The organism is Shigella dysenteriae (assembly GCF_022354085.1).
Classification (GTDB): domain Bacteria; phylum Pseudomonadota; class Gammaproteobacteria; order Enterobacterales; family Enterobacteriaceae; genus Escherichia; species Escherichia coli.
The window spans coordinates 115,343-173,013 of record NZ_CP055055.1 but is presented as its reverse complement, the minus strand read 5'-3'; the positions used below and the strand labels follow the sequence as shown (position 1 = coordinate 173,013).

Below are 57,671 nucleotides of genomic sequence, written 5' to 3'. Positions count from 1 at the left end.
CAGCCCCGTACCGCCGATATCCCGCGCACCAACCGCCACTTGCGGCAGCCAATAACTCTCTTCCCACAAACGCAGTTTGAGATCGAAGGCTTTATCTTTATACGTTTGATCGCCAGAGAACGCTTCGACGCTGCTGTACTGCCGGGTGCGCACGTCGGTGTAGCGCAGCGTTGTTTCCAGCCACGGGAAGAGTTGCACTGAAGCTGAGTAATAACGGTACTGATCGTTATCGCGATAGTTCAGACTCAACTCCCCTTCCCGTGCCATACGCGCGGTGGGCGTTTGTAATAATCCTACGCCACCGAAATCCGACTGCGACGGACCAATGGGCGCAGGATATGTTTCGCCGTAGCAAGCTGTGCTAATGCCCAGCGCCAGTAAGCTAAGCAGATGTCTTTTTTTCATTATTGAGGTATCCGCTGCGTCAGAGTCTGAAGAATGTCGGCGTTAAGGGCATCAGGCGTCTCACTCCAGACGGAGTCTGCGAGGCCAACATAAATAATGCTGCCGGGCATCGGCTCTACGTGACGCTTATTCCAGTAAGCCACCGGCGCTTTTTGTGTGCGTCCGTCCGGGTAAACCACCCACGCGTAGCTGCGATCCGCACCGCTAAGCAGACTTTGCCCGGAGAGATAGCTCGCCACGTCGCGACCGGGAGTGAATGGCTGATTGCCAGGACGGCTGATAAGCCCGAACAACGTGACCGTGGACGGTGGTGGTCCGACCCACAGCGTGTAGTTGCCCTGCAACGGCGGGTTAGCGCGTTCAGCAACGCGGACGATATCGGGATCAAGATTGATTTTTTGCCTGCCCGTCACCTTCAACGCCTGAATTTGCTGGCGTAAGGCGTTAATCGCAGCGGCATCGTCGGCGCTGGAATCTGCGCCCTGTTCTGCCAGCCGTGTCAGCAACGCCTGCTGCTGACGCAATGCTGCCGCCGTTGCCAGCTCTTCGCTGATCACCGCACCGGGCCACCAGCTGTTTGCCAGCCGCGGTTGGCCTACCAGATCGATTAAATGCTCTGCGCCTGTTAGTGTTTTGGCCTCACTGCTGCCATTGCTGAACACCTTGACGGTTCCTGCCGCGAAGACCGATGACGCTCCCACACTCAAAAGCAACGCGACAAAAGTTTGTTTGATCATTGTTTTGCCGCCTTGATGAGGGTGGTTTTCACCGGGAAATAATCCGCGCCGAGATACTGTTCCGACTGGCGAATTTGCCCTTCGCTGTCGATCCAATAGCGGTTATGCCAGCGCGCCTGGTCGGTGGAGACTTCTTCGTCCAGCACGCGAACCGGGGTTTCATCGCTGCCGACTTTGACGGTATCGGTGCCATCCCATTTGAAGACTGAGCGTGCGGTGGCGTAGCGTACCTGCTGGTATTCGGTCCAGCCCATCGTGCGCGTCCAGGTTGCACCATCAATGATTTGTGCGGGTTTAATCAGCGGGTCGGCGGCAAGGTTATTCACCTCAATCAAGTTGTCGCCGCCAAGCAGAGTCTTCACCAGACGACCATGTTGTGTGACGAGAGTGGCCTGATCCTGAGTGACCCATTTTTGTTGTCCGTCTTCAGCGAAGGCCAGCACCACAAACAACTGCGGCCCGCCATTAAGCTGCATGTACTGGCTGGCGTAGGGCATATTTTGAATATCATCGTCCGTCAGCTGTACACCTGGCGTACCGAACAGACTGTCCCACAGTGAATTGCCCAGCTCTTTAGTCGTGGCTGAACAGGCCTGTAATAGCAGGCAGATAAGAATGAGTGCAGGTCGCTTCACGACTCTTCTCCAGAGGGGCAGAATAACCACACCGGAGTGTGGTTATGGTTAATCCCCTTCATACTTCAAGCTGCAGATGCGATGACTCGAATTATTTTGGGGATACATACTTTATTACTGGGTACTGGTGGTCGTGGTTGTTGTGGTCCCGGTATTAGAACCATCACCGCCACCGGTTGCCGCGAGCGCGACACCCACCGCCGAGCTTACGGTGCTGACGCTGGTCGCGGAGGAACTACCCGCCGAAACCGACGTTGCTGCCGACCCTGCCGCTTCGCCCACCTGTACAGGTGCAGCCCACGCAGAAGTCGCCGCAAGCGCAGATATGGCAAAAATGCCATACAGAACTTTTTTCATAACAATTTCCCTTCATTGAATGAATGGAGATTTACCCAAAAACATTTCGGGCGGGATCGAGTATACACAACTAAAGCATGCGAATTACGGCGCGGGGAATTAGAGATGGGGTTTTAGGATAATTGGAATGAATATCAAATATAAGCTACAACTTATATATAAATAACATTAAAAATCATAGTGTTAAAATAAAAGTAAAAGTAATTAATCTGAGTATTTTCCGAAATCAATCACGATTAAAAATCTATTTTAGGATTAACCTCACGGTATGATTTCCGTTAAATCACAGACAAGGGGATTTATCTGATAAAACAATGCCGACTTATAGTCGGCATTGTTTTTAAGGTTATTTAATTAATCGTGCTATGCATTAATTGCCGAATACGATGTACATATCGGCATCGACCTGTAGGCCTGATAAGACGCGTAAAGCGTCGCATCAGGCACCAGTTGCCGGATGCGGCGTAAACGCCTTATCCGGCCTACATAGCGGTATCAGGCATGAACGATGATTAACCGCGCCACGCTTTATAGCGGTTAATCAGACCATTGGTCGAGCTATCGTGGCTGCTGATTTCTTTATCATCTTTCAGCTCTGGCAGAATACGGTTCGCCAGCTGTTTACCCAGTTCCACGCCCCACTGGTCGAAGGTGAAAATGTTCAGGATCACGCCCTGAGTAAAGATTTTGTGCTCATACAGCGCAATCAACGCACCCAGGCTGAACGGAGTGATTTCGCGCAACAGGATAGAGTTGGTCGGGCGGTTACCTTCGAACACTTTGAACGGCACCACGTAGTCAAGCGTTGCCGGATCTTTACCCTGATCGCGATATTCCTGCTCAACCACTTCGCGGGATTTACCAAACGCCAGCGCTTCGGTCTGGGCGAAGAAGTTAGACAGCAGTTTCTGGTGATGATCAGAGAGCGGGTTATGGGTGATAGCTGGGGCGATGAAATCGCACGGTACCATTTTGGTTCCCTGGTGGATCAACTGGTAGAACGCGTGCTGACCGTTAGTGCCTGGTTCACCCCAGATAATCGGGCCAGTCTGGTAATCCACAACGTTACCGTTACGGTCAACATACTTACCGTTGGACTCCATATTGCCCTGCTGGAAGTACGCCGCGAAACGGTGCATATACTGGTCATACGGCAGAATCGCTTCAGTTTCCGCACCAAAGAAATTGTTGTACCAGATGCCAATCAGCGCCAGCAGGACAGGCAGGTTTTTCTCGGCAGGCGTGGTGGAGAAATGCTTGTCCATCGCGTGTGCGCCAGAAAGCAGTTCAACGAAGTTATCAAAGCCGATGGAGAGAACAATCGACAGGCCAATCGCTGACCACAAAGAGTAACGGCCGCCGACCCAGTCCCAGAACTCGAACATATTGGCAGTATCAATACCAAACTCGCCAACGGCTTTGGCATTGGTTGAGAGCGCCGCAAAGTGTTTCGCAACGTGTTTTTCATCACCTGCCGCTTTCAGGAACCAGTCACGCGCGCTATGGGCGTTGGTCATGGTTTCCTGAGTGGTGAAGGTTTTAGATGCTACCAAGAACAGCGTGGTTTCCGGGTTTACTTTTTTCAGCACTTCAGCGATGTGAGTCCCATCGACGTTAGAAACAAAGTGCATGTTCAGGTGATTTTTGTACGGACGCAGTGCTTCGGTCACCATGTACGGGCCGAGGTCAGAACCGCCGATCCCGATGTTCACTACGTCAGTGATTGCTTTGCCGGTATAACCCTTCCACTCACCGGAGATAATCGCTTCCGAGAAGGTTTTCATCTTCTCCAGCACCGCGTTGACTTCTGGCATAACATCTTTGCCATCAACCAGAATCGGGGTATTGCTACGATTACGCAGCGCTACGTGCAGCACGGCGCGGTTTTCAGTGCGGTTGATCTTCTCGCCAGAGAACATCGACTTAATCGCGCCCGCCAGATCGCACTCTTTCGCCAGATCTTGTAATTTCGCCAGCGTCTCTTCAGTGATGCGGTTTTTGGAGTAATCCACCAGCATCTGATCGTCGAAGGTTGCGGAGAACTTAGAAAAACGATCGCCGTCTTTAGCAAAAAGATCGGCGATCGTAACGTCTTTCATTTCATCGAAGTGTTTCTGTAGTGCCTGCCAGGCAGCGGTCTGCGTTGGATTGATGTTTTTCATTAGCAATACTCTTCTGATTTTGAGAATTGTGACTTTGGAAGATTGTAGCGCCAGTCACAGAAAAATGTGATGGTTTTAGTGCCGTTAGCGTAATGTTGAGTGTAAACCCTTAGCGCAGTGAAGCATTTATTAGCTGAACTACTGACCGCCAGGAGTGGATGAAAAATCCGCATGACCCCGTCGTTGACAACCGCCCCGCTCACCCTTTATTTATAAATGTACTACCTGCGCTAGCGCAGGCCAGAAGAGGCGCGTTGCCCAAGTAACGGTGTTGGAGGAGCCAGTCCTGTGATAACACCTGAGGGGGTGCATCGCCGAGGTGATTGAACGGCTGGCCACGTTCATCATCGGCTACAGGGGCTGAATCCCCTGGGTTGTCACCAGAAGCGTTCGCAGTCGGGCGTTTCGCAAGTGGTGGAGCACTTCTGGGTGAAAATAGTAGCGAAGTATCGCTCTGCGCCCACCCGTCTTCCGCTCTTCCCTTGTGCCAAGGCTGAAAATGGATCCCCTGACACGAGGTAGTTATGTCTGAAATTGTTGTCTCCAAATTTGGCGGTACCAGCGTAGCTGATTTTGACGCCATGAACCGCAGCGCTGATATTGTGCTTTCTGATGCCAACGTGCGTTTAGTTGTCCTCTCGGCTTCTGCTGGTATCACTAATCTGCTGGTCGCTTTAGCTGAAGGACTGGAACCTGGCGAGCGATTCGAAAAACTCGACGCTATCCGCAACATCCAGTTTGCCATTCTGGAACGTCTGCGTTACCCGAACGTTATCCGTGAAGAGATTGAACGTCTGCTGGAGAACATTACTGTTCTGGCAGAAGCGGCGGCGCTGGCAACGTCTCCGGCGCTGACAGATGAGCTGGTCAGCCACGGCGAGCTGATGTCGACCCTGCTGTTTGTTGAGATCCTGCGCGAACGCGATGTTCAGGCACAGTGGTTTGATGTACGTAAAGTGATGCGTACCAACGACCGATTTGGTCGTGCAGAGCCAGATATAGCCGCGCTGGCGGAACTGGCCGCGCTGCAGCTGCTCCCACGTCTCAATGAAGGCTTAGTGATCACCCAGGGATTTATCGGTAGCGAAAATAAAGGCCGTACAACGACGCTTGGCCGTGGAGGCAGCGATTATACGGCAGCCTTGCTGGCGGAGGCTTTACACGCATCTCGTGTTGATATCTGGACCGACGTCCCGGGCATCTACACCACCGATCCACGCGTAGTTTCCGCAGCAAAACGCATTGATGAAATCGCGTTTGCCGAAGCGGCAGAGATGGCAACTTTTGGTGCAAAAGTACTGCATCCGGCAACGTTGCTACCCGCAGTACGCAGCGATATCCCGGTCTTTGTCGGCTCCAGCAAAGACCCACGCGCAGGTGGTACGCTGGTGTGCAATAAAACTGAAAATCCGCCGCTGTTCCGCGCGCTGGCGCTTCGTCGCAATCAGACTCTGCTCACTTTGCACAGCCTGAATATGCTGCATTCTCGCGGCTTCCTCGCGGAAGTTTTCGGCATCCTCGCGCGGCATAATATTTCGGTAGACTTAATCACCACGTCAGAAGTGAGCGTGGCATTAACCCTTGATACCACCGGTTCAACCTCCACTGGCGATACGTTGCTGACGCAATCTCTGCTGATGGAGCTTTCCGCACTGTGCCGGGTGGAGGTGGAAGAAGGTCTGGCGCTGGTCGCGTTGATTGGCAATGACCTGTCAAAAGCCTGCGGCGTTGGCAAAGAGGTATTCGGCGTACTGGAACCGTTCAACATTCGCATGATTTGTTATGGCGCATCCAGCCATAACCTGTGCTTCCTGGTGCCCGGCGAAGATGCCGAGCAGGTGGTGCAGAAGCTGCATTTTAATTTGTTTGAGTAAATACTGTATGGCCTGGAAGCTATATTTCGGGCCGTATTGATTTTCTTGTCACTATGCTCATCAATAAACGAGCCTGTACTCTGTTAACCAGCGTCTTTATCGGAGAATAATTGCCTTTAATTTTTTTATCTGCATCTCTAATTAATTATCGAAAGAGATAAATAGTTAAGAGAAGGCAAAATGAATATTATCAGTTCTGCTCGCAAACGAATTCCCGTACACTGAACTCTCTGGCTCACTGAGGGCACCATCATGGCACTCCCCCGTATTACCCAAAAAGAGATGACTGAACGCGAGCAGCGTGAACTTAAAACACTGCTGGATCGGGCGCGGATTGCACATGGTCGCGTGCTGACCAACTCCGAAACCAACAGCATTAAGAAAGAGTACATCGATAAATTAATGGTCGAGCGTGAGGCTGAAGCGAAAAAAGCCCGCCAGTTAAAGAAAAAGCAGGCTTATAAACCGGATCCTGAAGCGTCATTTAGCTGGTCAGCAAATACGTCGACGCGCGGCAGGCGCTGATTAGCGCCCCTTCTTTTTACGCCCCGGCGAGGTAAAACGCTTACCGTTGGACGCCGGGCGACCGCCTTTTTCTGCCGTTTTTTCCATCTTAACGACTGGACGTTTGATGCCCGCCGTTTTCGGTTTAGCCTTCGCTTTAGGTTTTGCCTCGGAAGAGGAATTTTCAATGAGCTTAAAGAGGTCGATTAACTCATCGTCGGTTAAATCGCGCCACTCCCCCAGTGGAATGCCGCTTAAGCTGACGTTCATAATGCGCGTACGTTCCAGCTTTTTCACTTCATAGCCGAAATGCTCGCACATGCGACGGATCTGACGGTTCAGCCCCTGCACCAGGGTAATGCGGAAGACAAACGGCGCTTCTTTTTTGACTTTGCACTTTTTAGTCACCGTCCCGAGGATCGGCACCCCCGCCCCCATACCACGAATAAATTCATCGGTAATCGGTTTATCGACCGTCACCAGATACTCTTTCTCATGATCGTTACCCGCACGGAGGATCTTATTCACCAGATCGCCGTGATTGGTGAGGAAAATCAGCCCCTGGGAGTCTTTATCCAGGCGGCCAATTGGGAACACGCGTTTGCTGTGGTTAACGAAATCGACAATGTTATCGCGCTCGCCATCTTCGGTGGTGCTGACAATACCGACGGGCTTGTTCAGGGCGATAAGTACCAAATCTTCGGCTTCCCGAGGCTCAATCAACTGACCGTTTACTTTCACAACGTCGCCGGGTTTCACCTGATCGCCAATGGTGGCTCGCTTGCCATTAAGGAACACATTGCCTTGCTCGATATAGCGATCCGCTTCGCGGCGTGAGCAAATTCCGCTTTCGCTGATGTATTTATTTAAACGGACTGATGAGTCGGGCAGCATAAATTCTCCTGTAAAACGCGGAATATACCGTACCTCTTAGCGGGGAAAAACAGGGTTATGCGGCAACGTCGAAATTAAATGTGATCTGCCACGCCTTTTATCACAAAAGTGTCTCCGGAAGTACAATGCAAATTTGCCTGTCAAAATAAGGATAATCAACATATTACGAATCGCTGCACACCTGTGCTGATAACTACTACGCAGAGAAACAAATGTGCAAGAGAAAGCGCTATTTCTCCCCATGCAAAGAGTGAAAAATCGCTTTGAAAGGCCATCATGATGGGGTTATATCAGATCAAGCGGTGAGAAAGCGTATTTGCACAAATGTGCAGAACCAGGAGGCGGCAATGGAAAACAGTGACGATATCCGTTTGATTGTGAAGATTGCCCAACTCTATTACGAACAGGATATGACGCAGGCGCAAATCGCGCGCGAACTGGGTATTTACCGCACCACCATCAGCCGCTTGCTTAAACGAGGCCGCGATCAGGGAATTGTCACCATCGCCATCAACTATGACTACAACGAAAATCTCTGGCTGGAGCAGCAACTGAAGCAAAAGTTTGGCCTGAAAGACGTTGTGGTGGTGTCGGGAAATGATGAGGATGAAGAGACTCAACTGGCGATGATGGGGTTACACGGCGCGCAACTGCTGGATCGCTTGCTGGAGCCTGGCGATATTGTCGGTTTTTCCTGGGGTCGCGCGGTGAGCGCACTGGTTGAAAACTTGCCGCAGGCGGGGCAATCGCGGCAGTTAATCTGCGTACCAATTATTGGCGGACCGTCCGGTAAACTCGAAAGCCGCTATCACGTAAACACATTAACCTACAGCGCGGCTGCGAAGCTGAAAGGGGAATCGCATCTCGCGGATTTTCCGGCTCTGCTGGATAACCCCTTAATTCGTAATGGGATCATGCAGTCTCAGCACTTTAAAACCATCTCTGCCTACTGGGATAATCTGGATGTCGCCCTGGTGGGAATTGGCTCACCGGCCATTCGCGACGGCGCTAACTGGCATGCGTTTTATGGTGGTGAAGAGAGTGACGACCTGAATGCCCGCCAGGTTGCTGGCGATATTTGCTCGCGCTTTTTTGATATTCACGGCGCAATGGTTGAAACGAATATGAGCGAAAAAACACTCTCTATCGAAATGAATAAATTAAAGCAGGCACGATATTCCATTGGCATTGCCATGAGTGAAGAAAAATACAGCGGAATTATTGGTGCACTGCGTGGAAAATATATTAATTGTCTGGTAACGAATAGCAGCACAGCTGAACTATTACTGAAATAAAAATCTTCCCGATGATTATCGTAATAAAAATTACGGCGGGTCCCTATTATCTAAAATCAGGAGTCTGTTATGCAAACGTGGTTAAATTTGCAGGATAAAATCATTATCGTCACCGGCGGCGCATCCGGTATTGGTCTGGCGATTGTAGAGGAATTATTAGCACAAGGCGCAAACGTACAGATGGTCGATATTCACGGTGGCGATGGTCAATATGAAGTTCATAAAGGCTATCAGTTTTGGCCGACCGATATTTCCAGCGCCAAAGAGGTAAATCATACGGTAGCGGAAATTATCCAGCGTTTTGGTCGCATCGACGGTCTGGTCAATAACGCCGGGGTCAATTTCCCGCGTCTGCTGGTCGATGAGAAAGCGCCTGCCGGGCAGTATGAACTCAACGAAGCTGCATTCGAAAAAATGGTCAATATCAACCAGAAAGGCGTTTTTCTGATGTCGCAGGCGGTGGCGCGACAGATGGTCAAACAACATGATGGCGTGATTGTGAATGTTTCCTCAGAAAGTGGACTGGAAGGCTCAGAAGGCCAAAGCTGTTACGCCGCTACCAAAGCCGCGCTCAATAGCTTCACGCGCTCCTGGTCGAAAGAGCTGGGTAAACACGGTATCCGTGTGGTCGGTATCGCGCCCGGGATTCTGGAAAAAACCGGGCTACGCACGCCGGAATATGAAGAGGCGCTGGCGTGGACGCGCAATATCACCGTCGAGCAGCTGCGTGAAGGCTATACCAAAAACGCCATTCCTATTGGGCGCGCCGGAAGATTAGCAGAAGTCGCTGATTTTGTTTGTTATCTGTTGTCTGAACGCGCCAGCTACATCACCGGAGTAACCACTAACATTGCGGGCGGCAAAACGCGCGGATAAGGAGGCTTTATGGTCAACGCCATTTTTTGTGCCCACGGCAAATTAGCTTGCGCCATGCTGGAATCGGTTCAGATGGTTTACGGCAACACCAATGTTGAAGCCGTTGAATTTGTGCCCGGTGAAAACGCCGGAGACATCGTAGCAAAGCTGAAAAAGTTAGTAAGCATTCACAGTCAAGATGAGTGGCTGATTGCCGTGGATTTACAGTGCGGCAGCCCGTGGAATGCGGCAGCGATGCTTGCGATGCGCAATCCTCGTCTGCGGGTAATCAGCGGACTTTCTCTGCCGCTGGCGCTCGAACTGGTTGATAACCAGGACAGCATGAATGTTGATGAATTGTGTGAACACCTGACGCAAATCGCAAAGCAAACCTGCGTTGTCTGGAAACAACTGGCAACGACAGAGGAGGATTTCTGATGAACATTACGCTCGCCCGCATTGATGACCGCCTGATCCACGGTCAGGTCACTACCGTCTGGTCGAAAGTGGCTAACGCCCAGCGCATTATTATCTGCAATGACGAAGTTTATAACGATGAAGTTCGCCGGACATTATTGCGTCAGGCTGCGCCACCGGGAATGAAGGTTAACGTGGTCAATATTGAAAAAGCCGTCGCGGTTTATCACAACCCGCAATATCAGGACGAAACCGTTTTTTATCTTTTCACTCGCCCACAGGATGCCTTAGCGATGGTTCGCCAGGGGGTAAAAATAGGCACCCTAAATATTGGCGGCATGGCCTGGCGGCCCGGTAAAAAACAGTTAACCAAAGCGGTTTCATTAGATGATGATGATATTAACGCATTTCATGAGTTAAATAATCTTGGCGTCATACTGGATTTACGCGTCGTAGCGTCAGATCCCTCAATCAATATTATCGACAAAATAAACGAACAGTTAATCGCAAATTAAATAATAGCGCCTGTGTACATATGCTTTAACAGGCAGGGATGACGACACTTAAAAGGTGACAAATCATGGAAATAAGTACCCTACAAATTATTGCTATATTTCTTTTTTCCTGTATTGCCGGAATGGGCAGCGTGCTGGATGAATTCCAGACTCATCGCCCGTTAATTGCCTGTACGGTGATTGGTTTAATTCTCGGTGATTTAAAAACCGGAATAATACTCGGTGGTACGCTGGAATTGATAGCTCTCGGCTGGATGAACGTCGGCGCGGCGCAATCTCCGGACTCTGCACTCGCCAGCATAATCTCCGCCATTCTGGTTATCGTTGGTCAGCAAAGCATCGCCACCGGAATCGCCATCGCGTTGCCTGTGGCTGCGGCAGGCCAGGTGCTGACGGTGTTTGCACGTACCATCACCGTAGTGTTCCAGCACGCGGCGGATAAAGCAGCGGAAGAGGCACGGTTTCGCACTCTCGATATTCTGCATGTCTCCGCGCTTGGCGTGCAGGCGCTGCGCGTTGCTATTCCGGCACTGATTGTCTCGCTGTTCGTCAGCGCCGATATGGTCAGCAATATGTTAAACGCCATTCCCGAATTTGTGACCCGAGGACTACAGATTGCTGGCGGTTTTATCGTGGTGGTCGGTTACGCCATGGTGCTACGTATGATGGGCGTGAAATATTTGATGCCTTTCTTTTTCCTCGGTTTCCTCGCAGGTGGCTACCTCGATCTCAGTCTGCTGGCGTTCGGTGGCGTCGGCGTGATCATGGCCCTGGTCTACATCCAGCTAAATCCACAGTGGCGTAAAGCTGAACCTCAACTCCAGGCCACCGCCTCCACCGCCCTTGACCAACTTGACGATTAACGGAGCCATCATGGAACAGAGAAAAATTACACGCAGCGATCTGGTGAGCATGTTTCTGCGCTCCAACCTGCAACAGGCGTCCTTTAACTTTGAACGTATTCACGGGCTGGGCTTTTGCTACGACATGATCCCCGCCATCAAGCGACTTTACCCATTAAAAGAGGATCAGGTTGCGGCGCTCAGGCGACACCTGGTGTTCTTCAATACCACGCCAGCCGTATGTGGCCCGGTCATCGGCGTCACTGCCGCCATGGAAGAGGCGCGGGCCAACGGCGCGGAAATTGATGACGGAACCATTAACGGCATCAAAGTCGGTCTGATGGGACCATTGGCAGGGGTTGGCGATCCACTGGTCTGGGGAACGCTGCGCCCTATTACCGCCGCGCTCGGCGCATCTCTGGCACTTTCGGGCAACATTCTCGGCCCGCTGCTGTTCTTTTTTATTTTCAACGCGGTGCGTCTGGCGATGAAGTGGTATGGCCTACAGCTCGGCTTTCGCAAAGGGGTGAATATCGTCAGCGATATGGGCGGGAATGTGCTGCAAAAACTCACCGAAGGCGCGTCGATTCTCGGACTGTTTGTGATGGGCGTGCTGGTCACCAAATGGACGTCAATCAACGTACCGTTGGTGGTTTCACAAACGCATACCGCCGATGGCTCCACCGTCACCATGACCGTGCAGAACATTCTCGACCAACTTTGTCCTGGTTTGCTGGCGCTCGGTCTGACGCTGCTGATGGTGCGTCTGCTCAACAAAAAAATTAACCCGGTATGGCTGATTTTCGCCCTGTTTGGCTTAGGGATTATCGGCAATGCGCTGGGCTTCCTGTCCTGATTCTTCGCCCCGGCACGACTGCCGGGGCCATCGCTCAACATGAGGTGGTTTATGAAAACAACAGCTCTGCGTCTTTATGGTAAACGTGATTTACGCCTGGAAACCTTTGACCTTCCTGAAATGCAGGAGGATGAAATCCTCGCGACGGTGGTCACTGACAGCCTGTGCCTCTCTTCCTGGAAAGAGGCCAACCTGGGTGAAAACCATAAAAAAGTACCCGACGATGTGGCGACCAACCCAATCATCATCGGCCACGAGTTTTGCGGCGATATTCTGGCCGTGGGTAAAAAGTGGCAGCACAAATTCCAGCCGGGTCAGCGTTATGTGATTCAGGCCAACCTGCAACTCCCCGACCGCCCGGACTGCCCCGGCTACTCCTGCCCGTGGGTGGGTGGTGAAGCCACACATGTGGTTATTCCCAACGAGGTCATGGAACAAGATTGCCTGCTGGCATACGACGGCGAAACCTATTTTGAAGGCTCGCTGGTTGAACCGCTTTCCTGCGTGATTGGCGCGTTCAACGCCAACTATCATCTTCAGGAAGGTAGTTATAACCACACGATGGGGATTCGCCCGCAAGGGCGCACGCTGATCCTCGGCGGCACCGGACCAATGGGACTGTTGGCGATTGATTATGCGCTACATGGACCCGTTAACCCGTCGCTGCTCGTCATTACCGATACCGACAACGATAAATTGAGTTATGCGCGCAAGCACTATCCATCAGAACCGCAAACACTGATTCATTATCTCAATGCCACCGATGCAGCATTTGATACGCTAATGGCGCTGAGTGGCGGTCACGGCTTCGATGATATTTTCGTCTTTGTGCCTAATGAAGGACTGGTGACTCTCGCCTCTTCCTTGCTGGCGACAGATGGTTGCCTGAATTTCTTCGCCGGACCGCAGGATAAGCACTTCAGCGCGCCAATTAATTTCTACGATGTGCATTATGCCTTTACTCATTATGTTGGCACATCGGGCGGCAATACCGATGACATGCGCGCGGCGGTCAAACTGATCGAAGAGAAAAAAGTGCAGGCCGCAAAAGTGGTAACACATATTCTTGGGCTGAATGCCGCGGGCGAAACCACGCTTGAATTGCCTGCCGTCGGCGGCGGCAAAAAGCTGGTGTATACCGGGAAATACCTGCCGCTGACGTCACTCACGCAGATTCAGGATCAAGCACTGGCGGCGATTCTGGCGCGTCATCAGGGGATCTGGTCCGGTGAGGCGGAGCAATATCTGCTCACTCATGCAGAGGCAATTTCCCATGATTAATCGCACTACTCAACTCTGCATGTCGCTGGCTGGTCGCCGCGGCAACTTCGCGACCTGATGTGCGGCTGATTGCTGAAGCGGTCCAATGTGCACGAGAAGGATAAAAAAACATCAGCGCCTTAAGGGGCGCTCAAATTGGTGGCAAAGTGCACATTGTTTATGCCGGATGCGGAATGAAGCCTTATTCGGCCTACATAATCTCGAAAATTCAATATATTGCAGTTATCTGGTAGGCCTGGTAAGCGTAGCGCATCAGGCAATGCTGTGTTTGTCATCAGTCTCAGCGCCTGTGCAATACGTGACATCGTGAGCCATGTCAGTAAGTGGTTAAATTCGCAGTGGTAGCATTCCTTCCGTGATTTCTTACTAACCGGAGAAGTAATGGAACTGCTTTTATTGAGTAACTCGACGCTGCCGGGTAAAGCCTGGCTGGAACATGCACTGCCGCTAATTGCTGAACAGTTGCAGGGTCGCCGCTCAGCGGTGTTTATCCCTTTCGCTGGCGTAACGCAGACCTGGGATGATTACACAGAGAAAACGGCTGCGGTTCTCGCTCCGCTGGGTGTTTCTGTCACCGGTATTCATAGCGTTGTCGATCCCGTTGCCGCGATTGAAAATGCTGAGATCGTGATTGTCGGCGGCGGTAATACTTTCCAGTTGCTGAAACAGTGCCGCGAGCGCGGGCTGCTGGCACCAATTACTGACGTGGTTAAACGTGGCGCACTGTATATTGGCTGGAGCGCAGGCGCTAACCTTGCTTGCCCAACCATTCGTACCACCAACGATATGCCGATTGTCGATCCGCAAGGTTTCGATGCGCTGAATCTGTTCCCGTTGCAAATCAACCCGCACTTCACCAACGCGCTGCCGGAAGGCCATAAAGGTGAAACCCGTGAACAGCGTATTCGCGAACTGCTGGTCGTCGCGCCAGAACTGACGATTATTGGTCTACCGGAAGGTAACTGGATCACAGTGAGTAAAGGTCACGCAACGCTGGGTGGCCCGAACACCACCTATGTGTTTAAGGCCGGTGAAGAAGCGGTTCCGCTGGAAGCGGGTCACCGTTTTTAAGTGAATTGCCGGATGCATGATCCGGCATCTTGTTCATAGTGCCTGATGCGACGCTTTACGCGTCTTATCAGGCCTACAGGGTCACGGTATTAATACTCGTCCCGTCCTTCATCTTCATCCGGCTGTTCCAGCACACTGTAAGCCACCGAACAAAACAGCGAGTTCAGACGCTGCATATCTCCCAGTAAGCCTAAATGTAGCGAACTGGTTTCAATGCTCTGCACGTTTTGCTGATGCAGGCGATCGACGTGGGCGTGGGAATAGCGGCGATTAAGAATGCGAAAGCGATGCTTGCTGCGGCGCAAACGACGGGCGCTGGTAACATCACCAGAGAAGAAAACCGACATTGCCAGTTTTAAATTACTGAGCAATTGCTCATAGAGCGCATCCAGTTCCTTCAAGCCATCAAGCGAAAATGCCCGCCGTGCTGCCAGCGATTTATCGGCAATTTCGCTCCCCATGCGCTCGACGATATCGGAGGCCTGTTCAAGGTTGAGCGACATTTCGATGATCTCCGCCCAGCGGCGCGACTCTTCCTCCGCCAGCTCTTCTTTTGGCATCCGCGCCAGATACAGCTTAATGGCGGTATAGAGAACGTTGATATCATCTGCCAGCTTACGCAGCTCTTTCTCCTGCCGTGGCTCGCCGTGCATCACTTTATTCAGCCCTTCCATCATCTGTTCCATGGCGTCGCCAATGCGCAGGGTTTCGCGCGCGGCGTTCGCCAGAGCAAGCGTGGGCGTATCCAGCGCGCTGACATCCAGATGTTTGGGCCGTAGCTGGGTATCCAGTTCCGGTTCATCGCGAATAATCGTTTTGCAAAACCGTGCCATCGGGTCAACAAATGGCAGCATGACCAGGCAACGTACAAGGTTGTAGAAGACGTGGAAATAGATCACCAGTTCCGCTTTTGGCAATGACAACTTCCCCATTGTCTCTGCCAGCAAATGGACAAACGGCAGGATAATCAGGCTACCCACCAGCTTAAACAGCAAACTACCCAGCGCGACACGGCGGGCTGCGGCATTGGCGGCACTGTTGTTGAGCATCGCCAGCAGGCCGGAACCGAGGTTAGCACCAATCACCAGACAGAGCGCCACGGGGAAGGAGATAATGCCTGCGGCGGTCAGAGTCGCAGTCAGCAGTACAGCAGCAAGGCTGGAGTAGCTGATAATGGCGAACATCGCGCCAATCAGCGCATCCAGCAGAATATCGCCGGTCAGCGAGGCAAAGATCACCTGAACGCCGTTTGCCTGAGTGATCGGCGTTACGGCCTGCACAATCAACTCCAGCGCCAGTAAAATCAGCCCAAGACCAATACCGACGCGGCCCAGTTGCCCGGCGCGTGACTGTTTGCGTCCGAGGAAAAAAATCACGCCGATAAAAATAAGTAACGGTGACAGCCAGGATAAGTCGAAGGTGAGAATACGCGCCATTAGCGCCGTCCCGACATCTGCACCCAGCACAATGACCAGAGCCGGTGCGAGGGCTACCAGATCCTGAGCGACAAACGAGGTCACCAGCATGGTGGTGGCATTACTGCTCTGTACCAGTGCGGTAACGCCGATCCCCGCGCAAAAGGCGAGCGGCTTTTTTTCGACGCTCCGGCTAAGGACAGTACGCAGACGCGCGCCGAAGACGCGCATTACGCCGGTTCGAACAATATGAGTCCCCCAGACCAGCAGGGCGACGGCAGAAAGCAGGTGAAGCAGCGTTAACACGAGTTCAGGTTCTCCTTATCGTTATATGTTCCTGAAGCAATTGAATAACCAAAGGACCGGAAACACGCTGACTGGCATCTTTACTGTGCCTTTTAACATTCGTTTTTCCGGCTAAGATTATTCCAGCCTGATTCCAGTATAAGTGTTTCATATTAATAAAGAGACAGGGCACTCATTGAGCGCCCTGTTTGTTGTAAGGAAAAGTGACAGATTTGTGAATCAGTCCGCGTCATACCCCAGATTCGGTGCCAGCCAGCGCTCAACATCGGAGACGCTCATACCTTTACGGCGGGCATAGTCTTCAACCTGATCGCGCTGAATTTGCGCCACCGCGTAGTACTTGCTGTCCGGATGACTGAAATACCAACCCGAAACCGATGCACCAGGCCACATGGCGAAAGATTCTGTGAGTTTCATGCCAGTATGTTTTTCCACTTCCAGCAGCTCCCAGATGGTGGCTTTTTCCGTATGTTCCGGGCAGGCCGGGTAGCCCGGTGCCGGACGGATGCCCTGGTAGTTTTCGCGGATCAGTTCTTCGTTGCTGAGGTTCTCGTTCGGCGCATAGCCCCAGTAGACTTTACGCACACGCTCATGGAGATACTCCGCAAAGGCTTCGGCTAAACGGTCGGCAAGCGCTTTCACCATGATTTTGTTGTAATCATCGTGCTGCGCTTCAAAGGCATCAGCCAGTGCGTCCTCTTCCAGCCCGCCAGTCACGGCAAATGCGCCGATGTAATCTGCTTTACCAGAAAGCTTCGGCGCAACGAAGTCAGCGAGACAGTAGTTAGCGAATCCCGTTTTTTCGGTCTGTTGACGCAGATGGTGGCTGACGTTGATCACATGGGTGCGCGTTTCGTCACGGTAGATTTCAATGTCATCGCCCACACGGTTTGCCGGGAACAGCCCCACCACACCACGCGGATTCAGCGTTTTCTCAGCGCTTAATTTATCCAGCATGTCGTTGGCGTCTTTAAACAGCCGCTGCGCCTCAACGCCTACCACTTCATCTTCCAGAATGCGCGGATACTTCCCGGCCAGCGACCAGGTCATAAAGAACGGCGTCCAGTCGATGTAATTACGCAGCGTTTCGATGCTGGCTTCAACTTCCTGCACACCGAGACGGTGCGCCACCGGCGGCGTGTAAGCCTGCCAGTCAAAAGCGAAATCGTTATCGCGCGCCGCTTCCAGCGTGACCGGTGGTGTGCGTGGTTTCTTGCGCCCGTGCTGAATACGCACGGTTTCGTACTCCTTGCGGGTACGAGCAACGAAATCATCGCGCTGAGTGTCGGAAAGCAGCGCCGCCACCACGCCAACGGTGCGCGAGGCGTTCTGCACATATACTGTCGGGCCGCTGTAGTTCTGCTCGATTTTCACCGCCGTGTGCGCTTTCGAAGTAGTCGCGCCGCCAATCAGGAGTGGAATGGTGAAGCCTTGACGCTCCATCTCCTTAGCCACGTTAACCATCTCGTCCAGCGACGGCGTGATCAGACCCGAGAGGCCAATCAGATCAGCATTCACTTCTCTGGCGGTGCGGAGGATTTTTTCCGCAGGCACCATAACGCCGAGATCGACAATTTCGTAGTTGTTACATTGCAGCACCACACCAACGATATTTTTACCGATATCGTGGACGTCGCCCTTCACGGTGGCGATCACCATCTTGCCGTTGGTTTTGCCCTGCTCTTTGCTGGCTTCAATAAACGGTTCGAGGTAGGCCACCGCCTGCTTCATCACACGCGCCGATTTGACCACCTGTGGCAGGAACATTTTCCCTTCGCCAAACAGATCGCCGACCACGTTCATGCCGTCCATTAGCGGGCCTTCAATCACTTCAATCGGGCGCGTAGCCTGCTGGCGTGCTTCTTCGGTATCCTGCTCGATAAACTCGGTAATGCCTTTGACCAACGAGTACTCCAGACGTTTATTCACTTCCCACGCGCGCCACTCCGCCTGCTGGGCGTTAGCGGTGTCGTCGGTTTTGCTGCCGCGATATTTCTCGGCAAGCTCCAGTAAACGCTCGGTGCCATCGTCGCGACGATTAAGAATCACATCTTCCACCGCGTCGCGCAGTTCCGCGGGCAGGTCGTCGTAAATCGCCAGCTGCCCGGCGTTGACGATCCCCATATCCATGCCATTGCGAATAGCGTAGTAGAGGAACACCGCGTGAATAGCTTCGCGCACCGGATCGTTACCACGGAATGAGAAAGAAACGTTAGATACGCCGCCGGAAATCAGCGCGTGCGGCAGTTCGCGTTTGATGTCTTCGCAGGCGCCGATAAAGTCCTGCGCATAGTTGTTGTGCTCTTCAATGCCGGTGGCGACCGCGAAGATGTTCGGGTCGAAGATGATATCTTCTGGCGGGAAGCCAACCTCTTCGGTGAGGATTTTGTACGCCCGACGGCAAATCTCGATTTTCCGTGCGCGGGTATCGGCCTGTCCCTGTTCGTCAAAGGCCATTACCACCACCGCTGCACCGTAACGACGCAACAGTTTCGCATGATGGATAAAGGCGTCGACGCCCTCTTTCATTGAGATAGAGTTAACAATGCCTTTGCCCTGAATACACTTCAGCCCCTTTTCGATGACCTCCCATTTTGAGGAGTCGATCATAATCGGCACGCGAGCGATATCCGGTTCACCGGCAATCAGATTGAGAAAACGCACCATCGCCACTTCGGCGTCGAGCATCCCTTCATCCATATTGATATCGATAATCTGCGCACCGTTTTCCACCTGCTGGCGGGCCACATCCAGCGCCTCGCTGTATTTCTCTTCTTTGATCAGGCGCTTGAACTTAGCGGAACCGGTGACGTTGGTGCGTTCACCCACGTTCACAAACAGGCTATCGTCGCCAATGTTCAGCGGCTCCAGGCCGGACAAACGGCAGGCTACGGGAATTTCAGGCAGTTTGCGCGGCGCTAATCCTTCTACTGCACGACTCATCGCTGCAATATGTTGTGGCGTGGTGCCACAGCAGCCGCCGACGATATTGAGAAAACCCGCTTGCGCCCATTCACGTATCTGTTTTGCCATCGTGTCGGCGTCGAGATCGTACTCACCAAAGGCGTTGGGTAGCCCGGCGTTCGGGTGCGCGGTGACGTAGCATTCCGCAATCCGTGACAGCTCCTGCACGTACTGGCGCAGTTCATCTGGCCCCAGCGCGCAGTTGAGGCCAAAAGTCAGGGCTTCGGCATGGCGCAGGGAGTTGTAAAATGCTTCGGTGGTCTGTCCGGAGAGCGTGCGCCCGGAGGCGTCGGTGATGGTGCCGGAGATCATAATCGGCAGCTCAACGCCCAGCGCTTCAAACTCCGTTTTCACCGCAAAGACCGCCGCTTTGGCGTTAAGGGTGTCGAAAACGGTTTCAATCAGGATCAGATCCGCACCACCTTCCACCAGCGCTTTGGTGGATTCGCGATAGGCCGCCACCAGCTGGTCAAAAGTGATGTTGCGGAATGCCGGATCGTTGACGTCCGGAGAAATAGACGCCGTGCGGTTGGTCGGGCCGAGAACACCGGCAACGTAGCGCGGTTTCTCCGGCGTGCGCGCGGTCCACTCGTCAGCACAGGTGCGCGCCAGTTTCGCCGCCGCAAAGTTGATTTCCGCCGACAGGGATTCCATCTGGTAATCCGCCATCGCAATGGTCGTGGAGTTGAAGGTGTTGGTTTCGATGATATCCGCGCCCGCTTCAAAGTAGGCGTTGTGGATAGCGGCGATCACTTCCGGTTTGCTTAGCACCAGCAGATCGTTATTGCCTTTGAGGTCGCATGGCCAGTCGGCAAAGCGTTCACCACGAAAATCGGCTTCGTTCAGTCGATAGCTCTGGATCATGGTGCCCATACCGCCGTCCAGCACCAGAATACGTTCATTTAACTGCGCACGCAGTTGTTCCACTTTGCTGCTCACACTTGCTCCCGACACGCTCAACCCAGATTTAATAAAAATTCAACAAACCATACTGGCATAAACGCATCTGTGGTAAAAGCGACCACCACGCAACATGAGATTTGTTCAACATTAACTCATCGGATCAGTTCAGCAACTATTGCATTAGCTAACAATAAAAATGAAAATGATTTCCACGATACAGAAAAAGGAGACTGTCATGGTCGCACCCATTCCCGCGAAACGCGGCAGAAAACCCGCCGTTGCCACCGCACCAGCGACTGGACAGGTTCAGTCTTTAACGCGTGGCCTGAAATTACTGGAGTGGATTGCCGAATCCAATGGCAGTGTGGCACTCACAGAGCTGGCGCAACAAGCCGGGTTACCCAATTCCACGACACACCGCCTGCTAACCACGATGCAACAGCAGGGTTTCGTGCGTCAGGTTGGCGAACTGGGACACTGGGCAATCGGCGCACATGCCTTTATGGTCGGCAGCAGCTTTCTCCAGAGCCGTAATTTGTTAGCAATTGTTCACCCTATCCTGCGCAATCTAATGGAAGAGTCTGGCGAAACGGTCAATATGGCGGTGCTTGATCAAAGCGATCACGAAGCGATTATTATCGACCAGGTACAGTGTACGCATCTGATGCGAATGTCCGCGCCTATCGGCGGTAAATTACCTATGCACGCTTCCGGTGCGGGTAAAGCCTTTTTAGCCCAACTGAGCGAAGAACAGGTGACGAAGCTGCTGCACCGCAAAGGGTTACATGCCTATACCCACGCAACGCTGGTGTCTCCTGTGCATTTAAAAGAAGATCTCGCCCAAACGCGCAAACGGGGTTATTCATTTGACGATGAGGAACATGCACTGGGGCTACGTTGCCTTGCAGCGTGTATTTTCGATGAGCACCGTGAACCGTTTGCCGCAATTTCTATTTCCGGACCGATTTCACGTATTACCGATGACCGCGTCACCGAGTTTGGCGCGATGGTGATTAAAGCGGCGAAGGAAGTGACGCTGGCGTACGGTGGAATGCGCTGACTTTTTCTGGCGGGCAGAGGCAATATTCTGCCCATCATACCTGAGTGGCAATAGAATAAGGGTGTCTGTTAATCGCATTGACGCCAAAATAACTTAATGTCATACACTTCACACACTTTTATTAACTCAGCATTATTTTTAAACATCAAACCACTTAATTATTAACAAAATCGCAAGATCTCATTCCACCGAAACTTTTACGGCTGCATTATGAGATTGAGCGATTTATGATATTTCTTTACTTGTAATCATATTAAATTTTTTCACTGTTCTGATAGTTAAAATTCAAGACATCAATAAACAATGAGATATTTAAATGATTACTCGTATTCCTCGTAGTTCTTTCTCTGCAAATATTAATAATACAGCCCAGACAAATGAACACCAAACCCTGAGTGAATTGTTTTATAAAGAACTCGAGGATAAATTTTCTGGCAAGGAGCTGGCGACGCCTCTATTAAAAAGCTTCTCAGAGAACTGTAGACAAAACGGTCGCCATATCTTTAGCAACAAGGATTTTGTCATTAAATTTTCCATATCTGTCTTACAAGCTGATAAGAAAGAAATTACGATAATTAATAAAAATGAAAACACGACACTCACTCAAACCATTGCTCCAATATTTGAAGAATACCTAATGGAAATTTTACCTCAACGCTCAGACGCTCTTGATAAAAAAGAATTAAATCTAAACTCAGATAGAAAAGAAAAAGAATTCCCAAGAGTTAAGCTTAATGGTCAATGTTATTTTCCGGGGCGCCCCCAAAACCGTATAGTATGCCGACACATTGCTGCACAATATATTAATGATATTTATCAGAATGTTGACTACAAACCCCATCAAGATGATTACTCTTCAGCTGAAAAATTTCTCACTCACTTCAACAAAAAATGCAAAAACCAGACTTTGGCGTTGATTTCCAGCCGTCCTGAGGGGCGTTGCGTTGCTGCCTGCGGTGATTTCGGGCTAGTTATGAAGGCATATTTTGACAAGATGGAATCAAATGGCATCAGTGTTATGGCTGTCATATTATTGGTAGATAACCATGCTTTGACGGCCCGACTAAGAATAAAGAACACAACTGAAGGATGTACCCATTACGTGGTTTCGGTTTATGATCCAAATGTAACTAACGATAAAATAAGAATCATGAGCGAAAGTAAAGAGGATATTAAACACTATTCTCTGATGGATTTTATGAATGTAGATTATAGCCTCCTGAAATGGTCAAATGATCATGTTATTAACCAATCTGTTGCAATAATTCCAGCACTTCCGAAAGAACAGCTATTGATGTTAAAAGGATCTGTGGATGAAATAACCCCTCCATTATCACCTGCAACGATGAATTTGCTAATGGCAATTGGTCAGAATCACCAACTTACACAACTGATGATTCAACTCCAGAAAATGCCAGAACTCCATAGAACAGAAATGTTGACTGCCTATAATAGTATTAACCTGCCAGGTTTATATTTGGCTATAAATTATGGTAATGCGGATATCGTTGAGACTATTTTCAATTCATTGTCAGAAACAGGATATGAAGGGTTACTCTCGAAAAAAAATCTCATGCATATTCTGGAGGCAAAAGATAAAAATGGTTTTTCTGGATTATTTTTAGCGATATCACGTAAGGATAAAAATGTTGTAACCTCGATTCTGAACGCCTTACCTAAACTGGCCGCAACACATCATTTAGATAACGAACAAGTATATAAATTCCTGAGTGCCAAAAATAGTACGTCCAGCCATGTTTTATACCATGTTATGGCGAATGGTGATGCCGACATGCTGAAAATTGTTTTGAACGCGTTACCTTTGTTAATTCGCACATGTCATTTGACTAAAGAACAGGTACTCGATCTCCTGAAGGCAAAGGATTTTTATGGTTGCCCAGGACTATACCTGGCGATGCAAAATGGACATAGCGATATCGTGAAAGTTATTCTTGAAGCATTGCCCAGCCTGGCCCAGGAAATTAACATTTCAGCTTCCGATATTGTAGATCTTCTGACCGCTAAAAGTCTTGCGCGCGACACGGGTTTGTTTATGGCCATGCAGCGCGGACATATGAACGTTATTAATACTATTTTTAACGCATTACCCACTCTGTTTAACACGTTTAAATTCGATAAAAAAAATATGAAGCCCCTCCTCCTGGCAAATAATTCTAATGAATATCCCGGTTTGTTTTCAGCGATACAGCATAAACAACAAAACGTTGTAGAGACGGTTTATCTTGCTTTATCTGACCATGCACGCCTGTTTGGATTTACCGCTGAAGATATTATGGGTTTTTGGCAACACAAAGCGCCACAAAAATATTCTGCCTTTGAGTTGGCTTGTGAATTGGGTCACCGGGTTATTGCTGAATTAATCTTTAATACATTAAATAAGATGGCTGAAAGCTTTGGCTTTACGGATAACCCTCGATACATTGCGGAGAAAAATTATATGGAAGCTTTACTCAAAAAAGCATCTCCCCATACCGTACGCTAAATCTTTGCCTGCGCCGATACGCATAAACATCTTCCACATGTCCTTCACGAATGCGGTTTTGTAGTGTGCGCCAGTAATCAGCGCGGAACAGGTCGGCGTGCATCTCTTCAAAGAGTGGCCCAATGCGGGGGTCGGCGCATAGCCAGTGGCGGAACTCTTCCGGGAAAACATCGCCCGGCGAGACGCTGTACCACGGTTCGCTGGCAAGTTCGTCTTCCGGATAGCGCGGCGGCGGGATGTCGCGGAAGTTCACTTCCGTCATGTAGCAAATTTCATCGTAATCATAAAAAACCACACGCCCGTGACGGGTGACACCGAAGTTTTTAAACAGCATGTCGCCAGGGAAAATGTTAGCGGCAGCAAGCTGGCGAATGGCGTTGCCGTACTCTTCAATAGCGTCGCGCAGTTGCTGGCCCTCAACCTGTTCCAGCCAGATATTGAGCGGCACCATCCGCCGCTCAATATAGAGATGGCGAATCACAATCTGTTCGCCGAGATCGGTGATTTTTTCCGCTGCTTCCTGGAGCAGTAATTCCATTAATGCCGGGGAAATATGCCGCTTCTCCAGCACAAAGTTTTCAAACTCCTGGGTGTCCGCCATTCGGCCCACGCGATCGTGCTCTTTCACCAGTTGATAGCAGGCACGAACGTGAGCGGCAGACATCTCTTTCTGCGGCGCGAACTTGTCTTTGATGACTTTAAATACACGGTCAAAGCCCGGCAGCGTGAACACCAACATCACCATGCCACGAATACCCGGCGCTTCAATGAACTGCTCATTACAGCCCTGTAGATAAACGAGATATTCGCGGTAGCTTTCGGTTTTGGCGTGCTTCTGGCAGCCGATAGCCATATACAATTCAGCGGTGGTTTTACCTGGCAGAATTTCCCGTAGCCACTCGACCAGCGCTGCGGGCAGCGGTGCATAAACCATAAAATAAGAACGCGCAAAGCCAAAAACAATGCTCGCTTCGGCGGTCGTCGTCAGGCAGGTATCAATAAATAACTCGCCGTCGTCCGTCTGGTGGATCGGCAGCAAAAATGGCAATGTGCCGGAAGGCGTGATCAGTTTGCCTACCAGCCAGGCGGCTTTATTGCGGTAAAACAGTTCGTTCGCCACCTGTAAATGACTTTTGGAGAGGTTGTCTGTCCCCAACGTTTCCGTCAGATGGCGAATAATGTAATGGATATCACGGCTTTTATTCTGCCAGCGCAGGCGCAGCGGCAGGTCGCTGATAACGCGCATCAGTAGAGATTCCCAGCCGTGATCGGGGTGAAAGTCTTTCGCCAGCGGGCGGGGAATGGTACGAAAGCGGCGCTCTGGCTGAGAGCTAAAGATAAAAAGCCGCTCGGGAGTAAGCGAGCGGTGGTCAAATAACCGACAGTACACGGAGTTAAAAAAGCTCTCCGCAATCTCGAAGCGCGGGTAATCCGGCAACAGCCGGGTGTAATGCTCTTTGACGCGCAGTAAAAATTCCGCGTCCGTACTTTGGCCGTTAGTAATGCAGCGCAGTTGCTCCACGACCAGACCAACGTGATGATCGTAAAGATGGATACGGTTTTTCATCGCCTGCTGGACAGCATGCCAGTCGGCCTGTTCGAAACGCTGCTGCGCCCCGGAAGTCACTTCGAGGAATCGACCATACTGAGCGTCGAAGCCTTGCAAAATGGTTTGAGCAATCAGTAATTCCAGGCCACGCGGCATTTAGCGCCCTCATCAGGAGCAGAGAATTGCCGGATGCGGCGTAAACGCCTTATCCAGCCTACGTTCGGCAACGGTTGTAGGCATGATAAGACGCGCAAGCGTCGCATCAGGCATCGTGCACCGATTGCCGGATGCGGCGTAAATGCCTTATCCGGCCTACAGTCAGCAACGTTTGTAGGTTGCTTAGAACTGCGATTCTTCAGTGGAGCCGGTCAGCGCGGTGACTGAAGACGTGCCGCCCTGAATAATAGTCGTCACTTTATCGAAGTAACCTGTACCCACTTCCTGCTGGTGAGATACGAAGGTGTAACCATCTTTCGCGGCGGCGAATTCCGGTTGCTGCACTTTCTCAACGTAGTGCTTCATACCCTCGCCCTGGGCATAAGCGTTTGCCAGGTCAAACATGTTGAACCACATGCTGTGGATACCTGCCAGGGTGATGAACTGGAACTTGTAGCCCATATCCGACAGCTGCTGCTGGAAGCTGGCAATAGTGTTGTCGTCGAGGTTTTTCTGCCAGTTGAACGACGGCGAGCAGTTATAAGCCAGCAGTTTGCCCGGATATTTCGCGTGGATAGCTTCCGCAAAGCGACGCGCCAGTTCCAGGTCTGGCGTGGAGGTTTCACACCATACCAGGTCAGCATATGGCGCATACGCCAGGCCACGGCTGATCGCTTGCTCAATGCCCGCATGAGTACGGAAGAAGCCTTCACTGGTACGCTCGCCGGTAATAAATTCGCTGTCATACGGGTCGCAATCGGAGGTAATCAGATCCGCCGCATCGGCATCGGTACGAGCAACCAGTAGGGTTGGAACGCCCGTCACGTCAGCTGCCAGACGCGCCGCGACCAGTTTCTGAATAGCTTCTTGAGTTGGCACCAAAACTTTGCCGCCCATGTGACCGCATTTCTTCACTGACGCCAGCTGATCTTCGAAGTGAACTGCCGCTGCACCGGCTTCAATCATCGCTTTCATCAGTTCAAAGGCATTCAGGACACCGCCAAAACCGGCTTCCGCATCGGCAACGATCGGCAGGAAGTAATCGACATAGCGCGGATCGCCCGGCTCAATGCCTGCGGACCACTGGATCTGATCCGCACGACGGAAGGTGTTGTTGATCCGCTCCACCACGGCTGGCACCGAGTTTGCCGGATAAAGCGACTGGTCCGGGTACATGCTTGCCGCCAGGTTAGCGTCCGCCGCTACCTGCCATCCCGACAGATAGACCGCTTCAATACCCGCTTTCGCCTGTTGCAGCGCCTGACCGCCAGTCAGTGCACCGAGGCTGTTGATGTAGCCTTTTTTCGACTCGCCATGCAGAAGACGCCACATTTTCGCCGCGCCCAGTTGCGCCAGCGTGCATTCAGGATTGACTGAACCGCGTAATTTCACCACATCTTCCGCGCTGTATGGGCGAGTAATGCCTTCCCAACGCGGTTGAGTCCACTCTTTCTGTAATTCTTCAATTTGTTGTGTACGGGTTTTCATGTGCAGATGCTCCATAGTTATGTGGTGGTTTACGCTAACAGGCGGTAGCCTGGCAGGGTCAGGAAATCAATTAACTCATCGGAAGTGGTGATCTGTTCCATCAAGCGTGCGGCATCGTCAAAACGCCCCTGGGAGAAACGTTCTTCGCCCAGTTCGCTGGCAATGACTTTCATCTCTTCGCCCAGCATCTGGCGGAACAAGGCTTTGGTCACCGGTTTGCCATTGCTCAACGTTTTTTGATGATGGATCCACTGCCAGATTGAGGTACGGGAAATTTCAGCCGTCGCCGCATCTTCCATCAGGCCATAAATCGGCACGCAGCCGTTGCCGGAGATCCACGCTTCAATGTACTGCACAGCCACGCGAATGTTGGCGCGCATACCTTCTTCGGTGCGTTCACCATCACAAGGTGCCAGCAGCTGATCGGCAGTAATCGGCGCGTCTTGTTCGCGCATCACTTCAAGCTGATTTTTACGGGAGCCGAGAATGTCGTTGAATACCGCCATTGCCGTGTCCGCAAGGCCTGGGTGAGCGATCCATGTGCCATCGTGACCGTTATTGGCTTCCAGCGATTTATCCGCTTTTACTTTGTTGAGCACCTGGTTATTGCGCTCTTCATCTTTGCTCGGAATAAACGCCGCCATGCCGCCCATCGCAAAAGCACCGCGTTTATGGCAGGTTTTAATCAACAGGCGTGAGTAAGCATTCAGGAATGGTTTATCCATCGTCACTGCCTGTCTGTCTGGCAGGACGCGATCGGGATAGTTTTTCAACGTTTTGATATAACTGAAGATGTAATCCCAACGACCGCAGTTCAGACCAACAATATGGTCACGCAGCGCGTGAAGGATTTCATCCATCTGGAACACGGCGGGCAGCGTTTCAATCAGCAACGTCGCCTTGATGGTGCCGCGCGGCAGATTAAAGCGATCTTCTGCATAGCTGAAGACTTCGCTCCACCAGGCCGCTTCCTGCCAGGACTGGGTTTTCGGCAGATAGAAATAGGGACCACTGCCCTTTGCCAACAGTGCCTGATAGTTGTGGAAGAAATAGAGCGCAAAATCAAACAGGCTGCCGGGGATTGCCTCACCACGCCAGGTGACATGTTTTTCCGGCAAGTGCAGACCGCGTACCCGACAAATCAAAACCGCTGGATTGGGCTTGAGCTGGTAAATTTTGCCTGCTTCATTGGTGTAACTGATGGTGCCGTTAACCGCATCACGCAGGTTAATTTGCCCGTCGATCACTTTGTTCCAGTCTGGTGCCAGTGAATCTTCGAAATCGGCCATAAAGACTTTCACATTGGCGTTCAGTGCGTTGATCACCATCTTGCGCTCAACCGGGCCAGTTATCTCGACTCGACGATCTTGTAAGTCCGCGGGAATACCACGAATTTTCCAGTCTGTATCGCGAATGGAAGCTGTTTCCGAAATAAAATCAGGCAACGTTCCGTTATCAATATCTTGCTGCTGCTGAATGCGCGCTGCCAGAAGTTTATTGCGTTGTGGCGTAAAATGCGTCACCAGCTCAGTCAGAAATTCTACCGCTTCGGCAGTAAGAATTTGCTTCTCCTGCTCGCCATACGGCCTTATGAAAGCCAGTTCATCGGTTGTTGTTGCCTGTTCAGTCATCGTGCAGCTCCTCGTCATGGATCCGAAAACTTCCCCACTGTGAACGAAGGATCGTTGTGCGCTTTTCGTTCAGCACAACTAAGACTACTCATTTAAAATGCAAAATCAAAAACAATTTCCATTTTAATTAAAAATACTTGATAACTTATTGATAACAATATGAATAAAATTTATTCACCTGCTGAGGTACGTTTCGGAAATAAAAAAGGCACCCGAAGGTGCCTGAGGTAAGGTGCTGAATCGCTTAACGATCGACTATCACAGAAGATTAATCCAGCGTTGGATTCATGTGCCGTAGATCGTATGGCGTGATCTGGTAGACGTAATAGTTGAGCCAGTTGGTAAACAGCAAATTACCGTGACTACGCCAGCTCGCTCGCGGTTTGTTTTGCGGATCATTGTGCGGGAAATAGTTATACGGTACTTCCGGGTCTAGTCCGGCTTCCACATCGCGGAAATATTCCTGCGCCAGCGTTTGCGCATCATATTCGGGATGGCCCGTCACAAAGGCAATTCGCTTATCTTTGCTGGCAAACAGATATGCATCCCCTTCTTCCGTCTCTGCCAGAATTTCCAGATCGGTGTAATCACGAATCAACGCTGCCGGAAAGTCAGCATAGCGCGAATGCGGTGCCAGGAATGAATCATCAAAGCCACGCGTCAGAAGCGCATGAGGATGGAGAATGTGATGCTCGTAAACGCCAGAGAGTTTGTCGGTGCGGGTTTGCTTAGGAATGCCGTAGAGGATATTGAGCGCGGCCTGGACCGCCCAACAGACAAACAGCGTCGAGGTGACGTGATCTTTCGACCACTCCAGCACCTGTTTGATCTGCGGCCAGTAAGCGACATCATTAAACTCCACCAGGCCCAGCGGCGCACCGGTTACAATCAGACCGTCAAAGTTCTGTTCCTGAATATCTTCAAAGTTACAGTAGAAGTTGTTCAGATGCTCTGCGGGCGTGTTGCGCGATTCACGGGAATCGATGCGCAACAGCTGAATATCGACCTGCAAAGGTGAGTTTGAAAGCAGGCGCAGAAACTGATTTTCAGTTTCAATCTTCTTCGGCATCAGGTTAAGGATCAGAACCTTAAGTGGACGAATTTCCTGACCAGACGCACGAGAAGTTGTCATTACAAAGACGTTTTCTTCACGCAAGAAATTGACGGCGGGTAGCTCGTCCGGCACACGAATCGGCATAACCTGATTACCTCACTACATACGCTTATACGTTTAGACATCCAGATAGCTGAAGATAACCAGAAAATTTGCCAATGTCGAGCCTGCATGTTGAAGGTGAGAAAGTTTCAAGGAAAAGGCTACGTTAGAATATAAGAATGACTAAAAGGAGAGAAAATGGTTATTAGTATTCGCCGCTCACGGCATGAGGAAGGGGAGGAACTCGTTGCGATTTGGTGTCGTTCTGTCGATGCCACTCACGATTTTTTATCAGCAGAGTATCGGGCCGAACTGGAAGAGCTGGTGCGTTCCTTTCTGCCGGAAGCACCGTTGTGGGTCGCGGTTAATGAGCGGGATCAGCCGGTTGGGTTTATGTTGCTAAGTGGGCAGCATATGGATGCGCTGTTTATCGATCCTGATGTGTGCGGCTGCGGCGTGGGTCGGATGCTGGTGGAGCATGCGCTCTCGATGGCACCGGAACTGACAACCAATGTTAATGAGCAAAATGAGCAGGCGGTTGGGTTCTATAAGAAGGTGGGTTTTAAGGTTACGGGACGCTCTGAAGTGGACGATCTGGGGAAACCGTATCCGCTGCTGAATCTGGCATATGTGGGGGCGTAGGTGATTTTTTTCTCATCCCGGTGGGCTGAACTTCAGGTTTCGTACCCACCAATGGTGACACGATTATTTCTGCTTAAGCATTGCCATGACCGCACTATCACTGAGTACCGCTGATTGCGCATGGATGTGGAACTGGCGATATTTCATTAACGTTGCCCCAGCGACCACTTCATGGAGAATGCGTTCCTCAACCTGTGACAAACCGCCCTCATTCATTTCCAGCGCGCTCACAACAATATCCATACGTTTTGCTGGCAAAAAAGAATGCCAGGTTGAACGTGGGTGGAGTTGCAGAACAAGATCTTGCAGAACTTTTTCTGCAACAAAGAAATTGGCGATTAACAGGCGCTGGTTACTGAAGGCAGCGTCTCCTGACACTTCACGTTTGCTTTCAAGATCGCGAACAGTAATTTGATTACGACGAATTTGGATATACAGAACTGACATGAGATTCCCTTCATCATGCAAGTAATTGATATGCAAAAAACCCCGGCCTTATGGACCGGGGTTTTTCTAATTTGATGCCTGGCAGTTCCCTACTCTCGCATGGGGAGACCCCACACTACCATCGGCGCTACGGCGTTTCACTTCTGAGTTCGGCATGGGGTCAGGTGGGACCACCGCGCTACGGCCGCCAGGCAAATTCTGTTTCATCAGACCGCTTCTGCGTTCTGATTTAATCTGTATCAGGCCGAAAATCTTCTCTCATCCGCCAAAACATCTTCGGCGTTGTAAGGTTAAGCCTCACGGTTCATTAGTACCGGTTAGCTCAACGCATCGCTGCGCTTACACACCCGGCCTATCAACGTCGTCGTCTTCAACGTTCCTTCAGGACCCTTAAAGGGTCAGGGAGAACTCATCTCGGGGCAAGTTTCGTGCTTAGATGCTTTCAGCACTTATCTCTTCCGCATTTAGCTACCGGGCAGTGCCATTGGCATGACAACCCGAACACCAGTGATGCGTCCACTCCGGTCCTCTCGTACTAGGAGCAGCCCCCCTCAGTTCTCCAGCGCCCACGGCAGATAGGGACCGAACTGTCTCACGACGTTCTAAACCCAGCTCGCGTACCACTTTAAATGGCGAACAGCCATACCCTTGGGACCTACTTCAGCCCCAGGATGTGATGAGCCGACATCGAGGTGCCAAACACCGCCGTCGATATGAACTCTTGGGCGGTATCAGCCTGTTATCCCCGGAGTACCTTTTATCCGTTGAGCGATGGCCCTTCCATTCAGAACCACCGGATCACTATGACCTGCTTTCGCACCTGCTCGCGCCGTCACGCTCGCAGTCAAGCTGGCTTATGCCATTGCACTAACCTCCTGATGTCCGACCAGGATTAGCCAACCTTCGTGCTCCTCCGTTACTCTTTAGGAGGAGACCGCCCCAGTCAAACTACCCACCAGACACTGTCCGCAACCCGGATCACGGGTCAACGTTAGAACATCAAACATTAAAGGGTGGTATTTCAAGGTCGGCTCCATGCAGACTGGCGTCCACACTTCTAAGCCTCCCACCTATCCTACACATCAAGGCTCAATGTTCAGTGTCAAGCTATAGTAAAGGTTCACGGGGTCTTTCCGTCTTGCCGCGGGTACACTGCATCTTCACAGCGAGTTCAATTTCACTGAGTCTCGGGTGGAGACAGCCTGGCCATCATTACGCCATTCGTGCAGGTCGGAACTTACCCGACAAGGAATTTCGCTACCTTAGGACCGTTATAGTTACGGCCGCCGTTTACCGGGGCTTCGATCAAGAGCTTCGCTTGCGCTGACCCCATCAATTAACCTTCCGGCACCGGGCAGGCGTCACACCGTATACGTCCACTTTCGTGTTTGCACAGTGCTGTGTTTTTAATAAACAGTTGCAGCCAGCTGGTATCTTCGACTGATTTCAGCTCCATCCGCGAGGGACTTCACCTACATATCAGCGTGCCTTCTCCCGAAGTTACGGCACCATTTTGCCTAGTTCCTTCACCCGAGTTCTCTCAAGCGCCTTGGTATTCTCTACCTGACCACCTGTGTCGGTTTGGGGTACGATTTGATGTTACCTGATGCTTAGAGGCTTTTCCTGGAAGCAGGGCATTTGTTGCTTCAGCACCGTAGTGCCTCGTCATCACGCCTCAGCCTTGATTTTCCGGATTTGCCTGGAAAACCAGCCTACACGCTTAAACCGGGACAACCGTCGCCCGGCCAACATAGCCTTCTCCGTCCCCCCTTCGCAGTAACACCAAGTACAGGAATATTAACCTGTTTCCCATCGACTACGCCTTTCGGCCTCGCCTTAGGGGTCGACTCACCCTGCCCCGATTAACGTTGGACAGGAACCCTTGGTCTTCCGGCGAGCGGGCTTTTCACCCGCTTTATCGTTACTTATGTCAGCATTCGCACTTCTGATACCTCCAGCATACCTCACAGTACACCTTCACAGGCTTACAGAACGCTCCCCTACCCAACAACACATAGTGTCGCTGCCGCAGCTTCGGTGCATGGTTTAGCCCCGTTACATCTTCCGCGCAGGCCGACTCGACCAGTGAGCTATTACGCTTTCTTTAAATGATGGCTGCTTCTAAGCCAACATCCTGGCTGTCTGGGCCTTCCCACATCGTTTCCCACTTAACCATGACTTTGGGACCTTAGCTGGCGGTCTGGGTTGTTTCCCTCTTCACGACGGACGTTAGCACCCGCCGTGTGTCTCCCGTGATAACATTCTCCGGTATTCGCAGTTTGCATCGGGTTGGTAAGTCGGGATGACCCCCTTGCCGAAACAGTGCTCTACCCCCGGAGATGAATTCACGAGGCGCTACCTAAATAGCTTTCGGGGAGAACCAGCTATCTCCCGGTTTGATTGGCCTTTCACCCCCAGCCACAAGTCATCCGCTAATTTTTCAACATTAGTCGGTTCGGTCCTCCAGTTAGTGTTACCCAACCTTCAACCTGCCCATGGCTAGATCACCGGGTTTCGGGTCTATACCCTGCAACTTAACGCCCAGTTAAGACTCGGTTTCCCTTCGGCTCCCCTATTCGGTTAACCTTGCTACAGAATATAAGTCGCTGACCCATTATACAAAAGGTACGCAGTCACCCCATAAAAGAGGCTCCCACTGCTTGTACGTACACGGTTTCAGGTTCTTTTTCACTCCCCTCGCCGGGGTTCTTTTCGCCTTTCCCTCACGGTACTGGTTCACTATCGGTCAGTCAGGAGTATTTAGCCTTGGAGGATGGTCCCCCCATATTCAGACAGGATACCACGTGTCCCGCCCTACTCATCGAGCTCACAGTATGTGCATTTTTGTGTACGGGGCTGTCACCCTGTATCGCGCGCCTTTCCAGACGCTTCCACTAACACACACACTGATTCAGGCTCTGGGCTCCTCCCCGTTCGCTCGCCGCTACTGGGGGAATCTCGGTTGATTTCTTTTCCTCGGGGTACTTAGATGTTTCAGTTCCCCCGGTTCGCCTCATTAACCTATGGATTCAGTTAATGATAGTGTGTCGAAACACACTGGGTTTCCCCATTCGGAAATCGCCGGTTATAACGGTTCATATCACCTTACCGACGCTTATCGCAGATTAGCACGTCCTTCATCGCCTCTGACTGCCAGGGCATCCACCGTGTACGCTTAGTCGCTTAACCTCACAACCCGAAGATGTTTCTTGCGATTCATCATCGTGTTGCGAAAATTTGAGAGACTCACGAACAACTCTCGTTGTTCAGTGTTTCAATTTTCAGCTTGATCCAGATTTTTAAAGAGCAAATATCTCAAACATCACCCGAAGATGAGTTTTGAGATATTAAGGCAGGTGACTTTCACTCACAAACCAGCAAGTGGCGTCCCCTAGGGGATTCGAACCCCTGTTACCGCCGTGAAAGGGCGGTGTCCTGGGCCTCTAGACGAAGGGGACGTATCAGTCTGCTTCGCAAGACGCCTTGCTTTTCACTTTCTATCAGACAATCTGTGTGAGCACTGCAAAGTACGCTTCTTTAAGGTAAGGAGGTGATCCAACCGCAGGTTCCCCTACGGTTACCTTGTTACGACTTCACCCCAGTCATGAATCACAAAGTGGTAAGCGCCCTCCCGAAGGTTAAGCTACCTACTTCTTTTGCAACCCACTCCCATGGTGTGACGGGCGGTGTGTACAAGGCCCGGGAACGTATTCACCGTGGCATTCTGATCCACGATTACTAGCGATTCCGACTTCATGGAGTCGAGTTGCAGACTCCAATCCGGACTACGACGCACTTTATGAGGTCCGCTTGCTCTCGCGAGGTCGCTTCTCTTTGTATGCGCCATTGTAGCACGTGTGTAGCCCTGGTCGTAAGGGCCATGATGACTTGACGTCATCCCCACCTTCCTCCAGTTTATCACTGGCAGTCTCCTTTGAGTTCCCGGCCGGACCGCTGGCAACAAAGGATAAGGGTTGCGCTCGTTGCGGGACTTAACCCAACATTTCACAACACGAGCTGACGACAGCCATGCAGCACCTGTCTCACAGTTCCCGAAGGCACCAATCCATCTCTGGAAAGTTCTGTGGATGTCAAGACCAGGTAAGGTTCTTCGCGTTGCATCGAATTAAACCACATGCTCCACCGCTTGTGCGGGCCCCCGTCAATTCATTTGAGTTTTAACCTTGCGGCCGTACTCCCCAGGCGGTCGACTTAACGCGTTAGCTCCGGAAGCCACGCCTCAAGGGCACAACCTCCAAGTCGACATCGTTTACGGCGTGGACTACCAGGGTATCTAATCCTGTTTGCTCCCCACGCTTTCGCACCTGAGCGTCAGTCTTCGTCCAGGGGGCCGCCTTCGCCACCGGTATTCCTCCAGATCTCTACGCATTTCACCGCTACACCTGGAATTCTACCCCCCTCTACGAGACTCAAGCTTGCCAGTATCAGATGCAGTTCCCAGGTTGAGCCCGGGGATTTCACATCTGACTTAACAAACCGCCTGCGTGCGCTTTACGCCCAGTAATTCCGATTAACGCTTGCACCCTCCGTATTACCGCGGCTGCTGGCACGGAGTTAGCCGGTGCTTCTTCTGCGGGTAACGTCAATGAGCAAAGGTATTAACTTTACTCCCTTCCTCCCCGCTGAAAGTACTTTACAACCCGAAGGCCTTCTTCATACACGCGGCATGGCTGCATCAGGCTTGCGCCCATTGTGCAATATTCCCCACTGCTGCCTCCCGTAGGAGTCTGGACCGTGTCTCAGTTCCAGTGTGGCTGGTCATCCTCTCAGACCAGCTAGGGATCGTCGCCTAGGTGAGCCGTTACCCCACCTACTAGCTAATCCCATCTGGGCACATCCGATGGCAAGAGGCCCGAAGGTCCCCCTCTTTGGTCTTGCGACGTTATGCGGTATTAGCTACCGTTTCCAGTAGTTATCCCCCTCCATCAGGCAGTTTCCCAGACATTACTCACCCGTCCGCCACTCGTCAGCGAAACAGCAAGCTGTTTCCTGTTACCGTTCGACTTGCATGTGTTAGGCCTGCCGCCAGCGTTCAATCTGAGCCATGATCAAACTCTTCAATTTAAAAGTTTGATGCTCAAAGAATTAAACTTCGTAATGAATTACGTGTTCACTCTTGAGACTTGGTATTCATTTTTCGTCTTGCGACGTTAAGAATCCGTATCTTCGAGTGCCCACACAGATTGTCTGATAAATTGTTAAAGAGCAGTTGCGACGCGGCTTTCAGCTCACTGTCGCGAGGTGGCGTATATTACGCCTTCCTCTTTCAGAGTCAACCCTGAATTTCAGGATTTTTCTCTTCAACCGAACCGGCTGTTTGTGTGAAGTGATTCACATCCGCCGTGTCGATGGAGGCGCATTATAGGGAGTTCTCCGCAGGCCGCAATAGAAAAATTGCAGAAAAATGACTGACTGCTGCATTCCCCAGCAAAACCCCGCTTTATACCTTTTTACGCACAGAGTTATCCACAATCATCAATGTGATTTCAGTATTTTTCCCACGGTAACCACTGTCAAAATTGTGATCACCATTGAAAGAGAAAAATTCGCGAGCGTTGCGCAAACGTTTTCGTTACAATGCGGGCGAAAAATAAGGATGCCCCGTTAGGGGCGTTAGCTAAGTTTTTCGCGAAAAATTCAGCTAACGCTCTCTGTAATAGTCAAATCCAGGGGATTTACCATGCAACAACGTCGTCCAGTCCGCCGCGCTCTGCTCAGTGTTTCTGACAAAGCCGGTATCGTCGAATTCGCCCAGGCACTTTCCGCACGCGGTGTGGAGCTGCTGTCTACAGGGGGCACTGCCCGTCTGTTAGCAGAAAAAGGTCTGCCGGTAACCGAAGTTTCCGATTACACCGGTTTCCCGGAGATGATGGATGGACGCGTGAAGACCCTGCATCCGAAAGTACATGGTGGCATTCTGGGCCGTCGCGGCCAGGACGATGCCATTATGGAAGAACATCAGATCCAGCCTATCGATATGGTGGTTGTTAACCTGTATCCGTTCGCCCAGACCGTGGCCCGTGAAGGTTGCTCGCTGGAAGATGCGGTTGAGAACATCGATATCGGCGGCCCAACGATGGTGCGCTCCGCCGCCAAGAACCATAAAGATGTCGCAATCGTGGTGAAGAGCAGCGACTACGACGCCATTATTAAAGAGATGGATGACAACGAAGGATCGCTGACGCTTGCAACCCGTTTCGACCTCGCCATCAAAGCCTTCGAACACACTGCCGCCTACGACAGCATGATTGCCAACTACTTCGGCAGCATGGTTCCGGCTTACCACGGTGAAAGCAAAGAAGCCGCCGGTCGCTTCCCACGCACGCTGAACCTGAACTTCATTAAGAAGCAGGATATGCGTTACGGCGAGAACAGCCACCAGCAGGCTGCCTTCTATATAGAAGAGAATGTGAAAGAAGCCTCCGTTGCTACCGCAACCCAGGTTCAGGGTAAAGCCCTCTCTTATAACAACATCGCCGATACCGATGCGGCGCTGGAGTGCGTGAAAGAGTTCGCCGAGCCGGCATGTGTGATTGTGAAGCACGCCAACCCTTGCGGCGTGGCTATCGGCAATTCCATTCTTGATGCTTACGATCGCGCGTACAAAACCGACCCGACCTCCGCATTCGGCGGCATCATTGCCTTTAACCGCGAGCTGGATGCGGAAACCGCACAGGCCATCATTTCTCGTCAGTTTGTTGAAGTGATTATTGCGCCGTCCGCCAGCGAAGAAGCCCTGAAAATCACCGCCGCCAAACAGAATGTACGCGTTCTGACCTGCGGTCAGTGGGGCGAGCGTGTTCCGGGCCTCGATTTCAAACGCGTGAACGGCGGTCTGCTGGTTCAGGATCGTGATCTGGGGATGGTCGGTGCAGAAGAACTGCGCGTCGTCACCAAACGCCAGCCGACCGAACAGGAACTGCGTGATGCGCTGTTCTGCTGGAAAGTGGCGAAGTTCGTGAAATCCAATGCTATCGTCTATGCCAAAAACAATATGACCATCGGTATTGGCGCGGGCCAGATGAGCCGCGTGTACTCCGCGAAAATCGCCGGTATTAAAGCCGCCGATGAAGGTCTGGAAGTGAAAGGTTCCTCGATGGCTTCTGACGCGTTCTTCCCGTTCCGCGACGGTATTGATGCCGCAGCCGCTGCGGGCGTGACCTGCGTAATCCAGCCTGGCGGTTCTATCCGTGATGACGAAGTGATTGCCGCCGCCGACGAGCACGGTATTGCGATGCTCTTCACCGATATGCGCCACTTCCGCCATTAATGGAGCGACAGATGAAAGTATTAGTGATTGGTAACGGCGGGCGCGAGCACGCGCTGGCCTGGAAAGCGGCCCAGTCGCCGCTGGTTGAGACTGTTTTTGTTGCTCCGGGTAACGCAGGCACAGCGCTGGAACCCACGCTGCAAAACGTCGCTATCGGCGTGACCGATATCCCGGCGCTGTTGGATTTCGCACAAAACGAAAAGATTGATCTGACCATCGTCGGCCCGGAAGCGCCGCTGGTGAAAGGCGTGGTCGATACCTTCCGCGCTGCCGGGCTGAAAATCTTCGGCCCAACCGCAGGTGCGGCCCAACTGGAAGGCTCAAAAGCGTTTACCAAAGATTTCCTGGCCCGCCATAAGATCCCTACGGCGGAATACCAGAACTTCACCGAGGTAGAACCTGCGCTGGCGTATCTGCGTGAGAAAGGCGCGCCAATCGTCATTAAAGCGGACGGTCTGGCTGCCGGGAAAGGCGTTATCGTGGCGATGACGCTGGAAGAAGCGGAAGCGGCTGTTCACGATATGCTGGCGGGCAACGCTTTTGGCGACGCAGGTCATCGCATCGTTATCGAAGAGTTCCTCGATGGCGAAGAAGCGAGCTTTATCGTGATGGTGGACGGCGAGCATGTGCTGCCGATGGCTACCAGCCAGGATCACAAACGCGTAGGCGATAAAGATACCGGACCAAACACGGGCGGGATGGGCGCTTACTCCCCCGCGCCGGTAGTAACCGATGAAGTTCATCAGCGCACCATGGAACGTATTATCTGGCCAACCGTGAAAGGCATGGCGGCGGAAGGCAACACCTACACCGGTTTTCTCTACGCGGGCCTGATGATTGACAAACAGGGCAATCCGAAGGTTATTGAATTTAACTGCCGCTTTGGCGATCCGGAAACCCAGCCAATCATGCTGCGTATGAAGTCCGATCTGGTTGAACTCTGCCTGGCAGCCTGTGAAGGCAAGCTGGACGAGAAAACATCCGAGTGGGATGAGCGTGCTTCTCTCGGCGTGGTGATGGCTGCGGGTGGATATCCGGGCGATTACCGCACCGGCGATGTGATCCACGGCCTGCCGCTGGAAGAAGTGGCTGACGGCAAAGTGTTCCACGCGGGCACGAAACTGGCGGATAACGAGCAGGTAGTAACCAGCGGCGGGCGCGTACTGTGCGTCACCGCGCTGGGTCATACCGTGGCAGAAGCGCAGAAACGCGCTTATGCCTTAATGACCGATATTCACTGGGACGACTGCTTCTGCCGGAAAGATATCGGCTGGCGCGCTATCGAACGCGAGCAGAACTAACGCGACAGTTTTGCCAATAGCGTTTTGCGCGTGATCCCTAACTGACGGGCGGCTTCGGTTTTGTTGCCGCCCGTTTTCTCCAGTGCCGCCAGAATCACTTCTTTTTCGACTTCCACCAGCGGCTGAATATCCTGACTTTGCCCCAGCGGGATCGGCGTACCGGCAATCGCCAGCGGCAGCTCGCGTTCGGAAATATATTCCCCGGTCAGCAGCACCACCGCCCGTTCCACCGCGTTTTCCAGTTCACGAATATTTCCCGGCCAGTCGTAGTGGATCAGCAAATCCATCGCCTGTGGCGTAAAGCCTTTTACCGCCTTGCGATTACGCTCGGCAAAGCGCTGAAGAAAATGGCCAGCCAGCAGAGGGATATCTTCCCGCCGTTGCCGCAGCGATGGTACTTCAATCGCCACCACATTCAGGCGATAGTAGAGATCCTGGCGAAAACGCCCGGCATTCACCTCTGCGGCAAGATCGCGATGGGTCGCCGCAATCAGCCGGACATCAACCGAGATAGTCTGGTTGCTACCGACACGCTGAACTTCGCGCTCCTGAATCGCACGCAGCAGACGCACCTGCATCATCGGCGAGATATCGCCAATTTCATCGAGAAACAGCGTGCCGCCGTCCGCCTCAACAAAGCGCCCTTCCCGGCGTTTATCGGCTCCAGTAAACGCCCCTTTTTCGTGACCGAACAATTCAGATTCCAGCAAGGATTCGTTGAGTGCCGCACAGTTGAGCGTTACCAGCGGTTTTTCGCTACGTGCGCTACTGGCGTGAATCGCCCTGGCGACCAGCTCTTTACCGGTGCCGGAATCGCCGTGGATCAGCACCGTGGCTTCCGATGGCGCGACGAGGGCGATTTCACTGAGCAGGTGTTGCATCGCCGGGCTTTTACCGACCATACCGAACTGGCTGGCAGTCACCGCAGGTGTTTCAGCATCAATACTGTGCGTATGCGCGAGCGCCTTTTCCAGCGTCGCCTCCAGGTTATCGAAATCCAGCGGCTTGATGAGATAATCCAGCGCCCCAGTTTTCAGTGCCTCTACCGCCGTCTCGACGCTGGAGTACGCGGTCATAATCAGTACCGGAATTGCCGGGTTTAACGCTTTGATCTCTTTCAGCGTGGCGATGCCGTCCATCTCCGCCATTCGCACATCGCAAAGCACAAGATCAAAAACCTGTTCCCGCACCTGCTCCAGCGCCTGTCGCCCGCTGTTCGCCAGCGCGACGTTATAGCCCCAGCCGCGCAGTAAAGCCTGCAAAATAGTGCAGTGGCTAATGTCATCATCCACCACCAGAATATCGATATTATCGTGCGTCATCCTTGTGGGTCCTTACGCGTAATATTGACCGGAAGCCAGAGGGTGAACGTTGAGCCTTTTCCCTCCTGGCTTGCGACCTGAATTGTACCACCGTGTTGTTCAACAATATTATGCACGACCGCCAGCCCCAATCCGGTGCCTTCGGCTTTGGTGGTGAAGTACGGAGTGAAGATGGCTTCAAGCTGATCTGCCGCAATTCCCTTACCGCTGTCGGTAACGCTGATTTTCACGCCCGCGCCGCTTTCGCTGGCCGTCACGCTAATCACGCCATGCTGACCAATCGCCTGAATAGCATTGAGATAGAGATTCAACAGGACCTGAGTCAGCCTGTCCGGATCGGCCTGAATTTCCGGTAATGTGTCGTTGGCGGTAAAGCGTAACTGGATCTCCCGGCTGTTTGCATCCTGGCTTACCAGCTGTAATGAGTGGTTAATCAGCGTGTTGAGATCCACCGCCTGCAATGCCAGATGCGTTGGCTTAACCAGTTCCAGCAGCTCGCTTACCACGCGGTTTAAACGGTCGGCCTCTTTCGCCATCACCTGCGCCAGTTGATGCGCTTCTCCCCCTGCAGGCGCGCGCTCGGCAAAGTATTTCGCCAGTCCTTTAATCGAGGAAAGTGGGTTACGGATTTCGTGGGCAACGCCTGCCGCAAGATGCCCCAGCGCCACCAGCTTCTCTTTGCGCTTCATTTCATCTTGTAGAAGCTGGCGCGAGCGCAGATAGCGGCGATACCAGAAGAATGACAATACGCTTGCCAGCAAGACCGTCGCCAGGGCGAAGAGGATAATCAGGGTGTTTCTCTGCTCACGATCTTCGGCACTCACAATATTACTGGCGTCGAAAGCGATGAAAATTGCTTGTGGTGTCGCGGCATACTGCTGCATATGGCGCATCCGGTGCATTCCAGCAGCAAACATCGGTTGAAACTGGCGATAAATTTCCAGAACAGGCTCGCCGTCTGCGCTATCGATCCGCCGCCACACTTCTTCATCTCCCGGATGTAACTGCTGCATTTCCTGCGGGGAATAAAGCTGTTTTCCCACCATGCCGGAGTTGCTATGCATCACGATTGTTCCTTGTTCATCCGTGACCGCAAACCAACGTACTCCAGGCTGCCCGGCCATTTCTTCCAGTAAGGCCTGCTGCTGCGCATGATGCATGCGCATCCCCATGCCGACGCGCGAGCCGGATTCAAGAGCGCGAATAAGTACACTGCCTTTTTCCAGCAGCGTTTGTCTGGCGGCGGCAGTCTCGCGCCCATAATCGCGAATCACCGTCACCGCAAACAACCCTACCAGCCCAACAATGACCACGGGGAGGATCGCGCTTAACCATTTAGCTAAGGAGTCTTTAGAACGTTGCATAAAACGCATCTTCTTCTTTGCCTGCTCATCCCTTTCTGACAGCAGAAATCATGCCATCTTTTATCAGCGCTTACCCTGCGCTGTAACACAAAGGCTTAAGTTTCAATGAGTAAAAATGACTCGCTACCCGCAGCAGGCGAGTCATTTTTACTCGTTTATCATGCCAGATTACCCGTCATATCAGCGTTTCATCGTTGGCACGGAAGATGCAATACCCGAAGTAAGACAACCACTGGAGGATTAACCATGAAACGGAACACGAAAATTGCCCTGGTGATGATGGCGCTTTCAGCAATGGCGATGGGATCGACATCTGCATTTGCTCACGGCGGACACGGTATGTGGCAGCAAAATGCCGCGCCTTTGACCAGCGAACAACAGACAGCGTGGCAGAAAATCCATAATGACTTTTACGCTCAAAGCAGCGCACTGCAACAGCAACTAGTGACGAAGCGTTATGAATACAATGCCCTGTTAGCCGCGAACCCACCGGATAGCAGCAAAATTAACGCGGTCGCCAAAGAGATGGAGAATTTGCGTCAGTCGTTAGATGAGTTACGGGTGAAACGGGATATTGCGATGGCTGAAGCGGGTATTCCGCGCGGAGCCGGAATGGGCATGGGCTACGGCGGCTGCGGTGGTGGCGGTCATATGGGGATGGGCCACTGGTAAATCAGAACGTTTTCTCGTTGGGTTGCCAGCGACAGAAATCAGAGTTTGCCACTAACAGTAATTGCGAACCTTCGGGCGCTTCCAGCCATGCCACGCTGACATCAACAGAAGAGCGGCTCTGGCGGCGCTCGATATGCGCTATCGCCTGCGAATCTAAATCAGGTTTAATGGTTTGCCCTTCGCAGGTGGTCACGGTCTGTTCCATCGCATGCCAGCGCCCCTGGCGCAGCACGACTCTCCCCTGACGTAAGGCATCGCTAATCTGGCGGATCTGATCAGCCCGATAACGGTATAAATCGATTTGGTCGTTAGAAAGCTGCTGCTTTTCCCCATCGGATTCACGTTGCATAAAGCTCAGATCACCGCGATCGTCAAAACGCGCGCGAATGTTCACCGGCGGTTTGCTGTAAACATTGATATTGATGAGCGTGAGGTTATCGCCCTGCCAGCGATACTCTCGCGTCGTGGTATCGCCACTGCGCCACGGGCTAAACACGGCAAGCAGATGCACATTATCGCCGCTGTCTTTTCGCCAGATACGTACCGCGCCCTGGTCTTCAGCAAATCCACTGGCGGTAAAGGGAGGAAGTGACGAGTTGTGACTACAGGCAGTGAGAAACAGCGCACCTGCCAGCATCAATGATCGACGCCAGAAAGACAAAAGGGGTGAAACCACCCCTTCGTTAAAACTGTTCACTGCCACGCAATCTTACTTAACTGCGTCTTTCAGTGCCTTGCCAGAAACAAATGCCGGTACGTTAGCTGCGGCAATTTTGATTTCTTTACCGGTCTGCGGGTTGCGGCCAGTACGCTCAGCGCGGTGGTTCACTTTGAAGGTACCGAAACCAACCAGTTGTACAGCATCGCCTTCTTTCAGAGACTCAGTAATTGCAGCCAGAGTGGACTCCAGAGCAGCTTTAGCCTGGGTTTTGGACAGTTCTGCTTTCTCTGCAATTACATCAATCAGTTGAGTCTTGTTCATAAGTTATCCTTACAATGTGTTTATCGCTTGCTAAGCATCGAGTGCGACGGAAATGCCAGAATAGCACTCTCCTGCATACACGCACCGATAGCCACTTTTTTTCGCCCCCCAAATGTAGACCAGACGGGGGGCGAAAGGGAAGACTCCAGGTATGACAAATCAGGCGTTAAATCACGTTTTCTGGTCTTATTGCTGAAAAATTATACCAATATTGCTCTCACCCGCCTCACGCAGGTCTGCCCTAAGGCCTTTTATCAGCTCGATATCGCGTTCTTCGCACTCAGCTAAAAGTCGGAATATTTCCCACTGAATGTCCCATTCTTGCTCTACAGCTGGGTTTTCTTTGAGCTCTTCATCGCTCATTTCGCGACCAGCCTGAGTCATTTCCAGCATCGCAACGGTCGTGATGGAGGTCTTACTCACTTCCACCGCGTGTTCGAGCGTTTCACCACTCAAACGCGAATGGACCAGTTCACTTAACGCCACGCAGGCATCGATTGCCGGATAAACGCCGTACAGATCGAAATCGTCGGCTGAAGGAATCGCTTCTTCAAATTTCTCCAGTTGGCTGTCGAAATTTACTTTTGCGTCTTTGACGGTCAGCGTTTCCCAGATGAGATCGAGAATACGGCGGTAAATTTGCCCATCGCCAAAACCGGTTTGCTGGCAGAACATGGCGTAATTGGGGTACATGCGTTCGCATAAGCAAGCCATGAAAGTGACATGCTGCCAGCTTTCCAGGCGCTCCAGACGCAGATGAATTGGGTTTTGTAACATGTTGAGTTCTCAAATACGGAAATTACCCGCAGTTTACCTGAATTAGGGCTGATTTGCTGTATAGCGCACGAACGCTGGACGTTCCGAGGCCACCGCGTCCGCCCAGCGCGTTGGCTCCGGCAGACGATAGCCTTTCATGCAGCGTTGTACCCACGCCAGCGCGCTGTCCACGCTGACCCGATGGCCGGTAGCGATAAACAACGGGTTACAGCGCGCTTTGCTGCGCCAGACCCAGGCCAGCTGCTCGCCTTTATCCATCAGTGGGGCCAGCGCGCCCGGTTCGCTGGAGAGCGGTTCGAATTTACCGCATAGTCGTTTTTTCGCTACGCCAATGGTCGGCACATCCACCAGCAAACCAAAATGGCTGGCGACGCCAAGACGGCGAGGATGCGAGATCCCATGACCATCGACAAACACTAAATCCGGTTTTTGTGACAGCATCTCCCACGCTGCCAGGAGCGCAGGATATTCGCGGAAGGAAAGAAAACCTGGAATGTAAGGCATGGTGGTAGCGATGCGGGCCACTTTATACTCCACCAGCTCAAGCGAGGGGTATTTCAGCAGCACCATCGCCGCTCGCGTCACTTCTCCGCCCTGCTCAAACCCGACATCGGCTCCGGCGATCAGATCCGGCGGATCCTTATCGAGTCGATCCTCGCGGATCACAGAAGAAGCCAGTTCGATTTGTTGAGCGCGTAATGACGCGAGATCCATAATCGCTCCTTAGCGGTGATACTGTTCAGACAGTCGATGCACTGCCTCCACGAACACGCCAGCATGTTCTGGCGGCACATCCTGATGAATGCCGTGACCAAGGTTAAAGACATGACCTTCGCCGTGACCGAAACCTGCAAGTATAGTCGCTACTTCTTCTTCAATGCGGGCAGGCGGCGCGTACAGCATCGACGGATCCATATTACCCTGCAACGCGACTTTATTGCCCACACGGCGGCGCGCATCGGCGATGTCCGTTGTCCAGTCGAGGCCCAGCGCATCGCAACCGGTTTCTGCCATGGCTTCCAGCCACTGTCCGCCGCCTTTGGTAAACAGCGTGACCGGTACGCGGCGACCGTCGTTTTCACGCAGTAAACCATCAACAATTTTATGCATGTAATAAAGCGAGAACTGTTGATAATCGCGCCCGGTAAGCACGCCGCCCCAGGTGTCGAAAATCATCACAGCCTGAGCACCGGCTTTAATCTGCGCATTCAGATACAAAGTGACGCTTTTCGCCAGTTTATCGAGTAGAGCGTGCAGCGCCTGCGGATCGGCATACATCATTTTTTTGATCACGGTGAAGGCTTTGCTGCTGCCGCCTTCCACCATGTAGGTCGCCAGCGTCCACGGGCTGCCGGAAAAACCAATCAGCGGCACTTCGCCTTTCAGTTCGCGACGAATGGTACGCACCGCGTTCATCACGTACCCCAGTTCATCTTCCGGGTCCGGAATTGGCAGTTTATCGACGTCAGCTTTGCAGGTGACTGGCGAGGTAAAACGCGGACCTTCTCCGGCTTCAAAATAGAGCCCTAACCCCATCGCGTCCGGGACGGTGAGGATATCGGAAAAGAGGATCGCCGCATCCAGCGGGTAGCGACGCAGCGGTTGCAAGGTCACTTCACACGCCAGCTCGGCGTTTTTGCACAGCGACATAAAATCGCCCGCCTGGGCGCGCGTGGCTTTATATTCCGGTAGATAGCGACCCGCCTGGCGCATCATCCATACTGGAGTGACATCAACGGGCTGGCGCAGCAGCGCCCGCAGATAACGATCGTTTTTAAGTTCGGTCATTTTGGCTGTTCCTTAGTGCGTCAGGCGGTCAGTGTATCATCACTCGTACTCTGCCCGACACATCGCCACCGTATCTTCTATCAGACGGCGCGCCACGGTGCCGGGCGGCGGGAGTAACGGCAAATCGTCATAGCGATACCAGTTCGCCTCGAGCAATTCTTTCGGGTCGATCACGATGTCGCCGCTGTCATATTCCGCCATAAACGCGGTCATTAAAGACTGAGGAAACGGCCACGGCTGGGAAGTCACATAACGCAAGTTTTTAACTTTGATGCCGCTCTCTTCCATCACTTCCCGCGCGACCGCCTGCTCGAGGGTTTCGCCCACTTCGACGAATCCGGCAAGTACCGTATGGACACCGTTACGATGGCGGGTATGCTGGGCGAGGAGGATCGAATCATCGCGACGGATGGCAACAATAATGCAGGGGGCGATTTGCGGGTAGTAACGCTCACGGCAATGGCTGCACAGCATCGCCCATTCGGTTTTGCTTGGATACATTTCATGCCCGCAGTAACCACAGTATTTATGCGATCGGTAAAACTCCGCCAGTTGCACGCCACGTCCGGCCAGTTGAAACAGCCCAACATCGAGATCAATGACCTGACGTACCGACCCCATATCGTGACGCCGCTGCTGTTGTATTAACCAAACAGGTTCCCCCTGCCATTCGCCGATTTGTAGTGCGCGCTGACCCACAAGATCGAAATTTGCCGCTTCGCCATATGGCAATTCTCCCTTCGGCAACCATAATTTTTGTTCATGGCTGACGACCCACCAGCCGTGATCTAATTTTTCAATTATACGATCCATAGCTCTTGCACTACCTTTGCATCACTGGCATGTTTAACATGGTTTTTACATTTTTCACTGAGCAGTTTTTGAATACAAACTTGCGGAGTCAATCATGCTTAACCAGCTCGATAACCTGACGGAGCGCGTCAGAGGAAGTAACAAACTGGTTGATCGCTGGCTACATGTACGTAAGCATCTGCTCGTGGCTTACTACAATCTGGTTGGCATTAAGCCTGGCAAAGAATCGTACATGAGGCTAAACGAAAAAGCCCTTGATGATTTTTGTCAGAGCCTGGTCGATTACTTGTCTGCCGGACATTTCAGTATTTATGAGCGCATTCTTCATAAGCTGGAAGGCAACGGGCAACTCGCGCGCGCCGCGAAGATTTGGCCGCAACTCGAAGCCAATACCCAACAGATTATGGATTACTACGATTCCAGCCTGGAAACCGCTATCGATCATGATAATTACCTTGAGTTTCAACAGGTTTTATCTGACATCGGCGAGGCGCTGGAAGCGCGCTTTGTGCTGGAAGATAAGCTGATTCTGCTGGTGCTTGACGCCGCCCGCGTCAAACATCCTGCTTGAGTTCTGCGCTGTTAACGCGTAATTTACATTCAACGCCCCGTTTGTGGGGCTAATTTCTTGTCGGAGTGCCTTAACTGGCTGAGACCGTTTATTCGGGATCCGCGGAACCTGATCAGGCTAATACCTGCGAAGGGAACAAGAGTTAATCTGCTATCGCATCGCCTTTGCGGCGATCGTCTCTTGCTTCATCCGTCGTCTGACAAGCCACGTCCTTAACTTTTTGGAATGAGCTATGTCTGCAACAAAACTGACCCGTCGCGAACAACGCGCCCAGGCCCAACATTTTATCGACACCCTGGAAGGCACCGCCTTTCCCAACTCAAAACGCATTTATATCACTGGCACACAACCCGGCGTGCGCGTGCCGATGCGTGAGATCCAGCTTAGCCCGACGCTAATTGGCGGTAGCAAAGAACAGCCGCAGTACGAAGAAAACGAAGCGATTCCGGTCTACGACACCTCCGGCCCGTATGGCGATCCGCAGATCGCCATTAACGTGCAGCAAGGGCTGGCAAAACTACGCCAGCCGTGGATCGATGCGCGCGGCGATACCGAAGAACTTACCGTGCGCAGTTCCGATTACACTAAAGCGCGGCTGGCAGATGATGGCCTCGACGAGCTACGTTTTAGCGGCTTATTAACGCCAAAACGCGCCAAAACAGGACGCCGCGTCACCCAACTGCACTACGCCCGCCAGGGCATCATCACACCGGAAATGGAATTCATCGCCATCCGCGAGAATATGGGCCGCGAGCGCATCCGTAGCGAAGTTTTACGCCACCAGCATCCGGGAATGAGCTTTGGCGCACGTCTGCCAGAAAATATCACTGCGGAATTTGTCCGTGATGAAGTTGCTGCCGGACGTGCGATTATCCCGGCCAACATTAATCATCCGGAATCGGAGCCGATGATTATTGGCCGTAACTTCCTGGTAAAAGTTAACGCCAATATCGGCAACTCAGCGGTCACCTCTTCCATCGAAGAAGAAGTGGAAAAGCTGGTATGGTCCACGCGCTGGGGAGCGGATACGGTGATGGATCTCTCCACCGGTCGCTATATTCACGAAACCCGCGAGTGGATTTTGCGTAACAGCCCAGTGCCGATCGGTACAGTGCCGATCTACCAGGCGCTGGAGAAGGTTAACGGGATCGCCGAAGATCTTACCTGGGAAGCGTTCCGCGACACGCTGCTGGAACAGGCCGAGCAAGGTGTGGATTACTTCACTATCCATGCAGGGGTGCTGCTGCGCTATGTGCCGATGACCGCGAAACGCCTGACCGGTATCGTCTCGCGCGGCGGTTCGATTATGGCGAAATGGTGCCTCTCCCATCATCAGGAAAATTTCCTCTATCAACACTTCCGCGAAATTTGTGAAATCTGTGCCGCTTATGACGTTTCGCTGTCGCTGGGCGACGGTCTGCGCCCCGGTTCTATTCAGGACGCCAACGATGAAGCGCAGTTTGCCGAGCTGCATACGCTGGGCGAACTGACAAAAATCGCCTGGGAATATGATGTGCAGGTGATGATTGAAGGCCCAGGCCACGTGCCGATGCAGATGATCCGCCGCAATATGACCGAGGAGTTAGAGCACTGCCACGAAGCGCCGTTTTACACTCTGGGGCCGCTAACTACCGATATTGCGCCGGGCTATGACCACTTCACGTCGGGGATTGGTGCGGCGATGATTGGCTGGTTTGGCTGCGCGATGCTCTGTTACGTAACGCCAAAAGAGCATCTGGGTCTGCCTAATAAAGAAGATGTTAAGCAGGGGCTTATCACCTATAAGATTGCCGCCCACGCCGCTGACCTGGCGAAAGGGCATCCGGGCGCGCAAATTCGCGATAACGCCATGTCGAAAGCCCGCTTCGAATTTCGCTGGGAAGACCAGTTTAATCTGGCCCTCGACCCGTTTACCGCCCGCGCTTATCACGATGAAACCCTGCCGCAAGAGTCAGGTAAAGTCGCCCATTTTTGCTCCATGTGTGGGCCGAAATTCTGCTCGATGAAAATCAGCCAGGAAGTGCGTGATTACGCCGCCACGCAAACTATTGAAATGGGAATGGCGGATATGTCGGAGAACTTCCGTGCCAGAGGCGGAGAAATCTACCTGCGTAAGGAGGAAGCGTGATGTATCAGCCTGATTTTCCTCCTGTACCTTTTCGTTTAGGACTGTACCCGGTGGTGGACAGCGTACATTGGATCGAACGTCTGTTGGATGCAGGCGTACGTACTCTCCAGCTACGCATCAAAGATCGGCGCGATGAAGAGGTGGAAGCCGATGTCGTGGCGGCAATTGCACTGGGCCGCCGCTATAACGCGCGATTGTTTATCAACGATTACTGGTGGCTGGCGATCAAGCATCAGGCGTATGGCGTCCATTTGGGGCAGGAAGATTTGCAAGCCACCGATCTCAATGCCATCCGCGCGGCAGGCCTGCGGCTGGGCGTTTCGACACATGACGATATGGAAATCGACGTCGCGCTGGCAGCACGCCCCTCTTATATCGCGCTGGGACATGTATTCCCGACGCAAACCAAACAGATGCCTTCTGCACCGCAGGGGCTGGAACAGCTGGCACGGCATGTTGAGCGACTGGCGGATTATCCCACCGTGGCGATTGGCGGTATCAGTCTGGCACGCGCGCCTGCGGTGATAGCAACGGGTGTCGGCAGTATCGCCGTCGTCAGCGCCATTACTCAAGCCGCAGACTGGCGTTTGGCAACGGCACAGTTGCTGGAAATTGCAGGAGTTGGCGATGAATGACCGTGACTTTATGCGTTATAGCCGCCAAATCCTGCTCGACGATATCGCTCTTGACGGGCAGCAAAAACTGCTCGACAGCCAGGTGCTGATTATCGGTCTTGGCGGGCTGGGTACACCTGCTGCGCTATACCTGGCGGGCGCTGGCGTCGGGACGCTGGTACTGGCAGATGACGACGATGTGCATTTAAGCAATCTGCAACGACAAATCCTCTTTACCACTGAAGATATCGATCGCCCGAAATCGCAGGTCAGCCATCAGCGACTGACACAGTTGAATCCCGATATTCAACTGACAGCATTACAACAACGGTTAACGGGTGAGGCGTTAAAAGATGCGGTTGCACAAGCCGATGTGGTGCTCGACTGTACCGACAATATGGCGACTCGCCAGGAGATTAATGCCGCCTGCGTGGCACTCAACACGCCGCTTATCACCGCCAGCGCGGTCGGATTTGGCGGTCAGTTGATGGTACTGACGCCGCCCTGGGAGCAGGGGTGTTACCGCTGCCTGTGGCCAGATAACCAGGAGCCAGAACGCAACTGCCGCACGGCGGGCGTGGTTGGCCCGGTGGTCGGGGTTATGGGCACTTTGCAGGCACTGGAAGCCATTAAGTTATTAAGCGGTATAGAGACGCCTGCGGGAGAACTCCGACTGTTCGACGGTAAGTCGAGCCAGTGGCGCAGCCTGGCGTTGCGCCGCGCCAGTGGTTGCCCGGTATGCGGAGGAAGCAATGCAGATCCTGTTTAACGATCAACCGATGCAGTGCGCCGCCGGGCAAACTGTTCACGAACTACTGGAGCAACTCGACCAACGACAAGCGGGCGCGGCTCTGGCGATTAATCATCAAATCGTCCCGCGTGAGCAGTGGACGCAACATATCGTGCAGGATGGCGACCAGATCCTGCTTTTTCAGGTTATTGCAGGGGGTTGAGATGTTACGTATTGCGGACAAAACGTTTGATTCACATCTGTTTACCGGCACCGGGAAATTCGCCTCTTCACAACTGATGGTGGAGTCTATTCGCGCTTCCGGCAGCCAACTGGTGACGCTGGCGATGAAACGTGTCGACTTGCGCCAGCACAACGACGCTATCCTCGAACCGCTTATCGCGGCGGGTGTGACCCTGCTGCCAAATACATCCGGGGCGAAAACAGCGGAAGAAGCCATTTTCGCCGCCCATCTGGCACGTGAAGCATTAGGCACAAACTGGCTAAAATTAGAGATTCACCCTGACGCCCGCTGGCTATTGCCTGATCCCATCGAAACCCTGAAAGCCGCCGAAACGCTGGTACAACAGGGATTTGTCGTGCTGCCTTACTGCGGGGCCGATCCGGTATTGTGTAAACGTCTGGAAGAAGTCGGCTGTGCAGCGGTGATGCCGCTCGGCGCGCCGATTGGCTCGAATCAGGGACTGGAAACCCGTGCCATGCTGGAGATTATTATCCAGCAGGCCACAGTTCCGGTGGTTGTCGATGCTGGCATCGGCGTTCCCAGCCATGCCGCGCAGGCGCTGGAAATGGGGGCCGACGCGGTGTTAGTGAATACGGCGATTGCCGTCGCGGACGATCCCGTCAACATGGCGAAGGCATTTCGTCTGGCAGTAGAAGCAGGCCTGCTGGCACGTCAGTCCGGACCGGGCAGCCGCAGTCATTTTGCTCATGCCACCAGCCCGCTGACCGGATTTCTGGAGGCATCGGCATGAAAACCTTCAGCGATCGCTGGCGACAACTGGACTGGGACGACATCCGCCTGCGTATCAACGGCAAAACGGCTGCTGACGTAGAGCGGGCGCTAAATGCCTCGCAACTCACCCGCGACGATATGATGGCGCTGTTATCGCCAGCCGCCAGTGGCTATCTGGAACCACTGGCCCAACGGGCGCAGCGCCTGACCCGTCAGCGTTTTGGCAACACAGTTAGTTTCTACGTCCCGCTTTATCTTTCCAATCTTTGCGCTAACGACTGCACGTACTGCGGATTTTCCATGAGTAATCGCATCAAGCGCAAAACGCTGGACGAAGCGGATATTGCCAGGGAAAGCGCCGCTATACGGGAGATGGGCTTTGAACATCTGCTTTTAGTCACCGGTGAACATCAGGCGAAAGTGGGGATGGATTACTTTCGTCGTCATCTCCCTGCCCTGCGTGAACAGTTCTCTTCACTACAGATGGAAGTGCAACCGCTGGCGGAGACGGAATACGCCGAGTTAAAGCAACTTGGTCTGGATGGCGTGATGGTTTATCAGGAGACATATCACGAGGCGACTTATGCCCGCCATCATCTGAAAGGCAAAAAACAGGACTTCTTCTGGCGGCTGGAAACGCCGGATCGGCTGGGCCGTGCGGGGATTGATAAGATAGGCCTCGGCGCGCTAATTGGCCTTTCCGACAACTGGCGCGTTGACTGCTATATGGTTGCCGAACATTTGCTATGGCTGCAACAGCATTACTGGCAAAGCCGTTACTCTGTCTCCTTTCCGCGCCTGCGCCCGTGTACTGGCGGCATTGAGCCTGCGTCGATTATGGATGAACGCCAGTTAGTGCAAACCATCTGCGCCTTCCGACTGCTTGCACCGGAGATTGAACTGTCACTCTCCACGCGGGAATCACCGTGGTTTCGCGATCGCGTTATTCCGCTGGCAATTAATAACGTCAGCGCTTTTTCGAAAACGCAGCCAGGTGGCTATGCCGACAATCACCCCGAGTTGGAACAGTTCTCACCGCACGACGATCGCAGACCGGAAGCGGTTGCTGCCGCGTTAACCGCTCAGGGTTTGCAGCCGGTATGGAAAGACTGGGACAGCTATCTGGGACGCGCCTCGCAAAGACTATGAGACGGAATGTAAGAACGTAAATTTATTCCGAGCCGCTACGGAAGATGAAAAACGCAAGGTTGTTGAAAGCGTTGTGTTTTTTTATGGTAGTGCCGTCAGCAGGAATGTTGTCCAGGGCGAAAAGCTTCTTCCTCGTTTCGCCCTGCCTTTCTTAAAAATTCCGTAATGCAAAGTCTGAAGCCATCGCCTGTTGAGCAATGAAAGAGATCTGATTGTAAGAGAGTAAATACTCAACTATGATAGAGACGAAAATAAGAACACATGTTCTCATCTTCCAGGATGCAGCAGACTGAAGAAATTCAGACATCCCGCAACCTGCGATTATCGCAAGGTCAAGGCAAAGTCCGGTAATGGCGTTCTGAATACCAGAGATAATTCTCTGGCGAAACCCACCTTAAGGTGGGTTTTGTTATTTTGAGGGCTGAGGAAGCTGCTTATTTCTCAATAAGTTGTAGGCAAATGGTAAAAAATTTCACTGATTTACCTTTCTGTTTTTCAGAAATGGGATAAGCGCTAGTTACATGCAAACGGAGTTTTTTCTTTTCCCTGAAAGCCCTGAACGCAACAAAGTAAAATGCCTTATCTCCTCCGTCTAAGTCCACCTCAATCACGGCATAGCTACCATACCCGGCATGAATAACGTTGCTTTCTGGCAGCGCCAAAATAGTTCTTTTTAAGTGTGTGCGCGCTAAGTTATAACGGTGCTGGCAGAAGGGACGAGATTCTTTAGGCGCGTGGTACATTAACGATTGTTTTTCTTCGTTCGTCTGATGTTCATAATCTTTTGTGAAGCAGTGAAGAGAGTAGGTAACCCAAAAGCGATACTCTAAAGGCTCTTTGCCCTCATGATGCTGAACGTAGACAGCCTGATGAGCATCAAGAAATGATAAATCACGAATATCACCATCCGGATGTCCAAAAGGTCGCCACTTTTCCACTTCCTGTTTCATTCTCGTTCCTTAAGAAAGTTACACAGGAATAGTATCGAATCCTTGCCGAGTTTGACTCAATTAGTTCAGTCAGTTTCAGGATATTAGTCATCTCTACATTGATTATGAGTATTCAGAAATTCCTTAAATATTCTGACAAATGCTCTTTCCCTAAACTCCCCCCATAAAAAAACCCGCCGAAGCGGGTTTTTACGTTATTTGCGGATTAACGATTACTCGTTATCAGAACCGCCCAGACCTGCGTTCAGCAGTTCTGCCAGGCTGGCAGATGCGTCTTCTGCAGTCACCTGCGGTGCAGCCGGAGCTTCACCCGCAGCACGGCGACGCATACGATCCTGGTGGTACGCGTAACCGGTACCTGCAGGGATCAGACGACCCACGATAACGTTCTCTTTCAGGCCGCGCAGTTCGTCGCGTTTGCCCGCAACGGCTGCTTCGGTCAGCACGCGAGTGGTCTCCTGGAACGATGCCGCGGAGATGAAGGACTCGGTTGCCAGAGACGCTTTGGTGATACCCAGCAGATCGCGGGAGTAAGTTGCACCCACTTTGCCGTTCGCTTCCAGTTCGCGGTTTGCGATCTTGACGCGAGAGTATTCAACCTGTTCGCCTTCCAGGAAGTCGGAGCTGCCCGCGTTAACGATGGTAGCTTTACGCAGCATCTGACGAACGATAACTTCGATGTGTTTATCGTTAATCTTAACGCCCTGCAGACGGTATACGTCCTGTACTTCGTTAACGATGTAACGAGTCACAGCATGAACACCACGCAGACGCAGAATGTCGTGCGGCGCTTCCGGACCGTCGGAAATTACGTCACCACGTTCTACACGTTCACCTTCGAACACGTTGAGCTGACGCCATTTCGGAATCATCTCTTCGTACGGATCGCTACCGTCTACCGGGGTGATAACCAGACGACGTTTACCTTTGGTTTCTTTACCGAAGGAAACGATACCGCTGATTTCAGCCAGGATTGCCGGCTCTTTCGGACGACGTGCTTCGAACAGATCCGCAACGCGCGGCAGACCACCGGTGATGTCCTTGGTACCGCCGGATTCCTGCGGAATACGCGCCAGGGTGTCACCAGAGCTGATCTGTACGCCATCTTCCAGCTGAACAATCGCTTTACCCGGCAGGAAGTACTGCGCAGGCATATCGGTACCTGGGATCAGAACGTCGTTACCCTGAGCATCAACGATTTTCAGTGCCGGACGCAGATCTTTACCACCTGCGGTACGTTCTGCGGAATCCAGAACCACCAGCGAAGACAGACCGGTCAGTTCGTCGGTCTGACGAGTAATGGTCTGGCCGTCGATCATGTCAGTAAAGCGTACAAAACCGCTTACTTCGGTGATAACCGGCATGGTGTGCGGGTCCCAGTTTGCAACGGTTTCGCCGCCAGCAACCTGTTCGCCATCGCCTTTTGCCAGTACCGCACCGTAAGGTACTTTGTAGCTTTCTTTGGTACGACCGAATTCGTCGATCAGTTTCAGTTCGGTGTTACGGGAAGTGATAACCAGTTTACCGCTGGAGTTCACAACCGACTTCACGTTGCTGAGCTTGATGCTACCTTTGTTTTTCACCTGGATGCTGGATTCAGCAGCCGCACGAGATGCCGCACCACCGATGTGGAACGTACGCATGGTCAGCTGTGTACCCGGTTCACCGATGGACTGTGCCGCGATAACACCGATTGCTTCACCCTTGTTGATGATGTGGCCACGCGCCAGGTCACGACCGTAGCAGTGCGCACATACACCAAAGTCGGTGTCACAAGATACAACAGAACGTACTTTAACCGCGTCGACAGAGTTCTCTTCCAGCAGGTCACACCACTGTTCGTGCAGCAGCGTGTTGCGCGGAACGAGGATATCAGCAGTACCCGGCTTCAGAACGTCTTCAGCAGTTACACGACCCAGTACGCGATCGCGCAGCGGCTCTTTAACGTCACCACCTTCGATAACCGGAGTCATCATGATACCTTCATGGGTACCACAATCGTCTTCGGTAACCACCAGGTCCTGCGCCACGTCAACCAGACGACGAGTCAGGTAACCGGAGTTCGCAGTTTTCAGTGCGGTATCCGCCAGACCTTTACGAGCACCGTGGGTGGAGATGAAGTACTGGAGTACGTTCAGACCTTCACGGAAGTTCGCGGTGATTGGCGTTTCGATGATGGAGCCATCCGGCTTCGCCATCAGACCACGCATACCAGCAAGCTGACGAATCTGTGCCGCAGAACCACGCGCACCGGAGTCGGCCATCATGTAGATGCTGTTGAAGGAAACCTGCTTCTCTTCCTGACCGTCACGGTTAATAACGGTTTCAGTTTGCAGGTTATCCATCATCGCTTTGGATACACGATCGTTCGCCGCAGCCCAGATATCGATAACTTTGTTGTAGCGTTCGCCCGCAGTTACCAGACCAGACTGGAACTGCTCCTGAATTTCAGCAACTTCTGCTTCTGCCTCGGAGATGATTTCGTGTTTCTTCTCCGGGATGACCATGTCATCGATACCAACAGATGCACCAGAACGCGCTGCATAGGCGAAGCCGGTGTACATGATCTGGTCCGCAAAAATAACGGTCGGTTTCAGACCGAGAATGCGGTAGCAGGTGTTCAGCATTTTGGAGATTGCTTTTTTACCCAGCGCCTGGTTGACGATGGAGTAAGGCAGACCTTTCGGTACAATCATCCACAGAATGGCACGGCCAACAGTCGTGTCTTTCAGGCTGGTTTTCGCTACTAATTCACCGTTAGCATCTTTTTCATACTCGGTGATACGCACTTTAACGCGCGCATGCAGAGAAGCCAGACCAGAGCGATACAGACGTTCTGCTTCTTTCGGGCCAGTCAGCACCATGCCTTCGCCTTTGGCGTTAACACAGTCACGGGTCATGTAGTACAGACCCAATACAACGTCCTGAGACGGAACGATGATTGGTTCACCGTTCGCCGGGGACAGGATGTTGTTGGTAGACATCATCAGCGCACGCGCTTCCAGCTGGGCTTCCAGCGTCAGCGGTACGTGAACAGCCATCTGGTCACCATCGAAGTCGGCGTTATATGCCGCACAAACCAGCGGGTGCAGCTGGATAGCTTTACCTTCGATCAGTACCGGTTCAAATGCCTGGATACCCAGACGGTGCAGAGTCGGTGCACGGTTCAGCAGTACCGGGTGTTCGCGGATAACTTCGTCCAGGATATCCCAAACGACAGCTTCTTCGCGCTCAACCATTTTCTTCGCAGCTTTAATGGTGGTAGCAAGACCACGCAGTTCCAGCTTGCCGTAGATGAACGGTTTGAACAGCTCCAGCGCCAT

General features: G+C 52.3%; 46 protein-coding genes, 1 tRNA gene, 3 rRNA genes and 2 riboswitches (2 of these 52 running past the window's edge). Of the genes, 23 read left to right on the top strand and 27 right to left on the bottom strand.

Going from position 1 to position 57,671, the window contains the following annotated elements; genetic code table 11:
* The 5 genes from HUZ68_RS00810 to pgi all read right to left on the bottom strand — a co-directional run.
* On the bottom strand, positions 1-405 hold the start of the coding sequence (locus HUZ68_RS00810; RefSeq protein ID WP_033814901.1) for a YjbH domain-containing protein. It extends 1,692 nt beyond the left edge of the window; the window shows 405 of its 2,097 coding nt (coding positions 1-405); its start codon is at positions 403-405; its stop codon lies off the left edge, out of view.
* Positions 405-1,142, bottom strand: a complete 738-nt coding sequence (locus HUZ68_RS00805) for a capsule biosynthesis GfcC family protein (RefSeq protein WP_033814900.1) — start codon at positions 1,140-1,142, stop codon at positions 405-407. The genes HUZ68_RS00810 and HUZ68_RS00805 overlap by 1 nt, the downstream gene beginning before the upstream one ends.
* Positions 1,139-1,777 (bottom strand): YjbF family lipoprotein, encoded by a 639-nt coding sequence (locus tag HUZ68_RS00800; protein ID WP_001362085.1) that lies wholly within the window; start codon positions 1,775-1,777, stop codon positions 1,139-1,141. The genes HUZ68_RS00805 and HUZ68_RS00800 overlap by 4 nt, the downstream gene beginning before the upstream one ends.
* A 114-nt stretch (positions 1,778-1,891) precedes the next feature.
* Entirely contained in the window at positions 1,892-2,134 is a 243-nt protein-coding gene (gene yjbE / locus HUZ68_RS00795) for an exopolysaccharide production protein YjbE (protein WP_000757333.1), read from the bottom strand.
* 512 nt (positions 2,135-2,646) lie between these two features.
* A complete protein-coding gene (gene pgi, locus HUZ68_RS00790) occupies positions 2,647-4,296 on the bottom strand; it encodes a glucose-6-phosphate isomerase (RefSeq protein ID WP_000789986.1) in 1,650 nt (549 codons plus the stop codon).
* A 236-nt stretch (positions 4,297-4,532) separates the two neighbouring features.
* Positions 4,533-4,729, top strand: a riboswitch (Lysine riboswitch).
* A gap of 91 nt (positions 4,730-4,820) precedes the next feature.
* Between pgi and lysC the strand changes: the two genes are divergently transcribed.
* Together lysC and HUZ68_RS00780 are read left to right on the top strand one after the other, a co-directional pair.
* Positions 4,821-6,170 carry a lysine-sensitive aspartokinase 3 gene (gene lysC, locus HUZ68_RS00785; protein ID WP_001290309.1) on the top strand — a complete coding sequence of 450 codons (1,350 nt, stop codon included), beginning with the start codon at positions 4,821-4,823 and terminating at the stop codon, positions 6,168-6,170.
* 252 nt (positions 6,171-6,422) lie between these two features.
* Entirely contained in the window at positions 6,423-6,695 is a 273-nt protein-coding gene (locus HUZ68_RS00780; protein ID WP_001207638.1) for a YjbD family protein, read from the top strand.
* Here the strand turns inward: HUZ68_RS00780 and rluF are convergent, their stop codons facing one another.
* Positions 6,696-7,568, bottom strand: coding sequence for a 23S rRNA pseudouridine(2604) synthase RluF (rluF, locus tag HUZ68_RS00775; RefSeq protein ID WP_000936361.1), 873 nt, complete (start codon positions 7,566-7,568; stop codon positions 6,696-6,698).
* Between the two features lie 347 nt (positions 7,569-7,915).
* Between rluF and HUZ68_RS00770 the strand changes: the two genes are divergently transcribed.
* From HUZ68_RS00770 to pepE, 8 genes are all read left to right on the top strand, one after another.
* Positions 7,916-8,863 carry a sugar-binding transcriptional regulator gene (locus HUZ68_RS00770; protein WP_001308198.1) on the top strand — a complete coding sequence of 316 codons (948 nt, stop codon included), beginning with the start codon at positions 7,916-7,918 and terminating at the stop codon, positions 8,861-8,863.
* 69 nt (positions 8,864-8,932) lie between these two features.
* Positions 8,933-9,739, top strand: a complete 807-nt coding sequence (locus HUZ68_RS00765) for an SDR family oxidoreductase (RefSeq protein WP_001195440.1) — start codon at positions 8,933-8,935, stop codon at positions 9,737-9,739.
* A 9-nt stretch (positions 9,740-9,748) separates the two neighbouring features.
* Positions 9,749-10,156, top strand: a complete 408-nt coding sequence (locus HUZ68_RS00760; protein ID WP_001612155.1) for a mannose/fructose/sorbose PTS transporter subunit IIA — start codon at positions 9,749-9,751, stop codon at positions 10,154-10,156.
* Positions 10,156-10,650, top strand: coding sequence for a PTS sugar transporter subunit IIB (locus HUZ68_RS00755; RefSeq protein ID WP_001027853.1), 495 nt, complete (start codon positions 10,156-10,158; stop codon positions 10,648-10,650). The genes HUZ68_RS00760 and HUZ68_RS00755 overlap by 1 nt, the downstream gene beginning before the upstream one ends.
* 65 nt (positions 10,651-10,715) lie before the next feature.
* Complete coding sequence (locus tag HUZ68_RS00750; protein WP_000406317.1) at positions 10,716-11,513, top strand: PTS mannose/fructose/sorbose transporter subunit IIC; 798 nt, start codon at positions 10,716-10,718, stop codon at positions 11,511-11,513.
* Positions 11,514-11,523: 10 nt separating this feature from the next.
* The gene (locus tag HUZ68_RS00745; RefSeq protein WP_033814899.1) at positions 11,524-12,348 is read left to right on the top strand and encodes a PTS system mannose/fructose/sorbose family transporter subunit IID; all 825 of its coding nucleotides are present in this window, start codon (positions 11,524-11,526) and stop codon (positions 12,346-12,348) included.
* Positions 12,349-12,399: 51 nt separating this feature from the next.
* Positions 12,400-13,629, top strand: a complete 1,230-nt coding sequence (gene sorE / locus HUZ68_RS00740; protein ID WP_033814898.1) for an L-sorbose 1-phosphate reductase — start codon at positions 12,400-12,402, stop codon at positions 13,627-13,629.
* 381 nt (positions 13,630-14,010) lie between these two features.
* Entirely contained in the window at positions 14,011-14,700 is a 690-nt protein-coding gene (gene pepE, locus HUZ68_RS00735) for a dipeptidase PepE (protein WP_000421772.1), read from the top strand.
* Positions 14,701-14,789: 89 nt separating this feature from the next.
* On the opposite strand, the gene HUZ68_RS00730 is transcribed toward pepE, so the two are convergent.
* Together HUZ68_RS00730 and metH are read right to left on the bottom strand one after the other, a co-directional pair.
* Positions 14,790-16,421, bottom strand: coding sequence for a Na/Pi cotransporter family protein (locus HUZ68_RS00730; RefSeq protein ID WP_000956830.1), 1,632 nt, complete (start codon positions 16,419-16,421; stop codon positions 14,790-14,792).
* Positions 16,422-16,640: 219 nt separating this feature from the next.
* Positions 16,641-20,324: a methionine synthase gene (gene metH / locus HUZ68_RS00725; protein ID WP_033814897.1), complete on the bottom strand. Its 3,684-nt coding sequence runs from the start codon at positions 20,322-20,324 to the stop codon at positions 16,641-16,643.
* Between the two features lie 199 nt (positions 20,325-20,523).
* On the opposite strand from metH, the gene iclR reads away from it, so the two are divergent.
* Together iclR and espL4 are read left to right on the top strand one after the other, a co-directional pair.
* On the top strand, positions 20,524-21,348 hold the full coding sequence (iclR, locus tag HUZ68_RS00720; protein ID WP_000226403.1) for a glyoxylate bypass operon transcriptional repressor IclR: 825 nt from the start codon (positions 20,524-20,526) through the stop codon (positions 21,346-21,348).
* 316 nt (positions 21,349-21,664) lie between these two features.
* Positions 21,665-23,851 (top strand): type III secretion system effector EspL4, encoded by a 2,187-nt coding sequence (gene espL4, locus HUZ68_RS00715; protein ID WP_033814896.1) that lies wholly within the window; start codon positions 21,665-21,667, stop codon positions 23,849-23,851.
* On the opposite strand, the gene aceK is transcribed toward espL4, so the two are convergent.
* The 4 genes from aceK to metA all read right to left on the bottom strand — a co-directional run bounded on the left by aceK (position 23,820) and on the right by metA (position 29,873).
* A complete protein-coding gene (aceK, locus tag HUZ68_RS00710; protein ID WP_033814895.1) occupies positions 23,820-25,556 on the bottom strand; it encodes a bifunctional isocitrate dehydrogenase kinase/phosphatase in 1,737 nt (578 codons plus the stop codon). The two genes, espL4 and aceK, sit on opposite strands and share 32 nt — an antisense overlap.
* Before the next feature lie 183 nt (positions 25,557-25,739).
* The gene (gene aceA / locus HUZ68_RS00705; RefSeq protein WP_000857854.1) at positions 25,740-27,044 is read right to left on the bottom strand and encodes an isocitrate lyase; all 1,305 of its coding nucleotides are present in this window, start codon (positions 27,042-27,044) and stop codon (positions 25,740-25,742) included.
* 29 nt (positions 27,045-27,073) lie between these two features.
* A complete protein-coding gene (aceB, locus tag HUZ68_RS00700) occupies positions 27,074-28,675 on the bottom strand; it encodes a malate synthase A (protein ID WP_000138882.1) in 1,602 nt (533 codons plus the stop codon).
* Positions 28,676-28,943: 268 nt separating this feature from the next.
* On the bottom strand, positions 28,944-29,873 hold the full coding sequence (metA, locus tag HUZ68_RS00695; RefSeq protein WP_001122786.1) for a homoserine O-acetyltransferase MetA: 930 nt from the start codon (positions 29,871-29,873) through the stop codon (positions 28,944-28,946).
* Between the two features lie 156 nt (positions 29,874-30,029).
* Here metA and HUZ68_RS00690 point away from each other — a divergent pair, with 156 nt between their 5' ends.
* Positions 30,030-30,473, top strand: coding sequence for an acetyltransferase (locus tag HUZ68_RS00690; RefSeq protein ID WP_000236973.1), 444 nt, complete (start codon positions 30,030-30,032; stop codon positions 30,471-30,473).
* A gap of 63 nt (positions 30,474-30,536) precedes the next feature.
* Here the strand turns inward: HUZ68_RS00690 and HUZ68_RS00685 are convergent, their stop codons facing one another.
* The 5 genes from HUZ68_RS00685 to HUZ68_RS00665 form a co-directional block, all read right to left on the bottom strand.
* Positions 30,537-30,920: a YjaA family stress response protein gene (locus tag HUZ68_RS00685; protein ID WP_001326558.1), complete on the bottom strand. Its 384-nt coding sequence runs from the start codon at positions 30,918-30,920 to the stop codon at positions 30,537-30,539.
* A gap of 76 nt (positions 30,921-30,996) precedes the next feature.
* A 5S ribosomal RNA gene (gene rrf, locus HUZ68_RS00680) occupies positions 30,997-31,112 on the bottom strand.
* A 94-nt stretch (positions 31,113-31,206) separates the two neighbouring features.
* Positions 31,207-34,109: ribosomal RNA gene (locus HUZ68_RS00675) — 23S ribosomal RNA — on the bottom strand.
* A gap of 193 nt (positions 34,110-34,302) precedes the next feature.
* Positions 34,303-34,378 (bottom strand) — tRNA-Glu (locus HUZ68_RS00670).
* 85 nt (positions 34,379-34,463) lie between these two features.
* Positions 34,464-36,005, bottom strand: a 16S ribosomal RNA gene (locus HUZ68_RS00665).
* The 16S, 23S and 5S rRNA genes sit together here with 1 tRNA gene alongside, the layout of an rRNA operon.
* 616 nt (positions 36,006-36,621) lie before the next feature.
* Here HUZ68_RS00665 and purH point away from each other — a divergent pair.
* Entirely contained in the window at positions 36,622-38,211 is a 1,590-nt protein-coding gene (purH, locus tag HUZ68_RS00660) for a bifunctional phosphoribosylaminoimidazolecarboxamide formyltransferase/IMP cyclohydrolase (protein WP_001187564.1), read from the top strand.
* An 11-nt stretch (positions 38,212-38,222) separates the two neighbouring features.
* Positions 38,223-39,512 carry a phosphoribosylamine--glycine ligase gene (gene purD, locus HUZ68_RS00655; protein ID WP_080030410.1) on the top strand — a complete coding sequence of 430 codons (1,290 nt, stop codon included), beginning with the start codon at positions 38,223-38,225 and terminating at the stop codon, positions 39,510-39,512.
* Here the strand turns inward: purD and zraR are convergent.
* Both zraR and zraS read right to left on the bottom strand, forming a co-directional pair.
* Positions 39,509-40,834, bottom strand: coding sequence for a sigma-54-dependent response regulator transcription factor ZraR (gene zraR, locus HUZ68_RS00650; RefSeq protein ID WP_096840543.1), 1,326 nt, complete (start codon positions 40,832-40,834; stop codon positions 39,509-39,511). The two genes, purD and zraR, sit on opposite strands and share 4 nt — an antisense overlap.
* The gene (gene zraS / locus HUZ68_RS00645) at positions 40,831-42,207 is read right to left on the bottom strand and encodes a two-component system sensor histidine kinase ZraS (protein WP_021578185.1); all 1,377 of its coding nucleotides are present in this window, start codon (positions 42,205-42,207) and stop codon (positions 40,831-40,833) included. The genes zraR and zraS overlap by 4 nt, the downstream gene beginning before the upstream one ends.
* 237 nt (positions 42,208-42,444) lie before the next feature.
* Here zraS and zraP point away from each other — a divergent pair, with 237 nt between their 5' ends.
* A complete protein-coding gene (gene zraP / locus HUZ68_RS00640; RefSeq protein ID WP_000828222.1) occupies positions 42,445-42,870 on the top strand; it encodes a zinc resistance sensor/chaperone ZraP in 426 nt (141 codons plus the stop codon).
* Between the two features lies 1 nt (position 42,871).
* Here zraP and HUZ68_RS00635 read toward each other — a convergent pair whose 3' ends face one another.
* The 6 genes from HUZ68_RS00635 to nudC form a co-directional block, all read right to left on the bottom strand.
* The gene (locus HUZ68_RS00635) at positions 42,872-43,567 is read right to left on the bottom strand and encodes a DUF1481 domain-containing protein (RefSeq protein ID WP_001300651.1); all 696 of its coding nucleotides are present in this window, start codon (positions 43,565-43,567) and stop codon (positions 42,872-42,874) included.
* Positions 43,568-43,579: 12 nt separating this feature from the next.
* Positions 43,580-43,852: a nucleoid-associated protein HU-alpha gene (gene hupA / locus HUZ68_RS00630; protein ID WP_001044513.1), complete on the bottom strand. Its 273-nt coding sequence runs from the start codon at positions 43,850-43,852 to the stop codon at positions 43,580-43,582.
* Positions 43,853-44,038: 186 nt separating this feature from the next.
* Positions 44,039-44,629 carry a YjaG family protein gene (locus tag HUZ68_RS00625; RefSeq protein WP_000940106.1) on the bottom strand — a complete coding sequence of 197 codons (591 nt, stop codon included), beginning with the start codon at positions 44,627-44,629 and terminating at the stop codon, positions 44,039-44,041.
* A gap of 42 nt (positions 44,630-44,671) precedes the next feature.
* Positions 44,672-45,343 carry a deoxyribonuclease V gene (gene nfi, locus HUZ68_RS00620; protein WP_000362388.1) on the bottom strand — a complete coding sequence of 224 codons (672 nt, stop codon included), beginning with the start codon at positions 45,341-45,343 and terminating at the stop codon, positions 44,672-44,674.
* Positions 45,344-45,352: 9 nt separating this feature from the next.
* Positions 45,353-46,417 (bottom strand): uroporphyrinogen decarboxylase, encoded by a 1,065-nt coding sequence (hemE, locus tag HUZ68_RS00615; RefSeq protein ID WP_000137657.1) that lies wholly within the window; start codon positions 46,415-46,417, stop codon positions 45,353-45,355.
* A 39-nt stretch (positions 46,418-46,456) separates the two neighbouring features.
* On the bottom strand, positions 46,457-47,230 hold the full coding sequence (gene nudC / locus HUZ68_RS00610; RefSeq protein ID WP_000373929.1) for an NAD(+) diphosphatase: 774 nt from the start codon (positions 47,228-47,230) through the stop codon (positions 46,457-46,459).
* A gap of 94 nt (positions 47,231-47,324) precedes the next feature.
* Between nudC and rsd the strand changes: the two genes are divergently transcribed.
* The 7 genes from rsd (at position 47,325) to thiH (ending at position 53,398) form a co-directional block, all read left to right on the top strand.
* Complete coding sequence (rsd, locus tag HUZ68_RS00605; protein WP_000934302.1) at positions 47,325-47,801, top strand: sigma D regulator; 477 nt, start codon at positions 47,325-47,327, stop codon at positions 47,799-47,801.
* Between the two features lie 51 nt (positions 47,802-47,852).
* A riboswitch (TPP riboswitch) is annotated at positions 47,853-47,953 on the top strand.
* Between the two features lie 80 nt (positions 47,954-48,033).
* A complete protein-coding gene (gene thiC, locus HUZ68_RS00600) occupies positions 48,034-49,929 on the top strand; it encodes a phosphomethylpyrimidine synthase ThiC (protein ID WP_033814926.1) in 1,896 nt (631 codons plus the stop codon).
* On the top strand, positions 49,929-50,564 hold the full coding sequence (gene thiE / locus HUZ68_RS00595; protein ID WP_033814927.1) for a thiamine phosphate synthase: 636 nt from the start codon (positions 49,929-49,931) through the stop codon (positions 50,562-50,564). Before thiC ends, thiE begins: the two co-directional genes overlap by 1 nt.
* Entirely contained in the window at positions 50,557-51,312 is a 756-nt protein-coding gene (gene thiF, locus HUZ68_RS00590) for a thiazole biosynthesis adenylyltransferase ThiF (RefSeq protein WP_001318171.1), read from the top strand. The genes thiE and thiF overlap by 8 nt, the downstream gene beginning before the upstream one ends.
* Positions 51,296-51,496, top strand: coding sequence for a sulfur carrier protein ThiS (gene thiS / locus HUZ68_RS00585; RefSeq protein ID WP_001612143.1), 201 nt, complete (start codon positions 51,296-51,298; stop codon positions 51,494-51,496). The genes thiF and thiS overlap by 17 nt, the downstream gene beginning before the upstream one ends.
* A gap of 1 nt (position 51,497) precedes the next feature.
* Positions 51,498-52,268, top strand: a complete 771-nt coding sequence (gene thiG, locus HUZ68_RS00580) for a thiazole synthase (RefSeq protein WP_000944116.1) — start codon at positions 51,498-51,500, stop codon at positions 52,266-52,268.
* A complete protein-coding gene (gene thiH / locus HUZ68_RS00575) occupies positions 52,265-53,398 on the top strand; it encodes a 2-iminoacetate synthase ThiH (protein ID WP_033814928.1) in 1,134 nt (377 codons plus the stop codon). Before thiG ends, thiH begins: the two co-directional genes overlap by 4 nt.
* A gap of 434 nt (positions 53,399-53,832) precedes the next feature.
* Here thiH and HUZ68_RS00570 read toward each other — a convergent pair whose 3' ends face one another.
* Both HUZ68_RS00570 and rpoC read right to left on the bottom strand, forming a co-directional pair.
* On the bottom strand, positions 53,833-54,348 hold the full coding sequence (locus HUZ68_RS00570) for a stationary phase growth adaptation protein (protein WP_227455838.1): 516 nt from the start codon (positions 54,346-54,348) through the stop codon (positions 53,833-53,835).
* Positions 54,349-54,560: 212 nt separating this feature from the next.
* Positions 54,561-57,671 carry the 3' portion of a DNA-directed RNA polymerase subunit beta' gene (gene rpoC, locus HUZ68_RS00565; RefSeq protein WP_000653944.1) on the bottom strand. The gene runs 1,113 nt beyond the window's last position, so only the last 3,111 of its 4,224 coding nucleotides appear in the window; its start codon lies off the right edge, out of view; it ends in the stop codon at positions 54,561-54,563.

Excerpts from the sequence above, each read along its gene's own strand:
- yjbE (WP_000757333.1), bottom strand. The coding sequence starts at position 2,134 with ATGAAAAAAGTTCTGTATGGCATTTTTGCCATATCTGCGCTTGCGGCG.
- purH (WP_001187564.1), top strand. The coding sequence starts at position 36,622 with ATGCAACAACGTCGTCCAGTCCGCCGCGCTCTGCTCAGTGTTTCTGAC.
- HUZ68_RS00750 (WP_000406317.1), top strand. The coding sequence starts at position 10,716 with ATGGAAATAAGTACCCTACAAATTATTGCTATATTTCTTTTTTCCTGT.
- metA (WP_001122786.1), bottom strand. The coding sequence starts at position 29,873 with ATGCCGATTCGTGTGCCGGACGAGCTACCCGCCGTCAATTTCTTGCGT.
- thiH (WP_033814928.1), top strand. The coding sequence starts at position 52,265 with ATGAAAACCTTCAGCGATCGCTGGCGACAACTGGACTGGGACGACATC.
- HUZ68_RS00685 (WP_001326558.1), bottom strand. The coding sequence starts at position 30,920 with ATGTCAGTTCTGTATATCCAAATTCGTCGTAATCAAATTACTGTTCGC.
- iclR (WP_000226403.1), top strand. The coding sequence starts at position 20,524 with ATGGTCGCACCCATTCCCGCGAAACGCGGCAGAAAACCCGCCGTTGCC.
- HUZ68_RS00570 (WP_227455838.1), bottom strand. The coding sequence starts at position 54,348 with ATGAAACAGGAAGTGGAAAAGTGGCGACCTTTTGGACATCCGGATGGT.
- lysC (WP_001290309.1), top strand. The coding sequence starts at position 4,821 with ATGTCTGAAATTGTTGTCTCCAAATTTGGCGGTACCAGCGTAGCTGAT.
- nudC (WP_000373929.1), bottom strand. The coding sequence starts at position 47,230 with ATGGATCGTATAATTGAAAAATTAGATCACGGCTGGTGGGTCGTCAGC.
- thiE (WP_033814927.1), top strand. The coding sequence starts at position 49,929 with ATGTATCAGCCTGATTTTCCTCCTGTACCTTTTCGTTTAGGACTGTAC.
- thiC (WP_033814926.1), top strand. The coding sequence starts at position 48,034 with ATGTCTGCAACAAAACTGACCCGTCGCGAACAACGCGCCCAGGCCCAA.
- rluF (WP_000936361.1), bottom strand. The coding sequence starts at position 7,568 with ATGCTGCCCGACTCATCAGTCCGTTTAAATAAATACATCAGCGAAAGC.
- HUZ68_RS00770 (WP_001308198.1), top strand. The coding sequence starts at position 7,916 with ATGGAAAACAGTGACGATATCCGTTTGATTGTGAAGATTGCCCAACTC.
- HUZ68_RS00745 (WP_033814899.1), top strand. The coding sequence starts at position 11,524 with ATGGAACAGAGAAAAATTACACGCAGCGATCTGGTGAGCATGTTTCTG.
- thiF (WP_001318171.1), top strand. The coding sequence starts at position 50,557 with ATGAATGACCGTGACTTTATGCGTTATAGCCGCCAAATCCTGCTCGAC.
- zraP (WP_000828222.1), top strand. The coding sequence starts at position 42,445 with ATGAAACGGAACACGAAAATTGCCCTGGTGATGATGGCGCTTTCAGCA.
- zraS (WP_021578185.1), bottom strand. The coding sequence starts at position 42,207 with ATGCGTTTTATGCAACGTTCTAAAGACTCCTTAGCTAAATGGTTAAGC.
- aceK (WP_033814895.1), bottom strand. The coding sequence starts at position 25,556 with ATGCCGCGTGGCCTGGAATTACTGATTGCTCAAACCATTTTGCAAGGC.
- hupA (WP_001044513.1), bottom strand. The coding sequence starts at position 43,852 with ATGAACAAGACTCAACTGATTGATGTAATTGCAGAGAAAGCAGAACTG.
- HUZ68_RS00760 (WP_001612155.1), top strand. The coding sequence starts at position 9,749 with ATGGTCAACGCCATTTTTTGTGCCCACGGCAAATTAGCTTGCGCCATG.
- sorE (WP_033814898.1), top strand. The coding sequence starts at position 12,400 with ATGAAAACAACAGCTCTGCGTCTTTATGGTAAACGTGATTTACGCCTG.
- purD (WP_080030410.1), top strand. The coding sequence starts at position 38,223 with ATGAAAGTATTAGTGATTGGTAACGGCGGGCGCGAGCACGCGCTGGCC.
- HUZ68_RS00625 (WP_000940106.1), bottom strand. The coding sequence starts at position 44,629 with ATGTTACAAAACCCAATTCATCTGCGTCTGGAGCGCCTGGAAAGCTGG.
- zraR (WP_096840543.1), bottom strand. The coding sequence starts at position 40,834 with ATGACGCACGATAATATCGATATTCTGGTGGTGGATGATGACATTAGC.
- pepE (WP_000421772.1), top strand. The coding sequence starts at position 14,011 with ATGGAACTGCTTTTATTGAGTAACTCGACGCTGCCGGGTAAAGCCTGG.
- HUZ68_RS00805 (WP_033814900.1), bottom strand. The coding sequence starts at position 1,142 with ATGATCAAACAAACTTTTGTCGCGTTGCTTTTGAGTGTGGGAGCGTCA.
- nfi (WP_000362388.1), bottom strand. The coding sequence starts at position 45,343 with ATGGATCTCGCGTCATTACGCGCTCAACAAATCGAACTGGCTTCTTCT.
- HUZ68_RS00780 (WP_001207638.1), top strand. The coding sequence starts at position 6,423 with ATGGCACTCCCCCGTATTACCCAAAAAGAGATGACTGAACGCGAGCAG.
- HUZ68_RS00755 (WP_001027853.1), top strand. The coding sequence starts at position 10,156 with ATGAACATTACGCTCGCCCGCATTGATGACCGCCTGATCCACGGTCAG.
- rsd (WP_000934302.1), top strand. The coding sequence starts at position 47,325 with ATGCTTAACCAGCTCGATAACCTGACGGAGCGCGTCAGAGGAAGTAAC.
- thiG (WP_000944116.1), top strand. The coding sequence starts at position 51,498 with ATGTTACGTATTGCGGACAAAACGTTTGATTCACATCTGTTTACCGGC.
- HUZ68_RS00690 (WP_000236973.1), top strand. The coding sequence starts at position 30,030 with ATGGTTATTAGTATTCGCCGCTCACGGCATGAGGAAGGGGAGGAACTC.
- aceA (WP_000857854.1), bottom strand. The coding sequence starts at position 27,044 with ATGAAAACCCGTACACAACAAATTGAAGAATTACAGAAAGAGTGGACT.
- thiS (WP_001612143.1), top strand. The coding sequence starts at position 51,296 with ATGCAGATCCTGTTTAACGATCAACCGATGCAGTGCGCCGCCGGGCAA.
- hemE (WP_000137657.1), bottom strand. The coding sequence starts at position 46,417 with ATGACCGAACTTAAAAACGATCGTTATCTGCGGGCGCTGCTGCGCCAG.
- pgi (WP_000789986.1), bottom strand. The coding sequence starts at position 4,296 with ATGAAAAACATCAATCCAACGCAGACCGCTGCCTGGCAGGCACTACAG.
- aceB (WP_000138882.1), bottom strand. The coding sequence starts at position 28,675 with ATGACTGAACAGGCAACAACAACCGATGAACTGGCTTTCATAAGGCCG.
- HUZ68_RS00765 (WP_001195440.1), top strand. The coding sequence starts at position 8,933 with ATGCAAACGTGGTTAAATTTGCAGGATAAAATCATTATCGTCACCGGC.
- espL4 (WP_033814896.1), top strand. The coding sequence starts at position 21,665 with ATGATTACTCGTATTCCTCGTAGTTCTTTCTCTGCAAATATTAATAAT.